Annotated in this window: 52 protein-coding genes and 1 other RNA gene (2 of these 53 cut by a window edge); 32 read left to right on the plus strand and 21 right to left on the minus strand. The window is 48.9% G+C overall.

The features are described from left to right. The 4 genes from ACCI51_RS00950 to ACCI51_RS00965 all read left to right on the plus strand — a co-directional run. Positions 1-1,146, plus strand: partial view of a sodium-dependent transporter gene (locus ACCI51_RS00950; RefSeq protein ID WP_299579492.1) — the 3' portion only. The gene continues 201 nt to the left of window position 1, outside the view; only the last 1,146 of its 1,347 coding nucleotides appear in the window; the start codon falls outside the window, past its left edge; it ends in the stop codon at positions 1,144-1,146. Positions 1,147-1,320: 174 nt separating this feature from the next. Beyond that, positions 1,321-1,710, plus strand: a transfer-messenger RNA (tmRNA) gene (gene ssrA, locus ACCI51_RS00955). A 442-nt stretch (positions 1,711-2,152) separates the two neighbouring features. Then, on the plus strand, positions 2,153-2,605 hold the full coding sequence (locus ACCI51_RS00960; RefSeq protein WP_371842267.1) for a nucleoside deaminase: 453 nt from the start codon (positions 2,153-2,155) through the stop codon (positions 2,603-2,605). 1,036 nt (positions 2,606-3,641) lie between these two features. Then, positions 3,642-4,235: a hypothetical protein gene (locus tag ACCI51_RS00965; RefSeq protein WP_371842268.1), complete on the plus strand. Its 594-nt coding sequence runs from the start codon at positions 3,642-3,644 to the stop codon at positions 4,233-4,235. A gap of 350 nt (positions 4,236-4,585) precedes the next feature. On the opposite strand, the gene ACCI51_RS00970 is transcribed toward ACCI51_RS00965, so the two are convergent. From ACCI51_RS00970 to ACCI51_RS01005, 8 genes are all read right to left on the minus strand, one after another. Then, positions 4,586-4,783 (minus strand): hypothetical protein, encoded by a 198-nt coding sequence (locus ACCI51_RS00970; protein WP_371842269.1) that lies wholly within the window; start codon positions 4,781-4,783, stop codon positions 4,586-4,588. Continuing rightward, complete coding sequence (locus tag ACCI51_RS00975; protein WP_371842270.1) at positions 4,780-5,169, minus strand: hypothetical protein; 390 nt, start codon at positions 5,167-5,169, stop codon at positions 4,780-4,782. Before ACCI51_RS00975 ends, ACCI51_RS00970 begins: the two co-directional genes overlap by 4 nt. A 77-nt stretch (positions 5,170-5,246) precedes the next feature. After that, a complete protein-coding gene (locus ACCI51_RS00980) occupies positions 5,247-5,576 on the minus strand; it encodes a hypothetical protein (RefSeq protein ID WP_371842271.1) in 330 nt (109 codons plus the stop codon). Between the two features lie 2 nt (positions 5,577-5,578). Further along, complete coding sequence (locus ACCI51_RS00985; protein ID WP_371842273.1) at positions 5,579-5,971, minus strand: type II toxin-antitoxin system YafO family toxin; 393 nt, start codon at positions 5,969-5,971, stop codon at positions 5,579-5,581. Between the two features lie 19 nt (positions 5,972-5,990). Further along, complete coding sequence (locus tag ACCI51_RS00990; RefSeq protein WP_371842274.1) at positions 5,991-6,137, minus strand: hypothetical protein; 147 nt, start codon at positions 6,135-6,137, stop codon at positions 5,991-5,993. An 80-nt stretch (positions 6,138-6,217) separates the two neighbouring features. Next, complete coding sequence (locus ACCI51_RS00995) at positions 6,218-9,529, minus strand: type I restriction endonuclease subunit R (protein ID WP_371842276.1); 3,312 nt, start codon at positions 9,527-9,529, stop codon at positions 6,218-6,220. A 24-nt stretch (positions 9,530-9,553) separates the two neighbouring features. Continuing rightward, positions 9,554-10,879, minus strand: a complete 1,326-nt coding sequence (locus ACCI51_RS01000; protein WP_371842277.1) for a restriction endonuclease subunit S — start codon at positions 10,877-10,879, stop codon at positions 9,554-9,556. Then, entirely contained in the window at positions 10,869-12,440 is a 1,572-nt protein-coding gene (locus tag ACCI51_RS01005; protein WP_371842278.1) for a class I SAM-dependent DNA methyltransferase, read from the minus strand. Before ACCI51_RS01005 ends, ACCI51_RS01000 begins: the two co-directional genes overlap by 11 nt. Positions 12,441-12,929: 489 nt before the next feature. Here ACCI51_RS01005 and ACCI51_RS01010 point away from each other — a divergent pair, with 489 nt between their 5' ends. From ACCI51_RS01010 to csrA, 4 genes are all read left to right on the plus strand, one after another. Beyond that, entirely contained in the window at positions 12,930-13,919 is a 990-nt protein-coding gene (locus tag ACCI51_RS01010) for a restriction endonuclease (protein WP_371842279.1), read from the plus strand. An 18-nt stretch (positions 13,920-13,937) separates the two neighbouring features. Then, positions 13,938-14,231 carry a hypothetical protein gene (locus ACCI51_RS01015; protein WP_371842280.1) on the plus strand — a complete coding sequence of 98 codons (294 nt, stop codon included), beginning with the start codon at positions 13,938-13,940 and terminating at the stop codon, positions 14,229-14,231. 181 nt (positions 14,232-14,412) lie between these two features. Next, positions 14,413-14,733, plus strand: a complete 321-nt coding sequence (locus ACCI51_RS01020) for a hypothetical protein (RefSeq protein ID WP_371842281.1) — start codon at positions 14,413-14,415, stop codon at positions 14,731-14,733. 581 nt (positions 14,734-15,314) lie between these two features. Further along, positions 15,315-15,527 (plus strand): carbon storage regulator CsrA, encoded by a 213-nt coding sequence (gene csrA / locus ACCI51_RS01025; protein ID WP_371842282.1) that lies wholly within the window; start codon positions 15,315-15,317, stop codon positions 15,525-15,527. Positions 15,528-15,694: 167 nt separating this feature from the next. On the opposite strand, the gene ACCI51_RS01030 is transcribed toward csrA, so the two are convergent. Further along, on the minus strand, positions 15,695-16,897 hold the full coding sequence (locus ACCI51_RS01030) for a serine hydrolase domain-containing protein (RefSeq protein WP_371842283.1): 1,203 nt from the start codon (positions 16,895-16,897) through the stop codon (positions 15,695-15,697). 57 nt (positions 16,898-16,954) lie between these two features. Then, positions 16,955-17,806, minus strand: a complete 852-nt coding sequence (locus ACCI51_RS01035) for an alpha/beta hydrolase (RefSeq protein WP_371842284.1) — start codon at positions 17,804-17,806, stop codon at positions 16,955-16,957. A gap of 178 nt (positions 17,807-17,984) precedes the next feature. Here ACCI51_RS01035 and ACCI51_RS01040 point away from each other — a divergent pair, with 178 nt between their 5' ends. Beyond that, a complete protein-coding gene (locus tag ACCI51_RS01040; protein ID WP_371842285.1) occupies positions 17,985-20,192 on the plus strand; it encodes a winged helix-turn-helix domain-containing protein in 2,208 nt (735 codons plus the stop codon). Between the two features lie 127 nt (positions 20,193-20,319). Here the strand turns inward: ACCI51_RS01040 and ACCI51_RS01045 are convergent, their stop codons facing one another. After that, positions 20,320-21,243: a LysR family transcriptional regulator gene (locus ACCI51_RS01045; protein ID WP_299579545.1), complete on the minus strand. Its 924-nt coding sequence runs from the start codon at positions 21,241-21,243 to the stop codon at positions 20,320-20,322. Between the two features lie 147 nt (positions 21,244-21,390). Here ACCI51_RS01045 and ACCI51_RS01050 point away from each other — a divergent pair, with 147 nt between their 5' ends. Then, on the plus strand, positions 21,391-22,515 hold the full coding sequence (locus tag ACCI51_RS01050; protein WP_371842286.1) for an alkene reductase: 1,125 nt from the start codon (positions 21,391-21,393) through the stop codon (positions 22,513-22,515). Between the two features lie 359 nt (positions 22,516-22,874). Here the strand turns inward: ACCI51_RS01050 and ACCI51_RS01055 are convergent, their stop codons facing one another. The 3 genes from ACCI51_RS01055 to ACCI51_RS01065 form a co-directional block, all read right to left on the minus strand. Then, positions 22,875-23,576, minus strand: a complete 702-nt coding sequence (locus tag ACCI51_RS01055) for a cytochrome c biogenesis CcdA family protein (protein ID WP_299579551.1) — start codon at positions 23,574-23,576, stop codon at positions 22,875-22,877. Then, positions 23,569-23,979, minus strand: coding sequence for a thioredoxin family protein (locus ACCI51_RS01060; protein ID WP_371842287.1), 411 nt, complete (start codon positions 23,977-23,979; stop codon positions 23,569-23,571). Before ACCI51_RS01060 ends, ACCI51_RS01055 begins: the two co-directional genes overlap by 8 nt. Positions 23,980-24,415: 436 nt before the next feature. Continuing rightward, a complete protein-coding gene (locus ACCI51_RS01065) occupies positions 24,416-25,048 on the minus strand; it encodes a hypothetical protein (RefSeq protein ID WP_299579557.1) in 633 nt (210 codons plus the stop codon). 421 nt (positions 25,049-25,469) lie between these two features. Between ACCI51_RS01065 and ACCI51_RS01070 the strand changes: the two genes are divergently transcribed. From ACCI51_RS01070 to mnhG, 19 genes are all read left to right on the plus strand, one after another. Next, the gene (locus tag ACCI51_RS01070; RefSeq protein ID WP_371842288.1) at positions 25,470-25,829 is read left to right on the plus strand and encodes a hypothetical protein; all 360 of its coding nucleotides are present in this window, start codon (positions 25,470-25,472) and stop codon (positions 25,827-25,829) included. A 51-nt stretch (positions 25,830-25,880) separates the two neighbouring features. Further along, positions 25,881-26,438, plus strand: coding sequence for a DUF4166 domain-containing protein (locus ACCI51_RS01075; RefSeq protein ID WP_371842289.1), 558 nt, complete (start codon positions 25,881-25,883; stop codon positions 26,436-26,438). 68 nt (positions 26,439-26,506) lie between these two features. Next, on the plus strand, positions 26,507-29,539 hold the full coding sequence (locus ACCI51_RS01080) for a DUF2339 domain-containing protein (RefSeq protein WP_371842290.1): 3,033 nt from the start codon (positions 26,507-26,509) through the stop codon (positions 29,537-29,539). A gap of 151 nt (positions 29,540-29,690) precedes the next feature. Beyond that, complete coding sequence (locus ACCI51_RS01085; protein WP_371842291.1) at positions 29,691-32,891, plus strand: DEAD/DEAH box helicase; 3,201 nt, start codon at positions 29,691-29,693, stop codon at positions 32,889-32,891. A gap of 434 nt (positions 32,892-33,325) precedes the next feature. Continuing rightward, the gene (locus tag ACCI51_RS01090) at positions 33,326-34,279 is read left to right on the plus strand and encodes a COG2958 family protein (protein WP_371842292.1); all 954 of its coding nucleotides are present in this window, start codon (positions 33,326-33,328) and stop codon (positions 34,277-34,279) included. 963 nt (positions 34,280-35,242) lie between these two features. Next, complete coding sequence (locus ACCI51_RS01095) at positions 35,243-36,127, plus strand: hypothetical protein (RefSeq protein WP_371842293.1); 885 nt, start codon at positions 35,243-35,245, stop codon at positions 36,125-36,127. An 84-nt stretch (positions 36,128-36,211) separates the two neighbouring features. Further along, on the plus strand, positions 36,212-37,435 hold the full coding sequence (locus ACCI51_RS01100) for a hypothetical protein (protein WP_371842294.1): 1,224 nt from the start codon (positions 36,212-36,214) through the stop codon (positions 37,433-37,435). A gap of 283 nt (positions 37,436-37,718) precedes the next feature. After that, positions 37,719-38,456 carry an OmpW/AlkL family protein gene (locus tag ACCI51_RS01105; RefSeq protein ID WP_371842295.1) on the plus strand — a complete coding sequence of 246 codons (738 nt, stop codon included), beginning with the start codon at positions 37,719-37,721 and terminating at the stop codon, positions 38,454-38,456. A 185-nt stretch (positions 38,457-38,641) separates the two neighbouring features. Beyond that, positions 38,642-39,070 (plus strand): DoxX family protein, encoded by a 429-nt coding sequence (locus ACCI51_RS01110; protein ID WP_299579585.1) that lies wholly within the window; start codon positions 38,642-38,644, stop codon positions 39,068-39,070. Positions 39,071-39,141: 71 nt separating this feature from the next. Then, complete coding sequence (locus tag ACCI51_RS01115; protein WP_371842296.1) at positions 39,142-40,119, plus strand: glutathione S-transferase family protein; 978 nt, start codon at positions 39,142-39,144, stop codon at positions 40,117-40,119. Between the two features lie 199 nt (positions 40,120-40,318). Then, positions 40,319-41,218, plus strand: coding sequence for a LysR family transcriptional regulator (locus tag ACCI51_RS01120; protein WP_371842297.1), 900 nt, complete (start codon positions 40,319-40,321; stop codon positions 41,216-41,218). Between the two features lie 293 nt (positions 41,219-41,511). Further along, entirely contained in the window at positions 41,512-42,207 is a 696-nt protein-coding gene (locus ACCI51_RS01125; RefSeq protein ID WP_299579594.1) for a pirin family protein, read from the plus strand. A 262-nt stretch (positions 42,208-42,469) separates the two neighbouring features. Continuing rightward, on the plus strand, positions 42,470-44,755 hold the full coding sequence (mbhE, locus tag ACCI51_RS01130; protein WP_371842298.1) for a hydrogen gas-evolving membrane-bound hydrogenase subunit E: 2,286 nt from the start codon (positions 42,470-42,472) through the stop codon (positions 44,753-44,755). Continuing rightward, positions 44,752-45,168, plus strand: a complete 417-nt coding sequence (locus ACCI51_RS01135; RefSeq protein WP_371842299.1) for a Na+/H+ antiporter subunit B — start codon at positions 44,752-44,754, stop codon at positions 45,166-45,168. Before mbhE ends, ACCI51_RS01135 begins: the two co-directional genes overlap by 4 nt. 1 nt (position 45,169) lies before the next feature. Then, on the plus strand, positions 45,170-45,544 hold the full coding sequence (locus tag ACCI51_RS01140) for a Na+/H+ antiporter subunit C (RefSeq protein WP_299579603.1): 375 nt from the start codon (positions 45,170-45,172) through the stop codon (positions 45,542-45,544). Beyond that, a complete protein-coding gene (locus tag ACCI51_RS01145) occupies positions 45,541-47,046 on the plus strand; it encodes a Na+/H+ antiporter subunit D (RefSeq protein ID WP_299579606.1) in 1,506 nt (501 codons plus the stop codon). The genes ACCI51_RS01140 and ACCI51_RS01145 overlap by 4 nt, the downstream gene beginning before the upstream one ends. A gap of 17 nt (positions 47,047-47,063) precedes the next feature. Further along, a complete protein-coding gene (locus tag ACCI51_RS01150; RefSeq protein ID WP_299579609.1) occupies positions 47,064-47,537 on the plus strand; it encodes a Na+/H+ antiporter subunit E in 474 nt (157 codons plus the stop codon). Further along, positions 47,537-47,875 carry a cation:proton antiporter gene (locus ACCI51_RS01155; RefSeq protein WP_299579612.1) on the plus strand — a complete coding sequence of 113 codons (339 nt, stop codon included), beginning with the start codon at positions 47,537-47,539 and terminating at the stop codon, positions 47,873-47,875. Before ACCI51_RS01150 ends, ACCI51_RS01155 begins: the two co-directional genes overlap by 1 nt. Then, entirely contained in the window at positions 47,862-48,206 is a 345-nt protein-coding gene (gene mnhG, locus ACCI51_RS01160) for a monovalent cation/H(+) antiporter subunit G (protein WP_299579614.1), read from the plus strand. Before ACCI51_RS01155 ends, mnhG begins: the two co-directional genes overlap by 14 nt. A 20-nt stretch (positions 48,207-48,226) precedes the next feature. Here the strand turns inward: mnhG and ACCI51_RS01165 are convergent, their stop codons facing one another. From ACCI51_RS01165 to ACCI51_RS01180, 4 genes are read right to left on the minus strand one after another with little or no spacing between them, the layout of a single operon-like run. After that, on the minus strand, positions 48,227-49,324 hold the full coding sequence (locus ACCI51_RS01165; RefSeq protein WP_299579616.1) for a 5-(carboxyamino)imidazole ribonucleotide synthase: 1,098 nt from the start codon (positions 49,322-49,324) through the stop codon (positions 48,227-48,229). Positions 49,325-49,329: 5 nt separating this feature from the next. Then, entirely contained in the window at positions 49,330-49,821 is a 492-nt protein-coding gene (gene purE / locus ACCI51_RS01170) for a 5-(carboxyamino)imidazole ribonucleotide mutase (protein ID WP_299579618.1), read from the minus strand. A gap of 6 nt (positions 49,822-49,827) precedes the next feature. Then, positions 49,828-50,757 (minus strand): sodium-dependent bicarbonate transport family permease, encoded by a 930-nt coding sequence (locus ACCI51_RS01175; RefSeq protein ID WP_299579620.1) that lies wholly within the window; start codon positions 50,755-50,757, stop codon positions 49,828-49,830. 2 nt (positions 50,758-50,759) lie between these two features. Continuing rightward, the gene (locus ACCI51_RS01180) at positions 50,760-50,963 is read right to left on the minus strand and encodes a hypothetical protein (protein ID WP_299579622.1); all 204 of its coding nucleotides are present in this window, start codon (positions 50,961-50,963) and stop codon (positions 50,760-50,762) included. 126 nt (positions 50,964-51,089) lie between these two features. Here ACCI51_RS01180 and ACCI51_RS01185 point away from each other — a divergent pair, with 126 nt between their 5' ends. The 3 genes from ACCI51_RS01185 (at position 51,090) to ACCI51_RS01195 (ending at position 55,469) form a co-directional block, all read left to right on the plus strand. After that, positions 51,090-52,043 (plus strand): LysR family transcriptional regulator, encoded by a 954-nt coding sequence (locus ACCI51_RS01185; protein WP_299579624.1) that lies wholly within the window; start codon positions 51,090-51,092, stop codon positions 52,041-52,043. A 253-nt stretch (positions 52,044-52,296) separates the two neighbouring features. Next, positions 52,297-53,061: an OmpW/AlkL family protein gene (locus tag ACCI51_RS01190; protein ID WP_299579626.1), complete on the plus strand. Its 765-nt coding sequence runs from the start codon at positions 52,297-52,299 to the stop codon at positions 53,059-53,061. Positions 53,062-53,102: 41 nt separating this feature from the next. Beyond that, positions 53,103-55,469 (plus strand): autotransporter family protein, encoded by a 2,367-nt coding sequence (locus ACCI51_RS01195; RefSeq protein ID WP_371842300.1) that lies wholly within the window; start codon positions 53,103-53,105, stop codon positions 55,467-55,469. Between the two features lie 88 nt (positions 55,470-55,557). Here ACCI51_RS01195 and ACCI51_RS01200 read toward each other — a convergent pair whose 3' ends face one another. From ACCI51_RS01200 to ACCI51_RS01210, 3 genes are all read right to left on the minus strand, one after another. Continuing rightward, positions 55,558-55,818, minus strand: coding sequence for a hypothetical protein (locus tag ACCI51_RS01200; RefSeq protein WP_299579630.1), 261 nt, complete (start codon positions 55,816-55,818; stop codon positions 55,558-55,560). A gap of 258 nt (positions 55,819-56,076) precedes the next feature. Further along, on the minus strand, positions 56,077-56,988 hold the full coding sequence (locus ACCI51_RS01205) for a hypothetical protein (RefSeq protein WP_299579632.1): 912 nt from the start codon (positions 56,986-56,988) through the stop codon (positions 56,077-56,079). Positions 56,989-57,265: 277 nt separating this feature from the next. Beyond that, on the minus strand, positions 57,266-57,671 hold the 3' portion of the coding sequence (locus ACCI51_RS01210) for a class II aldolase/adducin family protein (protein ID WP_371842301.1). Its footprint extends 362 nt past the window's final position; the window shows 406 of its 768 coding nt (coding positions 363-768); its start codon lies off the right edge, out of view; its stop codon occupies positions 57,266-57,268.

Here is a 57,671-nt window from a genome sequence, read left to right on the forward strand (position 1 = left end):
TATGCGCGTCGCAATATGGTGCAGGCACTGCGCACCATCTCCAACGGCCCTGTAAGCCGCTTCTTCGGTGGCCTCACCGGCTTTGGGGGTATCCTCGTTGCCTCCCTGATCCTGAGCTTCTACGCCATAGTGGCCGGCTGGATGGTAGCCCACCTGGCCGAACCCTTCGCCACCCTGTTTGGTGCCCAGGAAGCGGCGCAATGGCTCACTGAAAACAGTACCCAGCGGAACCTGATCTTTACCGCAGTCTTCAGCGGCCTCACCATGTTGATTATTGCCAGTGGCGTAGAAAAAGGCATTGAGCGCTGGTCCACCCTGCTGATGCCCGCCTTGATCATTCTGTTGTTGCTTTTGATCGCCTATGTACTTACCCAGCCAGGCGCCTTTACCGGCCTGGAAGTGTACCTGATGCCGGATTTCAGCCACTTCACTCCGAAGCTCCTGATCTCTGCCATGGGCCAGGCCTTCTTCTCCCTATCTCTGGGAGTGGGCACCATGCTGATCTACGGCTCCTATCTAAGCCAGCAGGAGAGCCTGCCGCGCCTCGGCGCCCTGGTCACCCTGATCGACGTGGGCATCGCCTTTACCGCCGGCCTGCTGATTTTGCCCGCCATGTACGTAGCCCAGGAGGCTGGTTCGCAGATCTTCTCCGCCAGCGGCGAACTGATCGCCGGACCCAACCTGATTCTGCAGGTACTGCCCGCACTGTTCGATACCATGGGTGAAGCCGGAGTCTTTGTGGCGATCGCCTTCTTCGCACTGATGGTGATCGCCTCGCTCACGTCTTCCATCTCCATGCTAGAAGTGCCGGTGGCCTTCTCGATCGAAAACCTGGGTATCCCGCGTCGTATTGCCACGCCGGTAGTGGGCCTGATTATCTTTGCTATCAGCAGCACCATTATTTACAACTTCGACACCCTGTTTGGACTCGCAGTCAGTATCAGTACCGAATACGGACAACCCCTGCTCGGTATCGCGCTGTGTATCTTTGCCGGCTGGATCTGGCGCCGCGACCAGCTGCTGGGTGAGCTGAAGAAAGGCCACGAAGATATAGAGCACACGCTGTTCTGGAAGATCTGGCCCTGGTATGTACGTATAGTCTGCCCACTATTGATCCTGGCCGCCTTCGCCCAGTCAGTGATTTAACCGATCGACTGCAGGCCCGGCGGCAACTGCCGCCGGGACACTCCCCCGCCTACCCACCCTACCCACCCTACCAAGAACACCACCAATCACCTCAAGAACAGCTGGCGCATAAAAATTTATTGCAAGCCCCAACTTTGAGGTATACTTATGTGACACACGAGAGTGTTTCTAATCGGGGATGACTTGGATTCGACGCCGGTGACGAAACCTTGGGTGCATGCCGTGATGGCAGCGAATCACGTAAATCCAAAGCTGTATTTTATTAGTTGCCAACGACGACAACTACGGTGCCCAACTCGCTGCGTAAGCAGCTTGTGAAGCACTAACTAAGGGTTCGTCCCTTAGCAGTCTTCAGCAAGGTTCCAGTATCGCGCTGTAGACTGTTATACAGAACTGGATCGCCGCAAGCCATGTCCGTGGGTAAGCGGTTAAACACTTTACGGGATCGCCCTATACGTCCTGACCGCCGGGTTGTAATGGGTTAAATCAATAGACGGAGCTAAGCATGTAGAGCCTCTGGCAGAGTGCTGACGGACGCGGGTTCGACTCCCGCCATCTCCACCAAATTGAAAAAGGCCAACCGCAAGGTTGGCCTTTTTTCTATCCCTGCTCATATCCGCAGAAAAGTATCCATCCTTTGAGCCAAACCCCACCAAGCATTTTTCATTGATGTTGTAGTTACTACTTGGCCGTGACTGCGAGGCTAGAATCTTTTTGCAGCGGTGAATAAACAATATCTCAGAAAATACAGACATAAAGCTAGACCGAAAGTCCTGATGTCGTATTACCCAATTCAGTCACCAAGCGAACCGGTGGTATGCCATCACTCAATGGCCATACTCCCCCGCTTTCATATGACTGCAAAACCTATCCCCCCCATAACTCTTCCTAAAACCTATCAGCCTTGTTTTTGACTGTGACTCTGGGGGAAAGGGGAGGTCACAATAGATACTCTACATTCTATCTATACTTCAAGTATCCACAAAAACTTAAATAAAGGGTTCCAATGAGTGAATCCAAGCATGAAACTTTTATGCGTGCAGCTATTGAGGAAGCGCACAAGGGTTTAGCGACAGGAGGTGTCCCCACCGGTTGCGTAATAGTGCGCAATGGTGAAATTATCGGCAGGGGTCACAATCAGCGTATCCAACAGAATAGTGTGATCAAGCATGCTGAAATGGATGCACTGGAAAACACAGGAAGATTGCGCGCTGCCGATTACCAACAATGCACACTTTATACAACGCTATCACCCTGCTCAATGTGTAGCGGAACCATTCGCCTATACGGCATTAAAAATATTGTTATCGGTGAAAACAAAACTTTCCAGGGCGATGAATCATTGCTCAGGTCTGAAGGTGTACTCCTGACCGTCATAAATAACTCTGAGTGTGTTGACCTTATGAATCAATTTATTCGGGAATTTCCTGAAATCTGGAATGAAGATATTGGCGAGTAAGAAACCATCTACTGCAAAGTGTCTTTATAGTGGCCAGCCTATAAACCAAACTATTAAAAAGATTGACATTTCATGGATTCATTTGATATTTACACTGTGGCTTTCAAGAATTCAATTGTGTTTGAGAAGCTACATGACCCCCTACTCAGCATCAATCTGACACACTACTAGTCAGCCTGACAACCTCCAAGCGGGCTCAATCAATGAAGGCTGCAATAGCCTCCAGATGTGGGCCCTGGTCTAAGGATACCTGAGGTACATAACGAGCCTAGACCGAAGTTTCAGTCCGATTTATAGACTAAAAAGCTAGCCCCCATAAACTATTAATGGAATTTGTTATACACCCCATCAATAACGGATAACATCATCTTTGCATGGAAAAGCCTGGAGCCTAGCTCTGCTTCTAATATTTTTAACTCTGGGTGCCCGATTGTATTACGGAGGCTTTGTTACTGGCATATCTGGAAGGGGAGCTGATAGCTGTATCATGCGCCATCGTACATAATGATTCTACAAATACCGGAAGAGACGACCGTGCTTCCACCGCAGACCTGACCGGCGCACTCACCCCACCAAAAAAAGGCACCTGGCGGCAATTACAGACCCTGCTGAAGTTGGGCGCCTACTCACTGCCATGGACGAATACCAGAGGATGCCAAGCACATAAAACTGCCCAGAGAAAAAATGAAAATGAGCCTGCAACATTACTCCTCTTGCTGAACAGGCTCTAGCCTTACTGCAAGAGCTGGCGCGGCTAACAGGCCATGGCAAATATGTTTTCCCATCAGCTCGAGACCAGAGCCGTCCACTGCCTGATAACGATGTGAGGGCTGCGCTCAGGTCACTGGGCTATGACAATGAAATCATGACCACCCCCGGCTTTCGTGCAATGGCCCGTACTCTATTAGACCGCGATACTCGGCAGATTTAATTTAGAATTCGTATTTTCATCAAGCAAAAAATTGAATGTGGCACATTCATCTCAAATCAGAGAGGTGGAACACATTCTTCAATGGATTTACAAGGATAAAGGGATATGTCCATCAACGAACATGCAACCAAGATACAGGTGAGTCGACTGGTTAACACCGCTCTGGCAGCGATTAAGAATAAAGATCCGAGATTTGATCAGACTCTGGTTCACACCTTGGATCAACTCAGCTTAATCAGCCGGAACCTGAATACTGCCAAACATAACGTACAGCACTTTGGTGGAATGATGGCGAGCGGCGCTCATGGACAAAACGCCTACCGAACCAATCAATCCATGAACTCGAAGCTTAGGACCCTCTCATCACTTGAAGCCTTCCTCGCAGAAGAATGGAAAAAGCTTGGTAAAGCAGTTGACGCTTATAGGAAACAGCTTCCATGGGAAGGCAAGACCGAATTGGAACTCCTGGATATGCTTGCGGGAGAAATCGAGTCGTTCGATAAATTACTTAAGAAAAACGTCATTCAGGTTCCAAAGCACCAGTCCAATCCACATCAAACGATGACCCTTCAAAGAGAAATTACACAATTAAAGGCAATGCCCGCTCATACAGCGCCAAGTATGCTTGTCTTAATTTCCATCGGCCTTCGGTTATTTGCAATGTACGTCGGTTCTAAAAGAGTGACTAGCAATAGATAGTCTCGATTTCCCTTTTAGCAGTTCGCTAGGCGCTGGACGTTTTTAATCCGACAGGCTCAATGCCTGCCGGAGCCTTCTAAGTAAGTGGGGACAGAATTGGGGGTTACTTTGCTCTAGGTGGGGTTATCTTTGGTTTTTTGTGATTGAGCCAAATAGAAACCAAGCAAATACGGTAGCTACAGCAACTATTCAAGTCTTGCCATCCCCACCAAATCGAAAAAGGCCAACCGCGTGGTTGGCCTTTTTTATTTCTAAGTCACGTCCAGAAGACCTTCAGCTTCAAGAGCTAAACAAGTTCCTTAACCAAGAAGCCAACCCCATCAAAATGCAACTATCCAGAATCGCATAAACTATTTATTAACGTCTTTTAAATCTGGCTTCCCATCGGGATTATCATCCCGCATTGCATCTTTACCCCCACTCAGAAGCCCCGTCTGATCCACATCTTCAGAACCTGATAATAGCTCTTCAGCACGCTTTTTGGCGCGCTCCTTTCTCCACTTTTCATATTCAGGGGTGCCCTTTAGGGGGCGTTTTTCATTGGTCATGCAATGCGCCTCCAACAGTAATCACCACGAGAGTTATAAGTGAAGCCCTTGCTGGAGTAATAGTCACGTACCTTCTCGTTAACAGGCTTCATAATACGAATCTCATGAGCACCTATCTGTTCTGCATATTCCTCCAATGCCAATAGCGTTAGAGGTAGAATCATTGCACGCAGGGGGTGGTTATGTGGTGCCGCTTCGAGGGAGTCTAGCCGAAGCCGCGCTCCACTCCAGGTGGGGCGCCCCAATGACAGTGCGCACAACTGATTACGATGCCAAATACTCAGCTCAAAACGCTTTGGGTTGGTAAATGAATACAAGTCATATTCCCTGGACCAGTCCCAATCCAGTTTTCTAAGAGGGCTGTCATTACAGGACTTGGCTTGCACCAACGCCCGAAAGTTGATTTTATTATTATGGTAATGAAAAAGGCGCTACAGCGCCTTTAGGTAAAAAAATTTTACTCTCAATCTTTAAATTCTACGAAGTCATCGTCATCAGTGTCAGAGAGAGGACTCTCCTTACGATGTTCTTCAAACTGTTTACGGAACGGCTTGCCAAAACTCTCTTCATCTTGTTCTGGCCAACCCACGTCTATTCCACCAAGCAGCTCCGCTAGAGGAATCCAACCTACTATTTCAGCGCTGTATCCGAGTTGCCATTGACCATCTACCCATGAAGCCACATCGTAAGCACCAAATCCATGAGGATAACGAACAGCAACAATATACTCACCAGGTGTTGTTGGCTCACTTTTTTCTTGCCACATAGCTTGAAAACTTCTGTCTTCTGCCACTGTTATTTCCTCATTCGAAACTGTTCAGCTTTATCGATCAACCAATTCATGTAATTGAAATCCCGCGCTTTCTGGTGGGCTCCGGCAGCAATAAAGTCGATCACATAGTATGTGTTAGGTGTCATCGAAGCTTCTGTATAAATCAATGCACTATCACTGGTTCCTGCACGAATATGCACAGTCTTTACTTTGTCAAGAATATGTACATGACGCAACTTGGCTCTTTCTGCGTAAGGCTTTGGGTCATGATATGGAACATCCTTACCAAAGTAGTGAACCGTATTTCCAGACTTCCAACGTTTAAAGTCACTAATAAGTGCTCGCAAATCGCTATTGGTCTGGCTTTCCTGATCAAGCTCTTTGCGGACAAATACTTTAATTGTTCCTTCTTTCACTATAAGGCCCAGCCGTTATCTATTTAACTTCCACGTAATCAAGGGGGCTGCTACTGTTCTTGGCCTTATCGGCTTTAGTTTTAGCACGCTCAAACCCTTTCGCAACCTTTTCCAAGGATGCCTTATTTGGGGTAAAGGCCTCTTTTACTCGCTTCCTTTCACTCATGCATTTCACCTTCGGACATCAAATGGCTATAAATTGTACGCCTGCAATTGAGAACATCTCAAGATTAAAAAGTACAAATATTACGTCAACTCCACCTGATGCTGCTTAAAGTTCTCCGCTTGCTCCAGAATCTCTTTAAACACATCATCATTGGCAATCGGTGGATAGCCGAACTCCGCTAATAGCAGAATCAGCTTCACTTGCAGCTCAGCCTTAATATCTTCCCGCTGATTCCAGGCGGGAAAGCTGGCGACGCTGTCGACTTCTTGCTTAGCGCGCTTGGCAAGTTCCAGTAACCTGTCTTCCGGGTAAGAGAAGTCGTATTTCACCGAGAGGGATTTGAGGATATCGTAGAAGGCTTTTTCTTCGTAATTGATCCCCATATCTGCAAATGAGGTCATTTCAGTTTTTAAGTCCTGATAGAGGTCAATAATCTCGTTGGAGAAGTCCTCCAATACACTGCTGACCAGTACATCCTCTTCCTTGCGCTCGTTGTACTTTTCTACCAGGGCCTTAAACTTCTTGCTGAAGTCAACACTTTGCATCTTATTGGTTTTGGCCACCTCACCGATGGCTTTTTTCAGCAGTTTTTGTAAGAGCTTGATCTTGGTATTTGGCAGTTTGATTTTTTCGATTTTGGCCAAATAGTCCTCATCGAAAATATCGATGGGGCCGCCACCCTTTTCCTCACCGAGCTTAAAGATCTCCTCTACCCCATCGCTGCGAATCGCTTCGGCGATCATCTCGCGCACTTTGACATTCATCTGTGCGGTATCTGGGGCATCGCCCCGGGTGAGTTTGAAAATAATCGAGCGGATAGCCATATAGAAGTGAATCTGGTCCCGCTCGGTTTGCGTAATTTCCTCGTTGCCACAGCAAATGTCATAGGCCGCCTTTAAGCGCTTGGCGATATCCATAAAGCGCTTTTGGGTCTTCTCGGTTTGCAGGGCATACTCGGCCGCTTCATTAAGGCAGTTGAGCTGGCTTACCGGGTCACCGCTAAAGTAGCCGCTGCTGTCAAAGTGGTGAAAAGCCCGGTTGAGCAAATCCAGGTGATTGCGCACTTCTACAATAGAAGCCGCGATATCTTCAAAGTTGTCCGCATTACTGCCGCCAAAGGTTTTCAGCGCTTTATTCATATTGGTTTTGATACCAATATAATCCACCACCAACCCCTTACTTTTGCCCTCAAACTTGCGGTTTACCCGTGAAATCGTCTGGATCAGGTTGTGCTTTGATACCGGCTTATCGATATACAAGGTATCGAGAAACGGCACATCAAAGCCGGTGAGCCACATATCCACAACAATGGCGATTTTGAAGTTGGATTTGGCCTGCTTGAATTGGCGGTCCAGTTCTTTGCGATCTTCCTTGGTGCCGAGCTTGTCCCACAGCACCTTGTCATCATCTTTATTGCGGGTCATCACCATACGGACCCGCTCGGAGGGTTTTAGCTCCTTGCGCTCTTTCTCCGTTAACTGCTCACCTTCAGCACAGGCCAGTACCTCAAACCACTCGGGGCGCAGGGCTTCCAGCTCTTGATAGAACTGATAGGCAATTGAGCGGGAGCTACTCACAAACATCGATTTACCGGCGACGGTAGAGCCCTCTACCAGGCGGTTTTCGTAGTGGGCGACAAAGTCCTTGGCCAGGGCGTGAATACGATTCTCATCCCCCAGTATGGCGTTCATACGGGCCATGGCTTTTTTGCTTTCGTCTATTTGATACTCGTTGGCGCCGTCTTTCTCACACTCCGCATAATAATCCTCAATTTCCTTGAGCTTGCCGTTGTCCAGAATCACCTTCGCCGCGCGGCCCTCATACACAATGCGCACGGTGATTTCATCTTTCACCGATTCATTCATGGTGTAGCGATCTACTGTGGGGCCGAAGACATCCAGGGTGGCGTCGATGGGGGTTCCGGTAAAACCGACATAGGTGGCGTTGGGCAATGAATCGTGCAGGTACTTGGCAAAACCGTAGGTTTTCTTAACCCCTTTATTGATCCCGGTCTCTACCACCGTGATTTTTTGATCCAGGTTAATCTGGCTGCGATGGGCTTCATCACTAATGCAAATCACATTGCAACGCTCAGTCAGCCGCTCAATATCTTCCGTAAATTTATGGATGGTGGTCAAAAAGACACCACCGCTCTGGCGACCCTGCAATTTTTCACGCAAATCCGCGCGGGAAGTCACGCTCTCAACAATCTGGTCGCCAATATAAATTTTCGCATTGGTAAATTGCTGTGACAGCTGGTCGTCCAGGTCTGTGCGATCGGTAATCAGCACAATGGTGGGGCTTTCGAAGGCGGCGCTTTTCATCAGCAGGCGGGTTAAGAACTGCATGGTAAAGCTTTTACCGCAGCCGGTGGCACCAAAGTAGGTACCGCCTTTACCATCGCCGCTGTAGCCCCCTTTGCCATCGGGCCTTTTCAGGTGTGAATAAATATTCTGGTAGAGCTTGGTGGCCGCGTAGTACTGGGGATAGCGGCAGACGATTTTGATTTCCTGATGGGTTTTATCGGGGAAAAAGATAAAGTGGCGCAGTACCTCGCGCAGGCGGCGCCGATCAAATAGTCCCTGGAGCATGGTGGTGAGGGAATCCAAGCCATCTTTACTGAGGGTTTCCTCACCGGTGATTTTTCGCCAACCGTAGTAGAACTCATAGGGCGCAAACAGGGTGCCCATTTTATTGTTGACGCCATCACTAATCACACACAGGGCGTTATACACAAACAGCTGCGGAATATCCCGGCGGTAGCGGGTGCAGATTTGGGTATAGGCGTGGTGGATAGTCGCTTCCGGCCGGATGGCACTTTTAAATTCAAACAGCACCAGGGGCAGGCCGTTGATATACAAAATACCATCGGGGATACGCCGCTCGCCACCGCTGGCCGAGGCCACACCCTCAATTTCCAGCTGGTTAACGATCTTATAGATATTGGTCGCACCTGTTCTATAACCTGCTTCCCCCTCTTTGACAGGTGTGGTTGGCAGTGTATCCACCTCACCCTCAGTGGGGATGCGCATCTCGGTCAGGTCGCTGTAATCAATCAGCTGGATATAGAGATCTTTTTGCGTGTGATCTTCACGCTTAAACAAAAAGCCATCACTGAGCCATTTGCAGAACTTTTTATTGCTGTCATACAAATCGCTGGGGGAGAGCAGCTCCAACTGGCGAATAATGCTCTCCACCTCGCTTGCAGTAATACCCTCCGCCGCATACTGCCTGCTCAAAAAACTGCGCAGATCTTCCTTAATCAAGACTTCCGTCGCCCCTCGGGGCCCATCGGTACTTTGGGAGAGCGCCTCCCCGGTAATATGGGGATAACCCTGCTGTCCCAATAGTTGAATTATGGCGTTTTCTAGTTGGGCTTCAGTAAACTTCATTGAAAATCCTTTTTCATTCTGCCTTTAGGCTACTGCATCACTCACTTCTTTTTCCACATCTGGAATACGTAACTCACCTGAGATTAGTTTTGGTAGGAGAGTGTCACGCATTTTGCAAAGCTTATAATTTTCTTTTACCAGTCCGATACGCCTTCCAAAAGAAGGCTCCATCAAACTAACAAATTGATCTATAAGTTCACTAGGAGGAATAACCATCAGCGTAGATAAAATAGATTTAGCACTAATGTTTGGTTGCGCACTCCCTTGAGCCGCCTCCAAGATACTTTCCTCAACCCCTTGTTTATTTAATGCCGAATACAAAAATACATTTCTATTACTTTCTTTCGGAGACAACTTACAAACTCGCTGATTAAGGAAATATGATTCTGTCCCTTCAGAAACTATCACACCAAATTTCCCCACCGTAGCACCGGTCATTGCTAAAACAATATCCCCATCACGCAACAAAAAACGATCAGCCGCTTTAGAAATAGCTAAAGGAACCCTGGCAACATCTGCAATATCGACAGTCCGATCTGCTTTGATATTTTTTATTTTAATTACAGCTTCACCCTCTTCTGAAAAATCTTTGCTTTTGAAAGCAAAACCACTGAGAGCGTTTGCTATCGATGCAAGAGTTCCAGATTCCCACCCCTTCGGCACCCAACCCAAAGCCTCAGTTTGCTCAAACTCACAGGGAAAGTGCTGGCGAATAGCTTCCGGCAAGGGCTTATGATCCGGCTTGGCCAGTTGTTGCTGACGGCGTTCGGCGCGGGCTTGCAGGGCATCGGGAATGGGGTTGCCTGCAGCGAGGGCGTTATCAATAACCGGGTCAAAATCCACAAACCAACTTTTAAACAGGGCCTGGGCCATTTGTTCTAAGGTTTGATTGGTTTGGCGGTTGAGTTGGATTTTATTCTCGTATCTTTCTAGGGCTACGCCAATTTTCTTTTGCTCATCTTTATTCTTGGTAGCCCAAACTAAAAATGGATATACTGCATTTCTATTTAACGACTTTTGAGCACTTCCAGAATTGAATTGATCAAAATCTATCTGAGATAATAAGTAATAAATATAGCGCTCATCATTTCCTTTGAAGTCTGTTACATACAGAGCTGTATTTAAGGGCCAGAAATCGCTATCTGAGTAACTAACAACTCCCATAGAGTTTCCGCTACGACCAATGACTATCCCCGGTCCCTTGCATTTAGCCTCATCATGATAACCAGTAAGACCTGAGGACCCCATAATCGGTATTTCCCCTTTTCGCCGGTCTTGTGATGGAAGGTCATGTCCTCTTTGGAGAGCTACGAGATCACCTAATGGAATTTTTCCCCACTCACTTGCCATAACCCAGCACCTCCAGATTCTGACAAATAGCTTTATCCAACGCTTCGGCTTCACCCATCTGTCGATACAACGTCTGACTTAACGCCTTCATTTTCTCTTCAAAAGGAATACCATCGTCTTCCAGCTCGGCGGCGCCCACATAGCGCCCTGGGGTCAAGACATAATCGTTGGCTTTAATCTCTTCAAGACTGGCGGCTTTGCAGTAACCGGCAATATCCTCATAGTCACCGTCTTTTTCCTCGCCGCGCCAGGCGTGGTAGGTTTGCGCAATTTTGGCGATATCGTCAGTGGTCAGCTCTTTGTGGATACGGCTGGCCATAGTGCCCATCTGACGGGCGTCGATAAATAGGGTTTCGCCTTTGCGCGATCGGTAGCCATGTACCTTGTCTTCATCTTTATTTTTGGTGAGGAACCACAGGCACACGGGAATTTGTGTGGTGTAAAAAAGCTGGCCCGGCAGGGCGATCATGCAGTCTACATGGTCGTTATCAATAATCTCTTGGCGAATGGTGCCTTCACCACTGGTATTGGAACTCATAGAGCCATTGGCCAACACAAAGCCGGCGGTGCCGCTCTCGCTCAGCTTGCTTAACATATGCAAGATCCAGGCGTAGTTGGCATTGCCGGTGGGCGGTACGGTATAGCCGCCCCAGCGGGGATCATTGGTAAGCTCATTATCCGCGCGCCACTGTTTCTGGTTAAACGGCGGGTTGGCCATAATATAGTCGGCCTTCAGGTCCGGGTGCTGGTCCTTAAAGAAAGTATCCCCAGCCACTTCCCCCAGGTTGCCGCTAATACCGCGAATGGCCAGGTTCATTTTTGCCAGCTTATACGTGGTGCTGGTGTATTCCTGCCCGTAGATAGAAATATCTTTTTGGTTGCCGTTGTGGCTGTTCACAAACTTAATGGACTGCACAAACATACCGCCGGAGCCGCAACAGGGGTCGTAGATCTTGCCCTTGTAGGGTTCGAGCATTTCCGCCAGCAGTCCCACTACAGATTTCGGTGTATAGAACTCGCCACCGCCCTTGCCTTCAGACGCGGCAAACTTACCCAGGAAGTATTCGTAAACCCGGCCCACCAGATCCTCTTCACTGATATGGCACTCGTTAGCGAGGGTCTCGATATTGTTGATGGTATCCAGCAGTGCCGCCAGCTTGCTGGCTTCCAGGCCCAGGCGGGAGAAGTAGTTATCCGGCAGTGCGCCGGCCAGGGATTTATTGGCCTTTTCAATGGTGTGCAAGGCGGTATCGATTTTAAGGGCGATATCGTCCTGCTTACTGTGCTTGATAATGTAATCCCAGCGCGCCGCTTCCTCCAGGTAGAAGACATTGCTCTGGGTGTAAAACGGCACGGTATCCACAAACGCCTCTTTGCCATCCTCAATCAGCGCCTGGCGGTGGGCCTCAAACTTATCGCTGATAAACTTGAGGAAGATCAGGCTCAGGACGATATGTTTGTATTCGGAGGACTCTACCGAGCCGCGCAGCTTGTTGGCGCTGTCCCAGAGGGACTCTTCAAAAGAGACGGTTTGCTTGGGTTTTGCGGACTTCTTGGCCATGTACAGCGTATTCCTTGGTGTTTTCGCCCTCCCCGGCATCACTGTTGGGCAAGGCGACAGATCTTATTGCGCCTAATTTTGCCCGATTACAGGGGGGCTGTCGCCTTGTACAAAAGGCAGTCTCTCCAGTCATTAGTCCCCCACTCAACGCCGCACAATATTGGCACCTTGGTACCCAGTCATATTCTGTCAGGCAATCGTGGCCTTTCAGGTTTGCCGCTTCTAACCAATACCGCTAGCCATGCGCCGATTGTGCAAATTTTCGACAGGATCATTTGGGCTTTTACCCATGGGATTTGCCTGATTGGTAGCCACTCACTTTTAACCCACTTTTAATTTCGGCCCAGGCTTCGCCCTTGACACGCCTACAGCGAATTTCATTGAATGCTATTAGCGGCCGCTTCTGCATCACCCCGTGTGCAAGCCACGCAAAGGACACAGCGCAACGGTCACTGGGTTAAAAGAATTAGACAATAGGGAAATCGTAGTATGACCAACGCATGGATGATCCGCGCCGGACGTGGTGGTATTTACAGTGAAGACTTCGAGAAAGGCTTTGCCGCAGTGGGTTGGTCCCAGCTGGGAGACCTTAGCCAGTATTCAAGCACCGAGCGCTTGCGGGATGAATACATCAAGATTTACGGCAACGATAAGCCTGCGGCTACCGCCAATGCCCTGGCCATGATCCTGAAGTTTCGGGATCAGATTGCCGCAGGCGATTATATCGTGAGCTACAACCCGGAGACACGGAACTATCTATTGGGCGTCGATAAAGGAGAATACCTCTACCAGCCGGATATTATCGGCGACTACGCCAACCTGCGTAAGGTGGAGTGGCTCGGCAAAGTCAGCCGCGACCAGCTGCCCCAGAAAGCCAAAAACTCCCTCGGCTCCACCCTCACCCTCTTCTCCCTAAGCCAGGAAACCATTGATGCCTTCCTAACCATATTCGAGGGCCGTACGCTAACGCCGCAGGAAGAAGAAACCGCAGAAACTGATAGCACACAGCTCAAAGACGAGGTCGTGGCCCAGAGCCATGAACTCATCAAAGACAAAATCGCCGCACTGCTGCCCGAGGAAATGGAGGAGCTGGTTGCGGCGATACTGCGTGCGATGGGCTTTAAGGCCAAGGTATCCCCCAAGGGACCGGATCGCGGTGTGGATGTGATCGCTTCACCGGACGGCCTAGGCCTTACCCAGCCGCGCATTAAAGCGGAAGTAAAACATCGCGATGGCTCCATGGGCGCCCCCGCCATACGCGGCTTTATCGGCGCCCTGCGGGAGGGGGACTCCGGCCTATTCGTCAGCACCGGCGGCTTCACCCGCGAAGCCCGCTACGAAGCCGACCGCTCCACCTTCCCCCTCACCCTGGTGGACCTCGATGACCTGGCCGATTTAATCGTCAGCCACTATGAGAGCTTCGATTTAGAAGGCCGAGCACTGATGCCTCTGGTGCGGATTTACTGGCCGGTGGATTAAGGCGGGCGGGCTAGTACCGTGATCGAATATCGCTATTCAGAAGAAAAAACCGTTGCCCTGTTTTTTGCTGAATTACTGCAAGATACAGTGGCAATGGCTATTTTAGAGCGTGGATATGTAAATTCTTCAGAAGAAGCCACTCATCTCAGCAAGTTCTTCTGGGCCATGGTTGATAAATCTGCTCAAGAGCGAGAGCTACCTTGCGAGGCCGGCTCTGAATACTGGCTAGAAAAGCTGTACAACAGCTTTGGCGGATACCTTTTCGAAAAAGGTTATGAACAGCAGTGGGATGATGAAATTGATAATGCCTAAACTTCAACATCAGAACCATATAATAATGAAAAGCTGCTTTTAAAACTTTTATGGTCTCTGAAAATACTAGCATCACCCTACCTAAGCCTTCTGACATAATGCCTAGCGAAAATTCTCAACTTCCTCTACACCTCGAAAATTATTTAAAAAGTAGAATATATATCGAGGCTTACACATAGTGATGAAATTTAACGAACATGAACTTGCCATCAAAAATATAGCAATTCACTACTCCCACAAGCTAAAAAACCAACTGGCCGAAGACATTCTACTTGGCAAGAGAGATATCACTTCAGCTGAAGAAACTAAACTACTGACTCAGTTTTTCTGGCAAATGGCAGATCAGGCAGCTAAAGATTATCAAAACGGTGGACAACCAGATATTGATGTCGACCTTGAGAGTTACATGGAAAAGCTAATGAATATTTTCATCGGCTATACCAAAAGTGCAGGCTTTAACCAACAATGGATTGAAGAATCCAATAGGATTAACGGCGCATAAGATCATTGCGCTCATTAAAAGGCTAATATTTTTTCAATTTTTAATGAACAATTGCCATTCTGCAAAGTGAACTCACAAAAAATATAGGCGCCCAAATAATCTTATTGGATTTTATTAAGTTTTCTTCAGCGTCAAAGCTGCGTAGAATCGAAAGATATTTATCAAGATTCTGGGCAGTGATCAAATCAGCTTCTACAAGCCAACCGCCCAAGATAAAACAAGAACAACGAGAATTTTATAAAAGACCCATTCCCAAAGGAGAACGGTAGCGTGACGTAAGAGACAGTAAAAGGCGCTGACCCAAGGTGCGGCAACACCCGGGGCCAGCTAACCAAATTGATAGCATAATTATCAAAGTGGCTCCATGAATGGTACGCTAGAAACCCACTCGTCTTCAATAAAAGGTTGCACCTTTAGCAACCTGAGGCGATTCCCCAAGCACTGGGAGTCTAGCGCCCGCCTTTTCTTCTTTTACGCCTACCGTTCTCGCGCCCCTCCTAATACCTGCAACCGATATTACTTCCCTGCCCTTCCCGTTGCGGGAGGTTTGCCAATGCTTAGCGTCTCATTAGGAAACCAATATGTTGATTTTAAACCGCCGTACAGGCGAGAACCTCAGGATTGGGGAAAACGTCTCAGTCACAATATTAGAAGTTAAAGGTAATCAGGTGCGGGTAGGTATAATCGCTCCCAAGACCTTACCAGTTCACCGTGAAGAGATTTATAGGAGAATCAAAAAACAACAAGGGCAAGATAACTGGGGGGATAAAAAGCAGACTCTCCTAGTAGAATGAGCCCTAACAATCCTGCTTTGGCCCTACTGCTCCAAGGGCTAGAACAACCGTAACCCTGCTGTTATCGAACAATCTGTCCAATATTTAGGGCTTCCTTATTCCAGAAGCCCTAGATACCCGACAAAAAATTTCTACAGTATCGGGGTAAGATCAATTATTGTAGCAACTCAGCCAGCTGTACCACTTAATGCAGAAGATGCAAAAGCCGGCAAAATACGTTGTTCTATCAAGCCCAGGGTTTTGTCATCATCTCTGTGGCCCGTGATCGCAATCACCAAATCAAGATCTTCAATAGAGATCACGTACTGGCCACCACCGCCCCAGCCAAACTTTGCGATATATTTTTTGTCGCCAACCTTCAAAGGTGTTCGCCAGAAGAAGTAGCCGTATGAGAAGTTGGTGTAATCAAACTCATCATCTGTGGGAACAGCTACCTTTCCAGTGGCCTTGGCAATATACGCCTCCGGAATTAACTGGTGGCCGTTCCATTTTCCCTTATTAAGTACCAAAGTGCCCCACTTAACCATACTGCGCGATGTCATCATGGCTCTTGATCCTGCCTGGGGCACGCCGTTAACGGCCTCCTTCCAGTGATAGATATCGATCCCCATTTTCTCCAGCAGCTCTTCTTTAATAAAGTCACTCGCGGTGCCGGGAACTACAGCATCCAGAACCAGCATTGCAATCATTGGGTCTGAGCCTTGATATAAATAAGTCTGCGAATCAGAAGTGATCGGCTTACTGTGACTTAGATAGATTTGAGCCAGCTTTTTCCCGGTTAACTGCTCTTTGTTTTCCAGTAAGGCACCGAGTTTTTCCTCTGCAATACGGATTCCTGACTGCATGCTCATGGCATGATTTAGTGTGACAAGGTCTGCGCCTTTAACAAGCTGCTTCCTATCCAATCCTTTCAGGAAGGAAGTGACAGGCTTGTCTAGGTCTTCCATGGTCAAATAACCTAACTGTATCGCCCGCCCAATTGCCAGGGCGGTATAGGCCTTGGTGGCAGATGCTTGAGGGTGAGGAAAATTAACACGGCCAAGGGAATAGTAGGATTCAAAAACCAGTTTGTTGTTTTGAGCAATTAGTAGGCTATCGTAAGGTGTATGTTGGTTATCAACTATTTCTAGTGCCAGCTGTTGCAAACTCTCCTTGATTACATCTATCTCACCAACAGGAATACCGTCTTTTCTATCCGCTGGAGCTGTATCAATAACTGCTTTTTTAAGCTTTGGTATTGATCTCTCCTGGCCTGTGAGGTCACTACCATAGTCGGCAATATTAATTTCTGGTGCCTGCAAGCCTCCTGCGCTTACCGAAGCACTTATGCCGCACATTAAGCCGATTGCGATTAGCTTCTTAATAATCATCTTATATCCTAAAGTTAATTTTTAAATATTTATAAATATGGTGCGATATATTGTCGTTTAATCTCTTAGCTTTTCGGCAAGCCAATAGATACTGCGAACGGATGTCTTTGGGAATGCGGTAGTGTGATTCGCCGATTCGATAACTGCCGGCTCCAGAGTTAAGTTAGCCAATTTTTGGTCCTTTAACTCACTAACAAACCTTTCTACCGTTACGCCCAGCTCCTTCTCTAATTCTCCGTAAGCAATAAATACGTTTGTTTGCTTGGGTAGTTCCATCAATGGTTTGTTAGGCTCTGATTCAAGTCGGGAATCCATATAAGTGCCTATCAATCTTGACGGGCTACCGATAATATAGTTTTGAAAAGTATCCGGTTGGCTTATTAAGGCATAAACCCCAAAGAGCCCCCCGAATGAGTAACCGAAATAAGTGCGGTTATCTGGATTTGCGCGGTAATTTCTTTCGATATACTTTATAACGTCATTTCTTATAAAAGCGAGATGCTGATGGGCCTCTCCTTTATAGGATTCTTTATCGTTATCTTTATTATCTGAGGGTAGTGCTGGTTTAAAGTCCCGATATCGACTCGACCATTCATTTTCATCAGCTGGCATACCTTTCCGCCAGCCAATGCCCACCAAAATGGCATCTTCCAGTGCGTATTCAGTAGTGGCCGATAGTATCTCAACCGCCCATAAAGCATCTGTATAATAAATGACCGGATGCTTTTTGGTGTCACTCTCCTCATATTTCTCAGGCAGCTTGATATACAGCTCGTATTCTCGGTTATTGCTGGAGTCCTGAATGGGGATCACTTGGATTGTGGATAACTCCAGGGCCTTATGCTCACCGGCTTTAAGCGCAGTGATAGGTAGCAACAAAAGAAAGGCGACTAGTAAACGTTTTTTCATATCAGTATTTATACCGTTACCTGTGGTCGTAGAAGCGTTCAATTTAAACAGCAAGCCGGTGAAAGGCCTGAATTGCTCCTGACTTTTGGATGACTTTGTTCTGTCACTATAAAGTGCTTATTTATCAATAACTTACAAAGTCTGCTTTAGCTGTAATCCGGGTTTATGCTAGTATCCATTGCCAAAATTCAGCTCAAATTTTGTTCAGGTAGATACATCAATGGCTTCACAATATTGGGTGGGTGACTTCTTTATTGATTTATCCAGAAACCAGATCACCCGAAGTGAGCAATCGCAAACGATCCCCCCAAAAGCCCTTGCTGTCTTAACCCACTTGGCAAAGCATCAGCGAAAGGTGGTGAGCCAGGATGAGCTACTGTCTGAGGTCTGGCCGGATACAATAGTCACACCCAATACGCTGCAAAGAAGTATTGCGCAGCTTAGAAAAACCTTTGGGGAGGACCGGAAACAGCAGTCTTATATTAGAACCCACGCCAAACAGGGTTATAGCCTGGAATGCGATATTGTTTGGCAAGACGGTGATTCTATTCCGCAGGATAATACAGCACCGAAAGAGGCCCCCCCCTCCCCCACTTCCCCTAAGCATGAAATAGAGATAAAACCGGTTAATCCGAACCACCAAACCCAGACGATCAAACCAAATCGATTTCCAATCTTTGCGCTTGTCGGGTTGGTATTATTAGTATTTGTTGTATTTAGACACTCTCCACCCGAACAAAATTCTCAGCTTGTATTTGATCGATTACAGGCAGTCACCGCAACTGACCGCAAAGAGTTCAGCCCCTCTTATTCACCTGACGGTGAATATATTATTTTTAATCGTTATTTAGATAAGCTCTGCGTTAATAAAATCTGGGCCAGGAATATTCATACCCAGAAGGAAACGGAGTTAACTCCAGAATGGGGCACTTATGGCCGCCATACACTATCACCAGACGGCAAGAAACTGGTATTTATTTCCGAAGAAGACTGCACCATACCGCTAACCCAAAATACCTGTTACAACCTGGTAAGCCTGGATTTTCAAAAGGCATTAGTCAGCCCACAGAAGCCAACTGTATTAATGCGCTGTAAGAACTCGGCCATTAAGAACCCGGTATGGTTAAATAACAATGATCTCGCTATTTTGCATAAAGAGTCTAACCGTTGGCGGTTGATCAACTATTCAGTCAGGGATAATACCAGTCGGGTTCTTTATGACCTGGAAAATGGAAACCTGGCCTACTTTGATTACTCAATCACAGATGGATTAATAGCTGTAACCAGTCATCACCAAGATGGCCAGCTTTATATCGATATACTGGATTCCAAGGGAGCGCTTTTATCCAGCCACCCGATCGACTATCCGGATGAAATCCCTCAGCGCAGGACTCTATCCCCTAACTTTTCGCCGCTTAAAGATGCGTTAATCTTTAGCACAGGGCGACGACTTTTCTCTCTTACTTACGATGGAAAAGTCAGTAAGCTTGATTTGCCCTTGGATCAATCTGCCAGCACACCTGATTTCCACCCCAATGGGCAGAGGGCACTTCTCATTAAGGGCCGATACGATAGTGATATTGCATCAATACCGCTTAACCAGCCTGAATCAATCAATACGCCTTCGGAGGAGGATGTTAGAGAACTCTACCCAAGCACAACACGATCGATTTTGGGAGAAGATGATGGCATTTTCCAACCCAATGGTAATTTGATTGCATTTACATCCAGGCGCTCTGGTGAGGACCAGGTATGGATAGCTGATGGCAGTGATTTACAGCAACTCACCCGCTTCCCCATGGATACCAATATCTACGGTATAAGCTGGTCTGCCGACGGCCAAAGCATACTGGTGAGCGCCAATCAGGTACTTTCTAAAATCTCCCTAGACGGTAGCAGAGAAGCTTTCTCACTAGCGCACCCAGTTGACCGACTTTTCCAGTGGGATAGTGTGAGTAACCTCGCACTGTTAACTTTAACGGTTAAAGGCGTTACCAAGTTTGCAGAAGTAAACTTGGATAATCTTGAAATTAGCATTATCGACGATACCCAAGTTAACTGGGCCCAACGAAGCGAAGATGGACGGCTGATCTATATGGATCATATGAACCGCTTCTGGCAGCCCGGCCCTGCGGAAGACCAGCTAATCGAAGCGCTGGTTCATCAGGGCAGTGAGAAAAGGTTTGTAATCAAAGAGAATATGATTTACTCCATCAATCGGGATAATCAATTGTGGTCATACGATCTCAGCACTGGCAACTTTTCTGTCTTGAGAGAAGTGCATAGGGATATCGATTACTTGACTGATATTAATCAGGAAAACCTAATGATTACCTATGTTGTTGCCGCTAAAAAAGAAGTGGCTGAGTTATTCTTACGGGAATAGGGATACAGCCTATTTTATTTTCAAAAATAAGATGGTTATTTATAAACCATCTTATTGCCCCGCCACGATTCAATTCAAAATACCACCCTCATGTATACCTCTATAGCTCATTAAAGAAATCAAATAGCTACTTAAAAAGTTTCATAAGCTGTTCAACTACCCACATATGAAGCGGGCTATGATTCGATCGACTATGCCAGGCGACAATAACTTCAAATTTTGGTGTTTGGGTTTCCAGGTTGAGAGGAATCACTTTTTTATTGGGCAGTAATCTTGAGGGGTAAAAAGCTATTGTGTCGGTTGCGGCAATAATATCTGGTGCGGCTGAAAAGCAAGGTACAGACATAACAATATTCCGTTTCAGCCCTTGCATCGCAAACCATTCATCGTGAGAGCCTCTCAGGTTTGCCCGTGAAGGCGAAATAATCAATTGAGGAAGTTCGGCTACGTCAGCCAAAGTTAATGACTTACCCTTCAAAGGGGATTTTTTTCCGGCAATACAGACATGTTGCTCTTCAAATAATAGTTTGTATGGCAAGTTATCGGGGATGAAGTCCGGGAAGGTGAGCGCTAAATCAATCTCGCCAGCGACCATCAACTGATTCAGGTTATCCGTTTCAAAATCCCTGACGATCACTTTCAGTTCCGGTGCCGATTGACACACAACCTCCAGAAGCTGGGGTAATACCGATTGAATGGCGTAATCCGTAGCGCTGATACTAAAAATGCCTTTATAGGTTGCCGGATCAAACGTTATTGGGGTTAGTAAAGACTCTATATCCTTCAGTATGCTGCTGATCCTGCCGCCCAGCTGTTCAGCAACGGGGGTGGGTACCATGCCGTTCCCTTGCCGAATAAACAGCCGATCATCAAAGACTTCTCTCAACTTGCGCAGTTGTTCACTGATCGCTTGTTGAGTCAGCCCCACCTTTTCGGCGACTCGCGACAGATTTCTCTCTTGCAGTAGCGCTTCCAGAATACGTAGCTGTTTGAGGTCCAGCCGGCTTATACCATTCATAATTGTAACCAAGACAAGGAGCAGTTGTTTCAAATTGTATCCTTGCCTCTCTATTATTCCCACCATCGCAAGGCACCATCAAATTTGGCTGGGGCTATTCAGTAGCCCCTATCGTTGTTGTTGCTTATCTCTGTCTTTTTTAAATACTCGCTGCAATCAGTTTTTAACAGGAAGGTCATTATGAAAAACGAGTCACTATTCAGTGAGATCAACCTGGGCCCTTATACCCTGAAAAATCGTATTGTGCTGCCGCCACTGACCCGGTCGCGCAGTACCCAACCCGGCAACATTGCTAATGACCTGATGGCTGGCTACTACGCACAGCGCGCAGGAGCCGGCTTTATGGTCACAGAGGGCACACAAATCGAACCCAGGGGCCAGGGCTACGCTTGGACGCCCGGTATCTATTCTCAGGAGCAGGTCGAGGGCTGGAAAAAAGTGACCAAAGCCGTGCACGACCGAGGCGGTATCATCTTTGCTCAACTTTGGCATGTAGGGCGTGTATCCCACACCTCACTACAGCCGGGCGGCGAGGCACCGGTAGCACCGTCTGCAATCCGTGCAGATGCGGTTAAGGTATTTATCGAGACAGGGCCAGGAGAAGGCGCTTTGGCTGACCCCAGTGAGCCCCGCGCGCTGACGACAGAAGAAGTTAAAGCACTGGTTCAGCTCTATGCTCAGGCAGCGCGTAATGCGTTGGAAGCCGGTTTCGACGGCATTGAGCTGCACTGTGCCAACGGTTACTTGGTGAACCAGTTTATTTCCGAGCATACCAATCAGCGCGACGATCAGTACGGCGGCAGCCTGGAGAACCGGTTGCGCTTTCTCAAAGAAATTGTTGCGGCGGTATCAGAAGAAGTCGGTAGCGATCGACTGGGTGTTCGTTTTGCTCCGCTATTTGAAAGTACCGATGAGGACCGTGTCTATCTTGGACTGGTCGAAAGCGATCCACACACAACTTATATCGAGGCCATCAAGCTGCTAAGCGATGCGGGTATTGCCTATCTATCACTGGCGGAGGCGGATTGGGATCAGGCTCCAGATCTTCCCGAGAACTTCTATCAGGAAGTGCGCGAAACTTTTAGCGGGCGCATTATGTACGCGGGCAAATATTCTCCGGAAAAAGCCTTGCGCGTAATGCAGGCAGGTAACGGAGATATCTTTGGCTTTGGTCGCCCATTTATTGCCAACCCGGATCTTCCTGAACGTATCCGCAATGAGTGGCCACTCAATCCAGTTGATCCGAATACCATGTATGGCGGTACCGACAAGGGCTACACCGATTACCCCCCTTATCAACCGTAAGCTGCAGTGGTTCAGATTTGAGTTGACAGAATACCGGTTAAAAAACTGGTTCTGTGCAATCAAATCTGAACCTCTCCAGGCCAATAACGGGAAATTAAAAAGACCTTAAGCACCCAATCATAAAATCACACGACCTGTTGCAATGTCCATATTGCTTTCTGGAAGATAAAAAAAGCCCCAGTAAATACAGCTTGCTGGGGCTTTTTCTCAAACTATTACGCTAATTTACACTCCCTCCGAGCGCTGCAAGATTTCCTTCAGCGGCTTTGGGCTACAGCTTATTCCTGCGTTTAAAGGACACTCTTTTCCTTAGTGAGTCAATTCCGCTATAACACTCGCTGAGTTAGGACAGGGTACCGTCAAAAGTTGAGACTCCATTCAGGAATCCAATTCAACGCCCAGGTCTCCAGAACCTTATCGAACCCACTCAGTACCATAATACCGAGCAGCAAAAGGATAATGCCGAGCGCCGTTTTGCCTCCAATGGCAAAAGCTCCAACGGAGGGCGACAGGCGACTGTAGATTTTCCGTGACAACCCTCCTGCCACTAGGAGCGCTGCGCCAGTGCCCAGTCCGAAAGCGAACATCACCATAAACGACTGGCCCAACTGCTGGCCCATAGAGGCCAGCGCAATAGCCGCACCCAGGGTGGGGCCTACACAGGGCAACCAGATGATTCCGGTGAGGAAGCCGATACCAAACTGCCCTGCCCAGGCACCATCACCGGTAATTCCCGCCCCTGCGGTGATTTTTGATAGACGTAGTGTCAACCAGTTGGAAAGCGGCTTTATCAATAGCACAAGGGCAACAGCGACAAGCAGGATCGCTGCAATATAGCGGAAGAGCTCAGGGTCCAACCCCAAAGAGATCAGTAAGAAACTCAGCACCGTGCCTGCCAGGGCGAACGACAGGCTGAGCCCGGTGGCCAGCGCATAAGGCCCCCAGCGCCCAGCGCTGCTGGAAGCGCCGACAACCATTGGCACTAGTGGCCAAACGCAGGGCGAGAGAATACTGAGCGTGCCTGCAATTAGCGCTAGGGGGATAGCACCGAGTTCAAGCATTTTCGCTACACGCCTTCACGGAATCAAAGATATTCTGACGGATCACATCGGCGCGTGTTTCGGCAACACTAAACCAGACCTGCTCTTCCCCACGGTAGAGCAGTAGGGTCGACTGCCGGGGTGCGCGGAAATGCTTGACCCACTTTTTTTGTTGGTCGAAATCCACATTTAGAATTATCAGGCCACATTGGGGGTTGTCCTTCTGGAACTGTGCAAGAATCTTCCCCTGCTTCTTACAGGTAGGGCACCAATCAGCCCGCACATCAATCAATACCGGTTGCTTGGCAGCCTGCAACTCCATAAAACGCTCTTTAGAGAAGGGCTCTCCAGCTGATACATGGGGCACGATCAGAAGAAGGGAAGTTACAAACAGGGAGCGTAGGAGTAAGTGGAGAACGTTCATGCTAATCATATCCTCAGTATAAAAATGCACACCCCAGTGGAAAGGTAAAATTGGGTGCATTGACAACCTTAGTCGGAATAAGCCGAAAATCATTACACTCTCAGGAGAATAATTTCTTATAGGATACTCCCTGGATGGTTATGTTCACGTCTTACACATCTACTCTGGCTGGATTATTACCCTAAGCTATACCCAAGCCAATTTAGGATTAATAAGAAACCAGAAGCCTGAGTGAACAAGAAGATCAAACAAAAGAAATCTATTTCATTCTGAAGGTTGTTGCTGGTTCGCCGGTGGAACCGTAAAGATTCCTGGCTTTGCCGCTAGCCATAAACCCAGAGCCCAGAGCCCAGAGCCCAGAGCCCAGCCAATCTAATCCAATAGCCTACCCAAAAATAATTGAACGATGGGTATACAACACCGTATGAATGCTTTTTTATTTCTTTCCAATCTTTTTATGTATGACGACCAATATCAGTGGAATAACCAGCCAGCCCATAGACCAAACTACAGGACCGATGAAGGCAAGCCCAATAGTAAGTAGCGCGACAATAGGCTCTGTGGTGGCGGTCTTGAATACGTTATCTTTTTCTTTACGAGTCAAGGAAGCATTGGCGAATCCCCTCTTGCGAGCATACTGCCAACCTGCGAGCCCAATAAAACCAGATAGCGCAAGGCATATACTCTGCCCAGCGGTGGACGAAATACTGACTAACTTAGGGTCACTAATCGCAAAATAGAGATAAAAACAAACAACAACTTGCTGCAATAACACCAGGGCCGTATGCGCATTGTTGGACTGCTCAACGGGCCCAAGTAATTTATGCGTCAGATTCCACTGTACCAGCGTTAGCCCAACAGCAATAAATAGACGGAAAACTTCCTCGGAATGTTCCAGTAAAAGGCTCAGAAGCCCAAACTCAAGCTTGGTCCAAGCCATATCTTCCCCCGAAGGAAGATATAAAACGAAGTTGACAAAGAGAAGGGCGTAAGCGACATCAATAAAGTTCTCAAGTCGCTGCAAGCGGCGATGCCTGACTGCAATAGTTCCAGTGTCTACATGGTGCATAAAAGGGCCCTAACATTTAGCCACAATGAGTCTGGTTATAGCAGACACCGAACCCTTTTAGGCTACGGATCTTTAATGGAGGGGTATTAACTTTTAACGCACCCATCAAAAAATCAAAAAGTTCATTATTTTCAATGAGTTACATTAATCTTGTGATTCTCGATTCTCTTGCTGAACGAGCAGTTAAAACTGTATTCAACTGAATACTAAACAGGCATGTTGAATAAAAAGCAGACAGGTCGATTTTGATAATCGATTGACTTCAAAAAGAATCTACATAAGATCCTACAAAATTAACCCGGATAAACTCAGGCAACTTCTGAGCAACGATCAAATTGCAAAGCTTGGGAAGTAACCTTCCTTAAAAAGCATCGCTATTTTTAGGGTTAAATTCATACAACTTTTACAGCTAGAAGAAAAGATGCCCAAGATTTTTACCATTATTGCATTTGCCCTTGTCACCACTTCCTGTATGCAACTGGAAGTTAAGCCGGGCCGGGTTATCGGGGATACCGTGGACGCGGGCAAAGACGCCTACCAGAGTATTCAACGCAACCGCCGGGGCGAAGAAGAGAGAAGCTACTCACACAAAACCAGTTACGACTCCACCATCTCCAATGCCGCCAATATTGCTGGCTGTAAGCAGGAACTGATGGCGGTGGTTAGTGTGTCTGATCTAATGGTGTCCCAAGTGATTTCTGAGTCTTCAGAAGTTCTACTTCAAGACGGTGATAAAACCATTTACTGCGCAATGCAGGCGCTTGTACGCCCCAAGGCGTAAACGTGATGCCTTACCAACCAAAACGCCTGTGATTCCTTTGGGGGATACCCAGTGAAAAACGCGGTCGCCCATTGGTTTGGGGAAGACTTTGATAAGTTAAACCCTCTCTTGCGGCGACTGCACACACAGGGTGGACGTCTCTACGGCAAAGTGGATATCACGTTTGGTACCGGCATTTCTGGTCTGATTGGACGTCGAATTGCCGGTAAGCTGGGAATCCCCTCTCAAGCAGGCAAGGTCCCTTTTTCCGTAGAGATTCGTCACTCCCCGGAAACACTATTCTGGTCGCGCACCTTTGCCAATGGCCATACCATGACGTCGGAATTCCAACCGGTAAAAACCTTTAGACAAGGCGGCTATTGGATTGAGTCCAGCGGACCGGTCAATATCCAACTTGGTGTTTCAATAGAGGGAGGCAACTGGCAGTGGCTGCAGCAATCTGTGTCTATTTTTCAGCTTCCTATTCCCACGATATTGATGCCTAAAGTTTCAGCGGGGAAAGCGATCATCGACGCGCTTTACCAGTTTGAAGTGAAAATGGCTCTGCCCGTGCTGGGTTTTGCTTTTGGTTATTCGGGCAAACTGCTGGAATACGCCGAGCAGGCCTGAGTTGTAAGTGCTCACTTGCTGTGTGAATAGACACAGGACAGCCTCAATGAAAACGATAAGAGCAAGTTATGGAAAGTGAACTGCTATCGCTACGCGCGGAACTCGCCCTGCTTGAGCGGGACAATCAGCGCCGCTTAGAGACCTTTGAACGAAGGCTGTCCGCCCTTGAAACGCAACTGCAGCGGAGGCAAATAGAACAGCCTGTAGCAGTAGTAGAACTGGAAGATGAGCTGACGCTGCTGATGGGTAAGCCCCCTGAAACTCCTGGGACATCAGAACAAATCCAGCCCGCGGCCATATCCACAGCAGCCGCACCGCCCCAGCTAACCCCCTCCCAAGTCCACTCCACATCCAAAAAAACCGATAGACCACCGGTATCCACCGAATGGCTGCAAGAGGGACTGACAAGCCTGTTGGCACCGGCGTTGGAACCTCTCAATCGGGCCTGGGAACCCCTTGCCGGCTTTTATCGCCACTACCAACGCCAGGGCAAGGCGCCGGTATTCTTTATGACGGCAGCCGGTATCCTGGCCCTGGTGTTTGGCTTTGCTTACCTGTTGCAGCTCTCTTTCAATGCCTACCTCGGCCCGGCCGGGAAAGTTACCCTGGGCTTTTTGATTGCCGCGGCAACCACCTTTGGCGGTGTGACTTTTAGCCGGCGTATACCGCATATGGCGGACTACGGTTCCGGGCTGATTGCGCTTGGGGTGATTCTTCTCTACCTGTGTGGATACTTTGCCGGGCCCTACTATCAGCTGGTACCCATTCCAGTTGGGGTTGGCCTATTGGTGGTAACGACAGGCCTATCGTATTTACTCGCCCTGTTGTTTCAAACGCGTGTAGTGTCCATGGTGACCCTCCTCGGGGGGGCCACCATGCCTTTGATTGCCAATCATTTCGACCCCTCGGCGGTTATCTATCTCAGCTATCTATTGGCACTCGCTCTCGCCATGCTGCACCTGTCCAGGCAAATACGCTGGCCGCAGCTTGCGATGGTAACCATGGCTCTGAGCGCCGGTATGTTTGAGTATTCAATCTCAAACCTGGATGAGACAGCTGCTACCTGGGGGCCATTACTCATATTACATGGCTTCTTTTATGGCTTTGCTCACTACGCCTTGCGAAGGATAAGCACTGAGGAAATAGAGTCCAAGGGCCTGGAGCCGAGGCGTTTAGTCATTATTGCCGCGAACCTGGTGCTGTTTATTCACATCAGCTGGTCCTTGGCCCCGAGCACTACGGCCGTGGGCGTTGTATGGCTGCTCAATCTTCTGCCCTGGATCGCCCTCGCGCTCTATTCTCGCCGGCTATTTGGTTACAGCACCACCAGTGATTCTGCACGAGTAGTGCAAAATATGGCCTTGTTGCACGGTGGATTACTGGCGGGTCTGGCAATCTTGGCACTATGCGGCCCGGCTTTACTAGGCGTCGTTTGGTGCCTTGAAGGGCTACTCCTGATTTTTCTTGGTGCGCGCTTTGGCTTTATCAGTGTGCGCAGCGAAGGTTACATTGCCCTCGCGATCGCTGGCCTAACCATGCTTTGGCAAGCGATCGCCTGGGTTGCGAGCGGAGTTGCGCCCGCTCCAGTGTTGCTGTCGTTAAATGCGGACGCGGGCTGGGGAAACTGGCTGGCACTCTGTGCGGCTGCCTTTGGACTCACCCGCCTGTTGCGCCATTGTGCCGACCAAATTACTCCAAAGGAGCGCGATGTAGCCGCTCTCGCGGATAACGCTTTTGGGCTGTTTTTATCGGCCAGCTTTCTGTTGTCCATCGGAATTTTCTGGCCCCAGGGCATGTGGTTGCTTGCCCTATTCCCAATGGGCTTTTTGATCTGGCGCGGCCAACGGAATGGTTCAGTATTTAGCGAATGGCTGGGGCTCAGCCATTACCTGCTGCTGTTTATCCCGCTGCTGGCGAGTGCGTCAATTGTGGGTAACTTCCATTTCTACGATCAAATACCTTATGGAAAAATCGCCGGTATAGAAGCCTTCCTCAGCCTGTGGCTGCTGGCAGCGCTTTACCAACGCCTGGAAATGCAATCCCACGGCTTTACCCTGGCTCTCAATTTACGCAAGCTGTTTTATGCGTTGTTACCAGTATTTTTCCTTCCCACGGTACTCCATAAAGCCAGCGATTACTTTCCCATCGCCATGTGGCTATCCTGTGCTATCGCCCTACTCCTCTACTCACGCCTACGGCTGGCATTATTGAAACAGGAGCTGCGTATTTTGGTTGCGGGCGCAAGCCTTGTGGCCCTATTTGGCTGTGCACTGCGAGAGTTTGAGAACTGGCAGGGAATGGCCATGAGTGGGCTACTTTTAGGGCTCATAACTCTGGCAGGGTTCTTATGGATTGGTCGAGGGTTACAGCAAAAGCCCCTTGGCCCAGATTGGCAGTTGGCTCTACACCAGGCACTCAAGCCAATTTTCCCATTGGCCTTTTACTATCTCGCGACAACGTTGTTTATTATAAGCTACGCCCTGAGCCGAGACTTTGGCCTGGCCCTATTGTTGAGCCAACTGTACTTCGCCAGCCTGTATATCTTTAAACCCAAGCTGGCACCGCTGCGCAACCAGCTAACGCCGTTTTACATGCTGAGCCTGCGCCTATTTGAGTTTATTACCTTATTACAAGTTGTTGCAGTAGTTACCAATTCCAGCAAGGCGCCGCTACTGGGACTATATAACCTGACTGCCCTGGGGATTGCTACGCTATTGGTTTACCGGCGCTTCTTCGCCAGTCGAGCCGTGTGGCCGGGTCGTAGACTGTTCAATCTGTGGGTGCTGCACCTGACAGCCATCCCGGTGTATATCGCCCTACTGGCACAGTTACTCGAAACCATGTGGCTACCGGCAATATCTTTTGCCCTGGTGGTGCATGCGACGCTGCTGCTGTTCCAGACGCTGAAACCCGACACCCAAAAACTGTTGAAGCTCTCACTGCTTTTATTTGCTGTGGCCGCGCTGAAGATCGTACTGTGGGATATGCAGGACTTCTCACTGATACAGAAAATTGTCGTTTGTATGTTGGTGGGGCTGTGTATGCTGGGGGCAGCGTTTCAGTATCAGAAATTTTTGTCCCGGAGCAGTCTGCCTCAATAAGCGGACTGTTAACCGATACGCATATCGGAAGTTTGGTATCAACAGGCTTCCGATTGCTTACCTGCCCATTTGAGAGCAGGTACCATTCGCCCCAACGACACTCATAGAGCCCCAATAGCTAGCCGGCTAGTATTAGGCAGTTCCAAAGAAAATGAATATCCCCATAGATTTTAGACATATTTCCCAACAACTCCCCAGTAACAGCCTAGTTAGAGGAAAAGATTACTTTCGAAATGGCAAAGTTCAGGCATTTAATGTGTCCCACGGTGGCAAAACCATCACCGGAAGGGTAAGCGGTTCCTATGCCAGTCACTACAAACAGCAGATAGAGATAATCGAAGACCCTGTTATGGGGGGATTCGAAATTGATGGCGAATGTTCCTGCCCTGTGGGGTACAACTGCAAACATGTTGCTGCTGTATTGATGGCAGTGGTTAATGAACTGCAGAAGAGTTCTTCGCAAGAATCAAAAAATACTCGCTGGGAACAATGGCAGAACAGTGTTACGGGAAAACAGCGTGAACTCGTGCTTGACTCACCATCACAGCGAGACCTGCTGTACACCTTGGATTGGGACGATCGATATAGTCCTGCGCATGCGAGAGTTAATGTCTATTCAGCCCGACCACTCAAAAAAGGTGGCTATGGTAAGCCTCAGCGCGAGTATTTCCATATTAACAGCAGCCTTGCCATATCAAAAATTGACCAGAAGATTTTTGGCCTTCAGCAACTACTCTCACAGTCTTTCTTCAGGAAAGCCATATCTGGAGAGGAAGGTGCGCTTTTATTGAGAAACCTACTGGTCAGTCAGCGCTTCTTCAGTGATATCGATTCTCTAACCCCGATTAATTGGGGTGAAGCGGTCAAGCTGGAACTCAGCTGGGAAGAAAGCAAGAACAGTGCACAGTTGCAAATAGATGTGCCTGACCTCCCCGATGGCTGGAAACTAATACCCACCGAACCACCTTGCTATTTTTCCCCCAAAGAAAACATCATTGGTCCTATTATAAGTCCGGTGGATGGTGAGGCTCTAAATGACTTCACAACTATGCCCGCCATTTCTAAAAGTGAAATGGGCAATGCTATTATCTTTCTTAACAACCATTATGGCAGTGAACATTTACCCACTCCAAAATCACTACCTGTAATACAAGTGAATGATTCATTGCGGCCGGTCTTAATCCTAAAATCGATCCCCAATCCGGGCGGGATTGAAAGTACCCATACGGCCAGTTTTCACATTCATTATGGCCCGGTAATAATTCCCGCAGAGGAAATTCTTGCAGAGAATCGTCCAGAAAATAATATCTACCCCCAAGAAAATAAGCTTTATAGAGTGGAGCGGAATTTTCATCACGAAGCCGCTGTACTGAAAGATCTGATGCAGTGGCAGTGGAGCCTGAGTGCTAACGAAGCCGGTGAACCCACTCTATTCTTCTCCGATGGCGAAACCGATCAAACGCCGATAGAGCGCTGGCACGACTTCCTCAATGGGGGCATCCCAAGGCTTGAGGAAGCGGGCTGGATCGTTGAATTCGAAGATGACTTTTCTCTAAAAGTACACGAAATTGAAGATTGGGAATGGCAAACAGATCAATCTTCCAATGACTGGTTTTCCCTGAGTGCAACCGTAGATATTGAAGGCCAACCCATTCACCTGGCCCCACTAATATTACAATATTTGGAATCAGGTTATGGGGCTACCGATGAAGAAGACATATTAGTACCTCTCGGCCCAGACCAGTATATCCGTCTACCCAGTGCACTATTTCACAACCTCTTCGCAGTTTTAGAGGAGTGGTATGACAGCGAATCCCAAAGCCTCAAGGTACCCAGGTTTGCTATGCCGGAGCTGCCTAATGCCGATTCAGCTTGGCAGGGCAATAAAGATCTAAAAGCCCTGGCTAAGAACCTACAAAAGGGCCCGCAAAGTATCAAACCACCCAGGGCCCTGAAGGCACAGTTACGCCCCTACCAGCAAACGGGTTTTGAATGGCTACAACACCTGCGCAAGCTCGGTATGAATGGCATTCTGGCCGACGATATGGGCCTGGGTAAAACCTTGCAGGGATTGGCTCATATTCTCAAAGAAAAAGAGAGCCGACGCCTGATAAACCCCGCCCTGGTGGTTGTACCCACCAGCTTGGTTGGTAACTGGCTCAACGAAGCCCAGCGCTTTGCCCCAACATTAAAAGCACTATTACTTCACGGCAGTGATCGGCATGAGGATTTCCCGCTCATTCCAGAATCTGATCTAATTATAACCACCTACCCGCTAATAGTGCGGGATAGTGAAATATTAAAAGAATATAACTTTCATCTTTTGATTCTCGATGAAGCCCAGGTGATTAAAAATCCAAAATCAAAAGCAGCACAATTGCTCCGCACCCTCACGGCTCAGCACAAGGTATGCCTGACCGGAACACCGCTGGAAAACCACTTGGGCGAGTTATGGGCACTGTTTGACTACCTGATGCCCGGCTTTCTACACAGCCAGAAAAGGTTTAACGGCCTTTATCGTAATCCCATTGAAAAGCAGGCCAATGAGCATAAACAGGGAATTCTGAACCAGAGAATCGCTCCATTTATTTTACGCCGAACCAAACAGGAAGTTGCCACGGAGCTTCCGTCAAAGACAGAAATCATACAGCGGGTTACTCTCGATACCGCCCAAGCCGCACTCTACGAAACCGTGCGTTCGGCGATGGAAAAGCGAGTAAGGGACCTGATGAAAAAGAAAGGGCTCAACCGATCTCATATCGAGATGCTGGATGCCCTATTAAAGCTGCGACAAATTTGCTGTGACCCCGGACTGGTCAAACTAGAGAAGGCAAAAAAAGTTAAGCAATCAGCCAAGCTGGAAGCACTGATGGATATGCTCCCGGAAATGGTGGAGGAAGGCCGCAAGGTACTTTTATTCTCCCAGTTCACCGAGATGCTCGGCAAGATTGAAACTGCCCTGGAAGAACAGGCAATACCCTATGTAAAACTGACCGGGCGCACGCGCAAGCGCCAGGAAGCGATTGACGCCTTCCAGAATGGCGATATTCCTGTGTTCCTGATCAGCCTAAAAGCCGGGGGAGTCGGCTTGAACCTCACTGCTGCCGATACGGTTATACATTACGATCCCTGGTGGAATCCCGCAGTGGAGAACCAAGCAACCGACCGCGCATACCGCATCGGCCAGGATAAGCCGGTGTTCGTGTATAAGTTTATCTGTGAGAATACCGTCGAGGAAAAAATCATCGATATGCAGTCGCACAAGCAAGCGCTGGCAGATGCGATTTATGATAAAGATGGTAAAAATATAACTATGGATTCTGATCAGTGGCTGTCACTGTTCCAGGATTAAATCACTCAAGAGGGGCTCCATGGGGGCCCTGATACTTCCGAGACTAATCCTCTTCTGGATTGACTCAATCGGTTAACGCCGATAGCACCTCTTAACAACCCTTCCTTCATCAATAGTTAAACAACCCGTCAATTTTAGGTAGGATCACAGTCATACAAAGGTACGTTTAATGAGTATCAAACGCTAAGCTCAAAGGGTAGTGAGCCTTAGCCTTCATTGTATAATCTGAACCTGCCATTGGAGGAAATGTGTCAGCGATAGATCTCAGTCTGTCTACAAACTTCAGCTTTCTTGCCAAACACGATACTCTTTTGGTCCAACTAGCCTCCAGCACCAAGAGCGTCGTCATATAACCGCAGCCACCTAACCCGTAAAAAAGCAAAAAATATCCCCGGTAGCACCCGGCGCTGCTGAGTATTACACAAGGAAGTCCCATGGCCCTAAACTTGCGCGAAAGCGTTTTTGAGATACTGCGCAAACACCGCGAGCCGCCACTGCCCCCCCGCCAGATCACGGAAAAAATATTGGAGTTTCACCCCGAGGCCTGCGCAGCAAAACTGGCCCGCAGTGACTCGCTCAATACCCAGAGCGCACTGCTCCAGCAGATAACCGCCGAGATCCGCGCCTCGCGCCCGCGCCTGCGCCTGCGCCTGCAAAAAAATTACCGGCAGATAAAAACCCTGGAAACCCGGCCGCGCAAATTCTATTACAGCGAGGCCAGTGCCACCGAGGAGATCACCCGCACGGAATCCACCCCGAAAACTGCCACTAGAAATACCCTCGCACTCAAAAAGCACAGCGAGGCCCAGCTCTACCTGCCACTCGGAAAATATCTCCGTGCCGAATTTAAGCTGCGCAGCATGCGTATCGACGAAAGGCGCAGCTCCAATAGCAAAGGCCCCAAGGGCAACCGCTGGCTGTTCCCGGATATCGTCGCCCTGGAAGACCTCACCGACAGTTGGGACGAAGAAATCCTCGCCTGCGCCAGTCAGTACGCCGACCAGCGCACCCGCCTCTGGTCCTTTGAAGTCAAATGCCTACTCAACCGCGCCAACAGCCGCGAGTGCTTCTTCCAAGCCCTGTCCAACTCCTCCTGGGCCAATCTCGGCTACCTGGTCGCCGCCGAAATTGAAGACAGCGATACCCTAAAAGGACTGCGCCTGCTCTGCGCCGCCCACGGTATCGGCTTAATGCTGCTGGATACCGAAAACCCAGCGGAAAGCCAAATCCTGATCCCTGCCCGCGAGCGCGCGGCCATCGACTGGGATATCGCCAACCGCCTCGCGGAAGAGAACAAAGACTTCCTCGCCTACATCAAGAATATTCGCCACTTCTACCAAACCGGCGACCTGCGCCGCTCGGATTGGCAAGCCACTGGCGATGAGTAAGCAGCACTTAAGGCCATGATTAATGCCTTTTAAGAAGTTAACGAATCAGACTTTTAACGAACTAATGAACTCGATACCGGGGAAGTTTGCAGAACCATGAGAAAATTTTCCATCTCGAAGCCTACAAGAGAACATCTTGAAAAGATTCTCTTAAATGTTAGCTATCTATATTTAACTTTAGTTATCTACCAAGTGTACACCGAAGGCGACATTTTTGACCTACAGTATCTATCCAACCTAGATATGCAAAACGCCAACACCATTTTCGCGACCAGTTTTCTTGCGTTCCTATTTATTTCTTGTTCAGTTTGTATTATTTATCGCATACGATACCTACAAGCCGGCAAACCTTTCATATCCGAACCGCAAAAACAACACCTGTCCAAAATCAACTCAGCTATTTGGTATAGCTATTTTACCTTATTTATTTTTCAACTATTTACTGAGGGTGATATTTTTGACTACGAGTATTTTTCCAACTTAATCATACAAAGCGACTCCTTTATCCCTGTAGGTATTCTCATACCACTCTGCATAATGATGTACTTCTTGGGGATCATTTACCATACCTGGCTTCTGCTAAAGCTGTCCTTAATTCAGCACCAATCAAATTCAGTTGGTGAGCAGGGGTAAAGATGCCTATTTTATTGGCGAATAAAATAAGCACTTGTATTTGGCTTTATAAGTCAATTGAAACATTGGTTACACTTCGGAAGCGAGCAGTCAAAAATGAAAGAACAAAAAGATAAACGGTACTCATCTACCAAATTTCATAGAAACCATTTTCCACCAACAATACTTGATCCATAACCTGCCTGCTTACTGTACGAACGTACCTCAAAAAGGAACTTCCTCACAATAAAAATGTGAAACAGTTTGCACTTTACAATAAATAGCCAGCACTATAATACGGCGGCCAAAATCCCGTAAGCGCTAGCGTTGTGGATAGGAACCACCAAGTCTATGTTTGAACGCCTCTTTGCCTCAAGAAAAAAGCCGTTTGTCCCAAATCGGGACAAACTTGAAACACTGACTGCCAACTTGTCCGGTAGCCGCTTTAGTATCTCATTACCGCCCAATAGCGTGCCCGATATTAATGAGGAATATTATGGTCCCCGTATTGATATCTATAACCGGGAAGCCTATGACGATCTAAGTCGCGGCAAATGGTACCAAGAGGGAAGAATGCCAGGGCAGTCCATTTTAAAACGCAACTGGGGTTTTTATGGACCACCCTGGGTTTCCATGGAATATGGATTCCTTGAACATGTAATTAGGGTCTACCGTGTAGATGATTTACCGGAGAGCATGAGCTGTTTTAATCCACACCATTTGGAGCAGGTCATTTTAAGAGATTTGTATTTTCGTTACGGCCCTCCCAAACTGGATATGGACCCTAGGGCTGCCCCAATAAAATGGCAGAAAAAAAATATTAACGGTACGGACTGGCTGTACTGCGAGGCTCATCCAAAATGCAGCGAACAGGAATTACGGGAAAACCCATTTAGAGAAGCCGTTTTTCACTCGCAATTATATGCCCCACTGGATGATCAATACTTTATTAATGTTTATTTTAGTGCTTTGGGCTATGCACCTGCTAAATATAGTATTGCCGCTATGGATCATTTAATAACTGAAACTTACTCGACTCTTCAATTAGAGTTGAGTCCAGCCATGCAACAGCGAAAAGCGGACGTGGCCCAACAATGTCCAAATTCACACTTTAGTGAAACCCGAAGCCCAGAGCCCTGGATTTACCATAAAGTGCGTGAGGGTGATTACAGAACTGGGGAAGACTCACTTGAAGTGGTTGAAAGGGGCTCGCCGCCACCTAGCTTTACCCCTTAATAGCTTTTTTCTACTTTCTACCTGTATTAATTATAAGGAAATAATATGCCAGCATTTAGAGCCGGTTGGACCAAGATTATTGAAATGGCCCCAATGGGCACAAAACAGGGCCGCGATGTCTATGTTAACAATGCTCACTACCCTATGTATGAAAAAGTGAAGCAAGAGGCACAAACTAATTACTACTCTGCCACCCTACTGCGCGCACTCATAAGCCTAAATGCCGATACTGGCAGCAGCCAGAGTGCCAATGGCGCCGGAACTATTCGCTATCTGGTACGCAATGGTATGGCCATTGAGTACTATATCGATAATGGCGATGTATTGATCCATAAAATCCATTTCGATGACTCTCTGCAAGCGGATTCTGGTAATCAAGGAACAGGTGTTTACGAAGTAAAATATGATGGAAGCACTTGGAGATCAGCAGATTCTTCTTACAATAAAATGAATCTGCAACACAAGTGGAATGGTGCTCATTATGCAGCAGTAAGCGGTAAGTTTCGGTCAAGGGATTCTGCTGGAAAACTCTTAGTTAGGCATATTGAGAAATCCTATGGAGGGACTGAAATACTGCCCAGAGATATTCCTAAGATCGACAACTTCTACTCACTTTATTGGATAAACAATAAACAGCACAGTGCACTTCCATCTGTCGATGGCCTGACCTCCTTGATTCAACAGGCAGCAAGCGCCAGAGAGTCCGTCAACTGGTTGGTTCATGGTGAAGGTGCCAAAACTTTCCAGCGGGCGCTGGAAATTTTGCAGAACACACCCTCTTTGAGCCGTTTTGAAGCAAAAGATGAGGAAATAGTACGCAATTTGCGCAATAAAATGTCCGGGCAAAAAGTTTTCTTCTCTAATCCTGTGGGCGCAAACCCCGACAAGCTGGAAAAGCTCTGCAAAGTCGTTGGCCTCACCTATGTAAATAGTAATACTAACCCCCGCAACCTTAAAACCGCCGCAGGAAGAGAAAACTCCTGGAACGAGATTAAAAGAATCGGCGCGGCAGCCGCTGGTACTGGCTTAACGGCAACTGCGGTAAAAGAATCAGGTATCCTTACTATTCAAAAACAGGGGGGCATGTTATCGAACGTGTATCAAGCCGCCATTAACAACCCGACTGGAGCCGCAATCGGAGCCGCCGCAGTCTGTACTGCTGCCGCCTTTGTGGTTGCAAAAACCCAGGCAACCAAGTGGACAAGTCAGGTCCGAGCAATACATGCAACCGCAAGCAGTACCTTTGGCCGTGGCAATGAATATTGGTACGAGAGTGATGAAGATCTGCTGGAACAGTTATCAGCCTAATGCCTTAGCGATAATCGCTCTCTGGTTAACCTTGTAAATTTTGGAATTGAAAGGTGCCGGCATAGGCCGGTACCTATAAAATCATGCAGTAATTAGATATTTCATCCAACCTATAATGGCTCGTTAAACCATCAGCACAAAACATTTCCCTTTCTACTCAATTCCCTCTGAACGACCATCACACTCAACCTTCCTAAAAATAGCTATCGAAATAAGCGCTTATTTTTACCGCTACACTGATTGCGTAGCCCTAATTTCGGGTGGATGCACAGGGGAGTAAGAGATGCAACGGCTCGTACTGCTAGCAACGTTTTTTTCCACTTTATTCATCAGCAGCCAATCCCTCGCTGAGTATAAGAAAGGGGACTTTATTGTTCGCGTCGGTGCCGCGGCCGTCGATCCGAACGACGATTCCGATAATCTCTATCTGAATGGCACCGTATTGCCCGACACAAGAGTTTATGTGGATACCGGCTATTCCGTTAGTTTTACCGGCACCTGGTTATTCGCCGATCACTGGGGGCTGGGGCTTTTGGCGGCATTGCCATTCAAACATGACCTGGACGTACGCGGCTTGCCAGACCCGGATACTGGCGAACCCCTCGGCAAGGTGCGCCTGGGGGATATCAAACACCTGCCACCCACCCTTACCCTGCAGTGGTATCCCGTTTGCACTGAGTCTTGGGTACAGCCCTATATTGGCGTCGGTATCAATTACACCCATTTCTTCAGCGAACATATCAACCGCGCAGCGCAGAACTACTTTGAGACCGTACTCGGTGCTGAGTCACGGGCAAGGCTCAAGCTCGACAATTCCTGGGGCTTGGCGGGGGAAGTTGGTATAGACGTCGCCTTAGGTCGGGAGAATCGATGGCTGTTTAATGCGGCTGTTTGGTATTTGGATATCGATACCGAAGCGGACATCCATTTTCACACCGGCGCTGACGATAGCTCGCGAATCCATGTGGATGTGGACATAGACCCCTTTGTTTTCTCCCTGGGGATCGGCTATCACTTTTGAGACCGCTTAACCTTACTTAGTCCATAGCGATACAACACCCACCCTATCATTCTGATTTACAGAATGAGTTCGCCTATTTTTACCAATTTTCATTCTGCCTGCTCCCGTTAAACTGCTTTTTATCGACAACGATGCCTCAAACAGAGCATGACTCTATAACGAATCCCCAGATTAAGGAGCACTACATGACCACTTCCACCCTGTCCTCAGCTCAAGCCTCTACTAACGCCCCCCTATTTCCAGCCATTGCCGACCTGTCCGGGCGAATCGGCCTGGCGGCAATATTTTTTCTGGCGGGCGTCAACAAGATTCAGAATTATGAGGGCAGCGCCCAGTATCTGACCTATGGTGGCCTACCTGAAATACTATTGCCGCTGGTGATTGTGTTTGAGATTGGCGGCGCTCTGGCGTTAATCCTGGGCTTTCAGGTTCGCCTCACCGCTTTGGCTTTTGCCAGCTTCAGCCTAGTCACTGCCGCCCTGTTCCATAACAATCTGGGGGATCAAATTCAATTTCTGATGTTTTTTAAAAATCTGGCCATTGCCGGTGGTTTTCTGGTAGTTGCCGCCCATGGTGCCGGGCGCCTTAGCCTAGATAAGCGCAATAGTATTTAAACTCTGGAACAAGAATTGGGCCCACTCTATTTTATCCAGGGCCAGCTGTAACACAGATATTGGAGATGAACATGGGACTGTTGATCAACGGCCAATGGCATGACCAGTGGTACGATACTAAAGATTCCGGCGGTGCATTTAAACGAGAGACAGCGCAGCTGCGCAACTGGGTGACAGCCGATGGCAGCGCCGGGCCCAGTGGTACTGGGGGCTTTAAGGCGGAGTCGAGACGCTACCACTTGTATGTATCCCTGGCCTGCCCGTGGGCCCACCGCACTCTGATTTTCCGCAAGCTGAAAAAACTGGAAGAACATATCAGTCTCTCTATAGTGAGTCCGGATATGCTCGATCAAGGCTGGAGCTTTCATATGGATGAGGGCAGCAGCGGTGATGCTCTGTTTGATTATCACTATATGCATCAGGTTTATACCCACAACAAGCCCGATTACTCTGGACGAGTTACGGTGCCAGTGCTATGGGATAAGCAGACAAACGGTATTGTCAGTAATGAATCCTCAGAAATTATTCGCATGTTTAATACTGCGTTTAATCGTATTACCGGAGATACTCAAGACTTTTTCCCCAAGGATAAACAACAGGCGATTGAAACGATTAATCAACTGGTGTACGAGAGCATCAATAATGGTGTATACCGCAGTGGCTTTGCCACTACCCAGGAAGCCTATGAAGAGGCCTACCGCCAGCTATTTGCCGCACTCGATCAGATGGAAAACATTCTAGCCCGCCAGCGCTACTTGGTAGGAGAAGAAATCACGGAGGCAGACTGGCGACTATTTACCACCCTGATACGCTTCGACTCCGTATACCACGGACACTTTAAGTGCAATCGCCAGCGCCTGGAAGATTTTCCCAACTTGCGCAACTATGTACGTGAGTTGTACCAGTGGCCCGGTATCGTCGAAACCGTAAATTTCCAACATATCAAGCGGCACTATTACTTCAGTCATACGTCCATCAATCCAACCCAGGTTGTACCTACTGGGCCGAATATTGACTACAGCAGCCCGCACAATCGAGCTGAACAATAACCGCCACGAACAGCAAGTAGGCCGCTCTGCGGCCAACTTCCATCACAACCATGTGGATCCCACCTTTTCAATACTCGACCACATCCAGTAAATTGTCTGTCTCTTCTCCAGTTCTGTTGGATAATAGAGCGTGATCTAATAAAACTGGCCAGTAATCATCAAACGCTTATGCAAGAGCTCCACTTACAAGGATAGATCCATGCAAAAAACCACCCTAGAGCAATGGCGTATGTTTAAAGCCGTTGTGGATGCCGGCGGTTTTAACCAAGCATCATCCGTTGTGCACAAGAGCCAGTCCAGTATTCACCATGCCGTAACAAATCTGGAGGCCGCTCTTGGGGTCAAGTTATTTGAAGTCTCAGGGCGTAAGGTGATGCTCACCGAGGCGGGCCAACTCCTGCTGCGCCGCGGGAAGTATCTGCTGGAGGAAGTCTCCCGCATTGAGGATATCGCCGACTCTCTCAGCGAGGGCGTGGAGTCAGAACTGCGTATTGCCGTGGATGGGGCCTTTCCACAAAAAGTCGTCTTTAAAGCGCTGGAAAAAGTCTCCGGTATTTTTCCTCAGGTCAATATCGATATTGTGGACACGGTATTGTCGGGTACCAATGAGCTGATTCTGGAGGGAATGGTTGATTTAGGTCTCTCGGCATTTACCATGAATGATAGTCTCAACGATGAGATATGTCGTATTGAATTTGTGGCTGTCGCCCACAAAGATCATCCTCTGCACCAGTATAAACGTGAACTAACTTATGAGGACCTAAAATCCTATCGACAGATTATAGTGCGGGATTCCGCCATACAGACCAACCGGGATTCCGGTTGGCTGGGGGCAGAGCAACGTTGGAAAGTGGGGAGTTTGCGTGCATCACTGGATTTAATTGCACAGGGAATGGGGTTCGCCTGGCTACCCTTACCATTAGTGGCCGATTTACTCGATGACGGCACCCTGAAATTACTCCGCCTGGTAAAGGGGGGAAAGCGCTCATCCAATTTTTATTTAAACTTTAAAGATCAAGATAAACTCGGTCCTGCCGCCAGAGAATTTATTGGCGAACTACGTTTTCTTACCCTGGAAATTTCAGATTTTTCGGGATAACGCCTCAGCAACAACCCTCTGAAGCCGCCATAACAACTGATAGCTTCTTACGAACTGATAGAGTAGATATCATCTCTAAAACCTGCTTACTTTTTCTTTAGAGAATTCAGCTGAATTTAATTAATTTTTTCCTCAATGCGTAGACCCGCCCCCTTTGAGGCACCCCTACATTATTAAACAGTCCATTCTGTAGAAACGAATAATCAATTCAACTTTATCCGATATTCATTCGAGCCACCCCTATCTATCATAGCCATAACACACTTATTTACATCACCAGCGAGGCCCAGGCTATGTTTTATTTCAGACCTTCTCAGGGGCGCGGGCAAGCTCGATTTGGCTGGCTCAACAGTAAACACACCTTTTCATTCGGCCACTATTACGACCCCAAACATATGGGCTTTTCCGCACTTCGTGTAATAAACGATGACATCGTGAGACCTGGTGCAGGTTTTGATACGCACGGTCACCGGGATATGGAAATTATTTCCTACATCCTGACGGGCGCAATTGAGCATTGTGATAGTGAGGGGAATCGTTTTGTTGTTCCTGCCGGCGAGGTCCAACGAATGAGTGCCGGAACGGGTATCACCCACTCGGAATACAATCACTCAAAATCACAAAATCTAAGGTTCCTGCAAATATGGATTCAGCCCAACCGCCGCGGTATTAAGCCCGATTATGAGCAGCGGTCGATCGCACAGATCGGAAAAATGACTCCTCTGGTGACAGCCGATGGCCGGGGCCAATCACTTTCCATACAACAAGATGCCAATCTTTACCGGCTGCAATTAACTTGCGGGGAGACTATCTCACTGGACACCCTTGAACGCCCCGGTTACCTACACGTCATTGAGGGAGCAACCGGTGTCAATGGTAGGCACCGGCTGAGCGCGGGGGATGGTCTGGGATTATTTAAGGAGCGGATACAACTTGAATCCTCGGCAGAGGGGTTTACCGCACTTTGGTTTGACCTGCCCGCCACTTGATCCAAATAGCTCATGACTAGCCTCACGCTGAGGGCCGGCGGCAAGGACTTATCCCGAGGCTAAGAATTCGATTCGGACTTTGCACCTTTATCAATTTAAAAAGAACCCGAAAGCGAATCATTAAAAAACTGAGATATGCCGTATCCGGCCCTAAGCAGAGCCTGAATACCCTGTAAAGAATAGTGCGTGACACTTTACCCAACTCGCCCGCCCAACCGCCGATTCCCTCCTAAAATAGAGCGAGGCATTTGGGGATGAAGCAATGGACAAAGCTGGCGACATGGATGGTCGCGAGAGAAATGAGGCCGCGCCAGGGCGATTGCTTTCCCTGCTTTCGCCGGTGCCCCCCGCGCTTTTCGCTATTGTTCTGCTGATTCTGATGCCGGATATTTCTGACGGTAGAGAATTTTCTTTTGGCGTTACCTGGGTTGCCGCACTGGGTATATCCCTGCGTTTCTACATCGATGGCCTGAGTTTCCTTTTTGCCCTGTTGATTAGTGGGATTGGTGTGTTTGTGGCCATCTATGCGGCCGCATACCTACGCGGACATCCCGATCTGCGTCGTTTTTATTTTTATTTATACCTTTTTATGGTCGGTATGCTGGGCCTAGTGCTGGCGGGGGATTTAATTACCCTGTTTGTATTTTGGGAAGTGACCACTATTTCCAGCTATCTGTTGATTGGATTTAATAATACGAGTGCTGTCGCGCGCCGCTCTGCCCTTCAAGCCCTACTAGTCACTACCTTAGGTGGGTTGTGCCTGCTGGTTGGATTGCTGCTACTAGGTTCTGTGGCGGATAGCTTTGAGTTGCGACAGGTGTTAGCTTCAAGTGAAGCCGTGCACACAAGTCCTCTTTATTTACCGATCTTGATCTTGATTTTAATTGGTGCCTTCTGTAAATCCGCACAGTTACCCTTTCATTTCTGGCTGCCCAATGCCATGGCCGCGCCAACACCAGTGAGCGCCTATTTGCACTCCGCCACCATGGTAAAAGCCGGCATCTATTTGCTCGCCCGTATGCACCCGATACTGGCACATACCGAATGGTGGGAATGGATATTAACCTGTACCGGTGCCGCAACGGCGGCAGTGGCTGCGGTAGCGGCACTGCGCCAGACGGACCTGAAACTCGCCCTGGCATACACCACACTCATAGCGCTGGGCACGATCACCATGTTTCTTGGCTCCGACGCTTCGGCCGCGGTAGCCGCCGCCATTACTTTTTTATTGGTGCACTCATTTTACAAGGCGGCACTTTTTATGGTGGTCGGTATCATCGACAAACAGGCTGGCACTCGAAACCTGAACAAACTGGGCGGCCTCGGCCGCTGCATGCCAATCACTGTCATTGCCGCTTCCGCGGCAGCACTCTCTATGGCCGGATTTCCCCCATTTCTCGGCTTTATCGGCAAGGAATTAAAATATGAGGGCGCCCTTGCTGTGGCCTCAGAGCCCGCCCTCGTTGCTACCGTTGCCGTTTTTGTTAACGCCGTTACGGTGACCGTTGCGGGGATGGTCGCATTAAAGCCCTTTTGGCGAAAGAAACCGCAGCAACTCCCCAAGGTAAAAGAAGCACCTGTGGGACTGTGGATTAGCCCGTTGATCTTAAGTGGCCTGGGGCTCACTTTCGGATTGGCGCCCGATCTCGTTGGCGGCGGTCTGGTGGAGCCGGCTTTAAGTGCAGTACTGGGCATTCCAGAGACCATCAAGCTGCAACTCTGGCACGGCATCAATATTCCCCTTCTGATGAGTATCCTCACGTTTATTTTAGGGGTGACCATGTATTTGGGGTTGCGCCGCTTGCGCGCTTGGCTGGCCTGGGACTTCAAACACGCGCCCACCAGTGCCGATCAAATGTGGGATAAATCCCTAGAGTTACTCAAGGCCTTTGCCTCTGCGCAAACTCGCATTCTGCAAAATGGGGTAATGCGCCGCTATTTGAGCGTTATTTTTACGACGATATCCCTGGCCCTGGCTTTCGCCTTGATTCATTCCGGGCAATACCCTCTGGACTACAACTGGCCGCAATTAAACTTAAAAGAGTGGGCGGCGTTGTTACTAACTGTGGGAGGGGCTTTTATGGCGGGGTCTGCGCGCAAGCCTTTAATAGCTATCTGCGCCCTTGGTGCTCTGGGTGTGGGAATTGCTTTAATCTACTTATTCCTCGGGGCGCCGGATGTTGCTATCACTCAGCTGCTTGTTGAAACCCTGTACCTGGTGCTGGTTGCCGCAATTCTACCGCGCCTACCGGTATTCAATCCTGGCAGAAAAGTGCTGTTTCGGCCTCGCGACGCAACACTCGGCGCAGTACTGGGCCTACTGATTACTCTCAGTCTTTTGGCCGTTCTGCAAACACCACTAGTCAGTCCAACGAGTGAATTCTTTGTAGAGGCTGCGGTACCCGAGGGCCATGGCCGCAATATCGTTAATGTGATTCTGGTGGACTTTCGTGCGCTGGATACCTTTGGCGAAATTATTGTTGTATTTACCGCGGCTATAGCGGCAGTCACCTTACTCGGTCACCAATTGCGACGGGGAAAACAATGAATTCACTGATACTACAAACGGCGACTCGCGTGCTGGTCGCACTGATTCTGGTGTTTTCCATTTATATGCTACTGCGTGGCCATAACTATCCAGGTGGCGGATTTATTGCCGGTTTGATCGCCGCTTCGGCATTCGCATTATTCGCCATAGCTTGGGGCATGGAGTCGGCACAGAGTGCCCTTAGAATACCTCCCGGCAATCTCGCGGCAAGCGGCGTGCTGATCGCCGCACTCTCTGGGATGCTGGCATTATTCTCAGGCGATGCCCCCTTTTCAGGCCAGTGGCTGCAACTCACTGGCGATAAAACTACTGGCGGGCTCTCTATCAGCAATGTACTGATATTTGATATCGGTGTTTATCTGGCCGTACTCGGTGCGGTACTGACCTTGATTTTTGCGCTGGAGGAAGCCTGATATGGAAGGCCCTCTCGCCCTCGTTGTCGGTATATTGATTGCCACCGGCGTCTATTTGATGCTGGCGCGTAATTTATTGCATTATTTATTTGGCTTGGTATTAATTAGTAACGCCGCTAATCTGGCTATTTTTATTGCGGGTAGAGTCACCCGCGCCGCGCCGCCCCTCATCCCTGAAGGCCTGCAGGTTCCCCCCGAGCCAATTTCCAACCCTTTACCCCAGGCATTGATCCTAACCGCAATCGTTATCGGTTTCGGTTTACTGGCCTTTGCTCTCGCATTAATTGCCCAGGCCTACAAGGTGCTTGGCACTCTGGATGTGGATTCCATGCGCATCGCCGAACCTATCCCACCCAAGAGGGAAAAATCCCTTTGAGCTGGTTACTGGCCCTGCCTTTCCTGATACCGATCTTCACCGCGCTCGCTACTTTTCCAGCCCGCGCCAGGCCTCGTTTATGCGGCGTACTTTCGATTTTTGGCTGCACTCTATTGCTTGTCGTGACAATTGCCATCCTGGTATTGGTGGAAAGCAATGGCACCCATGCGGCACAGATGGGCGATTGGGCGGCACCTTTTGGTATCACCCTAGTGGCCGATCGGTTGAGCGCCGTTATGCTGTTGATCAGTGGCATCGTAGGGCTCTGTGTAGCCATATTCGCGCTGTCCGATATCGGTAAATACCGAGTTAAACTAGGTTTCCATAGTTTTTTTCAACTGCTATTGGCTGGGGTTTGTGGCAGCTTTATTACCGGAGATATCTTCAATTTGTATGTCTGGTTTGAAGTGATGCTGATCGCTTCTTTCGCGCTGCTGGTGCTCGGTGGGGATCGGATTCAACTGGATGGCGGAATTAAATATGTGGCACTGAACCTGGTCTCCACACTATTGATGCTGACTTCAATCGGTATGATTTATGGCTTGACCGGCACATTAAATATGGCGCAACTGCATATTTCCCTGGCTGCGGTGGATAACCCCGCAGCAGTTTCTACGCTGGCCGTTTTATTTATCTGTGCCTTTGGTATCAAGGCGGCAATTTTCCCACTGTTTTTTTGGCTGCCCGCTTCTTATCACGCGCCGCCAGTAGCGGTAACCGCCGTCTTTGCCGGCCTGCTCACCAAGGTCGGGGTCTACGCACTGATTCGCACGTTCACCCTGATTTTTCCTAACGATCTGGGTTTTACCCACAGTATTTTATTGGGCACTGCCCTCCTTACTATGCTCACAGGCGTACTGGGTGCCGCGGCACACTATGAGTTTCGAAAAATTCTCGCCTTTCACATCATTAGTCAGATTGGCTTTCTCGTGCTGGGCCTCGCCCTCAACTCACCACTGGCACTGGCTGGAGCCGTTTTTTACATGGTGCACAACATTGTCGCCAAGACCAATTTGTTTCTCATCAGTGGTACGGCCCAGCGACTGACTGGCAGTTTCGAACTGAGTGAAATCGGAGGGATTTATCGAGCGAGCCCGCTGCTTTCCACTTTTTTCTTTATCGCCGCCTTTAGTCTGGCCGGCTTTCCGCCGCTATCGGGTTTCTGGGCCAAACTGTTGTTATTAAAGGCGAGTCTCGACCAAGCCGCCTATTGGGTTGTTGTCGTGGCGCTGGTGACTGGTGTTCTGACTCTGTTCTCTATGAGTAAGATCTGGGCGGAGGCTTTTTTAAAGGCGCATCCGAAGGACTATTGCAAATGTCTGGGAGATATTCCCCGATACGAACGCTATCAGCGCCTGTTGCCCGTAGCGCTGTTGGCGCTGATCACTTTGTTGCTCGGGCTGGTACCCGGGCCTTTTATTGATTACTCCCTGGCCGCAGCCGGAGAGTTGTTGGAGCCGGCGGGTTATCTTGGGGCTGTACTGGGTCTGCAGACCCAATAGGCTGGGGAGCACAGATCATGCGCGTTTTTTTACTCAATCTGATATTGGCCATCAGCTGGTCAGCTCTGACCGGTAATGCGACGCTGGTCAATTTCTGCTTCGGCTTTTTTATCGGCTATTTAGCATTGCGGGTTTCGCCAAAAATCCCAGAGGGCACCAAGTATTTTCAACGTCTGCCGCGCTTAATCCGTCTGGCCAGCTTTTTTATCCAGGAGCTGGTACTTTCAAGCCTGCGCGCCACAATCGAGGTATTTTCCCCAAAGCTGCAAAGCCGCCCACTGGTGGTGCGAATTCCTCTGGAGATTACCGACCAAACTCAGATTTTTATACTTGCCAATCTTATTTCACTCACACCCGGCACAGTAGTGCTCGAGATAACCCCTGATAATTCAGAGCTTTTTGTACACACCATGTTTGTGGACGATCCAGACATTTTCCGCGAGGAAATCCACCTCGGTTTTGAAAAACGCGTGCGGGAGGCCTTTTCCTGATGCACAGCACCATCGTCGATATAAACGCGCCAGTTATCGTAATGGCTATTAATATCTCTTCACTGATTATGCTACTGGCACTGGCGATGTGCTTTATGCGTATTTTCATCGGCCCAACACTGGCGGATCGAGTCGTTGCTCTCGATGTACTGAATATTCTCGCGGTGGCTTACTGTGCACTCTTGGCGATTGCCTCAGGGCAACCGGTATACCTGAGCGCGGCTATTGCTCTGGCGCTGGTGGCTTTCCTGGTGAGTGTTGCCTTTGCCCGATTTATTGAAAAAAGCGGTAAAAAAACGGTACTAAACGAGGGGGGGCGCGACGGTGGTTTTCGATGAAGTGTTTATTGCCGCGCTGTTACTGGTAGGCAGCCTTTTCGGCTTTAGTGCCGCTTTAGGTCTGTTGCGGATGCCGGACTTCTACACGCGTATGAGCACCTCGGGCAAAGCCGCTACGCTGTGCTGTGGCCTGTTACTCGGCGGGGTAGCGGCCATGTTCCACGACACCCAAGTAACAGCACGCGCTGTGGCAGCCCTGCTGTTTCTCTTGTTCACTGTGCCGATCGGGGTGCATATGATTGCCCGCGCCGCCTATCGGGTGGGCACACCGATGTGGCGGGGCAGGACCGCCAAACCCCGCTTCAAAAACCCGAAGCGGGATCTTAAGTAGGCCCTCCCCCTGGGCACCTACTACTGGTAGAGATCGGCAATAATCGCCTCGCTGCGCTTTGCCAGCTGTATGTCGCAGTTATCCAACAACAGCACATGACCCATCTTGCGACCACGGCGCAGACTTTTGCCGTAGAGCCAAACGCCATCATTATTCCCGGAGGGCGGGCGGTCAATGCCGAGCATATTGACCATCGCAGCTGGCCGCGGGCAGTCCGTCTCTCCCAATGGCATATCTAATATCGCCCGCAAATGGTTGGCAAACTGGCTAGTGGATGCGCCCGCCAGAGTCCAGTGGCCGCTGTTGTGTACCCTTGGGGCAATTTCATTAACCACGAGACCGTCGTCGGTCACAAAACATTCCAACGAAAGTACGCCCACATAGTCCCAATCGTCCATCAGCTTTTGCAGATAGGCTCGAGCCCTGGCCAATAACTGCGCGTTCGAAAAGGGCGCTTTTGAGAGTAAAAGTGTGCCCTGGCGGTGCAGGTTCTCCGTCAGCGGGTAAGTCTTCACTTCTCCGGAAACCGAGCGGGCACCAATCAGGGATACCTCACAGGAAAATGCGACCGAGGCCTCCACTACACAGGGCAGATTTTGCGCCTCTTCAACGGCTTCGCGTAACTGTGCAGCGTCCTTCACCCGCCACTGATTCTTGCCGTCGTAGCCATTTTCACAGCTTTTAATAAATGCCGGATAGCCGACGGTATCCAGCGCGCGCTGTAAGGCTTCGCGTCCCTGAGCCGGCATAAACGTGGCAACTGGCAAACCACTTTCGCTGAGCGCACATTTTTCCCGCAGGCGGTGCTGGGCTTTCTCAAACACATGGGGGTCGGGGTAAACCGGGCAAAAGCGCTGTAAATCTCTCAGTAGCTGCACATCCACCTGCTCGCGCTCGGCGGTAATCACCTCCGGGCAGCCCAGAGCACGATAGAGCTGCTCGCCACTATCGCCTCCCTCCAACCTCACCAGGGTACCGAGGCCCTCAACGCAGCCGGCATCCTCATCCCGCTCGGCGAGGAAGCTGAATGTTATGCCGAGGGACTCCCCCTCTTGGGCCATCATCTGTGCCAATTGCCCACAGCCGACAATCGCGATATGTCTGGTGCCTTTGTTCACGGCCCTTACTCCACTGAGAGGGGGACCTGATCACTTTGGCGCTCACGCCAGGCGATCAGTCGCTGTTGCAACTCGCTATCCGCCAGAGACAGCATCTGCGCCGCCATCAAGCCCGCGTTAAAAGCACCGGAGGCACCCACCGCCTGGGTCGCCACAGCCACGCCTTTGGGCATCTGCACGATGGAAAGCAAACTGTCCATTCCAGTCATAAAGCGACTCTCCACCGGCACCGCTATCACCGGCAGCGGACTCATGGCCGCAATCATACCGGGCAGGTGCGCGGAGCCACCGGCGCCGGCGATAATCACCTGGGTACCCTTTTTATGGGCCTCATTGGCGAATTCCACCAGGCGCTGGGGGGTTCTGTGGGCCGAGACAACCGCCGTGGCGAAAGGCACTTCCAGTTCGCTCAGAGGCTTGGTGGCGTTTGCCATGGTGGCCCAGTCCGAGCGCGATCCCATAACAATGGTGACTTTTTCAAATGGCAGTGATTTCACTTGCTGTTAACTCCAGTGTTGAACAAGCGCCAGGTAGACGGGGATCGCTACCAGGACATTGAAAGGAAAAGTAATCGCCAGGGACAGAGTGATGGATACACTGGCGTTGGCCTTTGGCAGTGCTACGGACATGGCCGCCGGCACTGCAATATAAGAGGCACTGCTGCCGAGCACCGCCAGCAGGAAGATACCGCCCGCGGAGAGACCCAGCAGTATCCCCAGAGCGCCCCCGGCGGCGCCCCCGAGCAGAGGCATGAAAATGCCAAAACTCAGTAGGAAAACGCCCTGCCCGCGCACATCGGCAAGGCGCGCCGCTGCAACCCGGCCCATTTCGAGCAGGAACAGGGCCAGTACTCCGTGGAAAAGTTGGCCGAAGAAAGGCATCACCGCGGTGGTGCGCTCTCCCGCCCAGGCACCAATCGCAATACCGCCTATCAGGAGAAGCACACCCTGATTACAGGTCAGCTCGTGAAGCAGTCGCCCCTTATTCGTGCCCTGCACCGATTTCCGCGCGAGGAGAATGCCCACGACAATGGCGGGGACTTCCAGCAGAGCCACAAACAGAGGGAAATAAGCTTCATAATCGATGCCTTTCGCCTCCAGGAGCGCCACCGCTACCGCATAGGTAGCCACACTGACTGAGCCGTAATGGGCAGCGGTGGCCGCCGCATCCAGGCGGGTCCACTGGCCAATCCAATACAGGAGCGGGAAGGCGACCAGCGGGAGAAGCGCACCAAAGGCCAAGACCGCCAGGGATTGGGGGACCAGGGTGGAGGCAGAATACGCACTGAGTGCCGCGCCACCTTTCAACCCGATGGCCAGTAACAAGAAAATCACACAGCTTTGGTAGAGGCCCGCCGGCAAACGCAGATCACTGCGTACCAGCTGCGCCAGTGCCCCCAGGATGAAAAAACCGACTACAACATCCAGCTGCATAATCAGCGCTTCCGACGCCGGGACAGCGGCAGACGGATTCTCTGGGGTACCCGTTTCATTAGCAAGTAACCCATATTGGCCAGCAAGACCAACATCCCCACCGCCATAAGGGCAACCGCATCAATACCCACAAGCGCCAGTATCCAGCCAATGGACATAACCATCAGCCCAACTAACGCACCAAAATACAGTTGTGACTTATGCATGCAACGCCCCCCTCCCACTTAATTTGAAGTGGGCGCATTATGGATAATGGTATTGATAGATAAAAATAGATAATTATTATGTTATCCATAAACTTTTATCTATATTGAGTAGAATACAGGTGCTTCATGCCTACCAGTAGAGCCCACGCCCGTATCGGAACCGCCAGACAGTTAGAGATTTTGCTCACCGTTTTTGAGCAACGCAGTATCAGTGCCGCCGCTAAAACCCTGCACCTTACCCAGCCCAGTGTTTCCATGCAGCTGGCCAAACTCTCCGCCGCCGTGGGCCTGCCTCTCTACTATGCGGTGGGAAAGCAGCTGGAATTTACCGAGGCTGGTCTGACTCTGGTGGATAGTGCCCGCGAGATTCTCAAAAGCTACGAGTATCTGGAGTTAAAGCTGGCCAAACTGCGCGGGCTGGAGACTGGCCGCCTGCAACTGGCAGTGGTCACCACCGCCAAGTACTTTATCCCGCACCTGATCGGCGAGTTTTACGAGCAGCACCCACAGCTGGATATTCTCTTCCGTGTGGGTAACCGCCAGCAGATCATTGACTATACCGGCGAGGATGAAGACGATTTTTACGTTTTTAGTCACCCTCCAAAGAATCCCGACCTTGAGTTGGTGGAATTCCTGCCCAATCGCCTCCTGGCCATTGCCCCGGAAAAACACCCGCTTGCGGGCAGAGGAAAAATATCTCTACAGGAATTTGCCAGCTGCCCATTCCTGCGCCGGGAAGAGGGCTCTGGCACTCGACACGCCATCGAGCGCTTTCTGCAAAAGCAAAAGATCGATCTCAATATCCGCATGACCATTGAGAGCAATGAGGCGATTAAGCATGCGGTTATGTCGGGCCTAGGCGTCTCCATTCTCTCCGAACACACGCTCGCCTTCGGCGGGCACTCCGGCCTTGCCATCCTCGAGGTAGAGGCACTCCCCATCATTACCCACTGGTACCTAGCCAGGCGAAAATCCCGCCCACTGTCACCTGCAGCCTTAGAATTCTTGGAATACGCGCGCAATTTGGAAACTGTTCCGGAGGAGAGCGGCCTTACTTGGCCACTACCGCCAAATTCATAACGAATCACAAAAAAATCAACAAAGCTTTATTAACAGATCCCCCTATTTACGGATGTCGACGTAAAAGTTACCGAGGCATCCAATGGCCACAGACAAAAACTCCCGCTTTAATTCTCGTCAAATTTACGGCGTTCTCGCTGAATCCTGCTACTTTTTGGTTACCTGCCGGTGAGCCCAAAAACTCCGGGGGCAAGGTAGTTGGTAATAATAAATGACGCCCAGTCGTCATCGATTTTCACGGAAGGGAATGGTGATGAAAATCCAGGGAAAAATTTGCAGAGTTTTCGTATTTCTTTTAGCGACAAGCGCAACCTATACGGAAGCCCAAGAGGATTGGCGTAACATCGACTGGGGCGAATTTATGGTGCGTATTGGTCTCAGTTATGTCGCGCCCAATGACGCGGGAACATCGCTCAAATACCGAGTGCTGCAACAGTGGGATTTATACAACACCACCTGGGAATTAGACACCGCACAAACCTGGCAGATCTCTGGAGTTTGGCGCCCCTCCGATCGCTGGGGTTTCGAGCTGATGCATATCAATAGCGCTTCTTATGGTGTCTCTCTGGATAATTTTACCGGCAACACCGGCAGCAGCCAGATCAAACTGGGTGACTTTAAAGCATCGACCACCCTGGCCTTTGCCAACTGGTATTTTCTGGACCCCAGCTATATAGCCCGCCCCTACCTCGGCGCCGGAATTAATTATACAGATTTTCACACCGTTTCTATTAGCCGCCAATTTAACGAATACCTGATCGATTCCGATATGTCAGTCGCACCAGGCTCCTTCAATATGGGGCATTCTTGGGACTGGGCTCTTCAAGGCGGTGTTGATTTCAACTTGGATTTTCGTCAGTTTCAGTATCCATTACTAATTAATCTGGCCGCCCTTTACTACTTATCGGATACCGACCCCACAGTAAATTTCCCCACCGAATTGGGTTCTGACCGACTGTATGCTCACTTTGATTACGACCCCTGGATTCTCAATCTTGGGGTTGGTACAAAATTTTGAGGATCATTATTTCGTATACCTAATCAATGGCCGGAGCCACTGTGGAAAACACCAGCCTTGCCCGAAATTTTCTAACCACCGGTAGAAAAAGCGCCTTCGTAGGTCTATCGACTGTGGTTATCACTCTGATATTTTTTTCCGCAAAACCCGTGGCGGAGTGTTCACCAGGCAATGTGGGTACCGACGGCCCCGACCAAATCATCTGTAACGAGGATAGCGATGCAGAGAGCGCTGATGTAGACGGATTGGGTGGCAATGACACCCTGGAACTGGATGGCGGCACCATTAATAATGCCTATGGTGGCATCGGTGACGACCAAATCTATATCCGTGGAGCGATTGTCAACGACTCGGTCTATGGCGGGGATGGAAAAGATCTAATCGTACTGGATGAGCGCAGCAGCGATATTGGCGACTACCTCAACGGTGGTGGCATTCACGGTGGTGTCGGTGACGATGAGATTCAGATATTGGATGGGCTCAGTTTCCATGTATGGGGTGGAGAAGGTAATGACCAGATCACCTTGGATGGGGGCTTCATTTTTAACTACTTGGATGCGGGTGAGGGCGACGATTATATCCACTGGGATGAGGGTATCGCGAATGAAATACGTGGCGGCCCCGGTTCAGATATGCTGGTCATAGACTCCTACTCCTTCGACGGCGATGCCATTTTAAATGGTGGCGACGACCTCAGTGCGGAAGATGGTGATATTGATACCTTGATATTCAAGCTCGATTATCGTGTGGATGGCAATCAGCTAAACAACTGGGAGCGCGTAGTCATATGGGGAAGTTCGAAATTGATCCTGACTGGCAGCCTTAATGTTGGCGGTGGCCTGGATTTCGATAATAATCCTCTTGGTCTACATATTAAGTGGGGCGGTCAAGCATTTATCGATCCCAAGGAATACACCATAACCGGCAACGTCGCTAACGATGGCACCATCGATCTGGTCAATAAAGAATTAAATACGCTCATTATTCAAAAAGATAGTGACAATAATTACGGCCATTATATTGGTGGAAATGGACGGCTATGGATGGATGTAATACTCGATAACGAAAATGCAGGCAGCGATCAACTGAAAATCAAAGGGGATGCCAGCGGCTCAACCTTTATAACAATATACAACCTGGAAGGTACGGGCGCGCGTACCCAGGACAATGGCATAAAGCTGGTGTCTGTCGAGGGAAAATCCACAGACAATGCCTTTATTTTAAGTGGTGACTACGTTACCAGGGATCAGCAACCAGCGACCATTGGTGGAGCCTATGCCTATACCTTGCACCAAAACGATGTATCCGGTCAAAGTGATGGAGATTGGTATCTACGCTCTACCGTGAGTAATTCGAGCCGCTTTCCAAATGGCGGCATGGTACGTTGGCAGCCAGCTGCGGTCATGTATGAAACCCTCCCACAAGTGCTGCGTTCACTCAATATTCCCTCGCCATTGCGCAGCCGGGTGGGCAACCGCTATTGGGTTGGCAGCAGTTACCTAGACCTCTATAACGAGGATTATGCCAACTCACTAGAAACCACCATTGATACTAGAGGCTTGTGGATACGTAATGGCGCACGTTATGTGAGCACTACCCCTAAACAATCCACCACCTGGGCAAGCTGGGATCAAACTCTCTATCAGATCCAGGTCGGCGCCGACCTGCCCCTCAATCTATCCGTTTACGGAAGCGCACCTGTTGCCAGCCTGGCGTTGCACTATGGTGACTCAAGAAATACCGTAGACTCTTTTTTTGGTGACGGCACGATTGATGCCAAAACCTATGGCGTCAGCAGCTATTTAACCTGGTATAGCTATCAGGGACTTTACCTGGATGCGCAGTTTAAGCTGAGCTGGTTTGACTTTGAATTTGATGCTGACGATCTGCGCACCCTGAAAAACAGTAGCGAAGGCTATGGTTACGGCTTCGCCCTCGAGGGGGGGTGGAATTTCAAACTATATAATTACTACTCTATAACCCCCCAAGCTCAGCTGATTTATACCTCTGAAGAAGCTGAGGATTTTGAGGATACTTATGATGTGCTGGTAGGGGACATCAACAATAATGGACTCTTACTACGCCTAGGAGCCACTTTTGAAAAACGTAAAAGTCAGCGAAAGTCGAGCAGAAACATGTACGGCTCCCTCCCCCTTGAACGCTTTGGATACTATGTTACTTCGGGACTGACTTTTAATCTCGACCAAGAAACCGATCTAGTGGTCTCCGGAACCAGATTAATACAAAAACCAGATGCCTGGTACGCCGACCTGCGTATGGGGATCAGCTATGAGGAGTGCGGTGACCACTGCTCTATCTACTCAGAGTTATTCTATAGCAGTAGTCTCGAGAATCCTGGGAACAGTTTCGCAGGGGGGCTGGAACTTGGTTTTCGCTATAAATGGTAGCCTATCTGCATATCATTATTTGACGAACACACTTACCCAACAGTCCATGAATCAGTCCCCCAACTAAACCCTCTACAAACCAGTACCATTAAGGACTCACTTGACTTATTTGTATAATACGGCTATTGCGCAATGTCGCAAAAACATAACTCGCACCGTCACAGCCCACAAGATACCACTTCTCTTTAGAGAATTTTTTGCCGTTCTTAGCAACCCTTTCCTCAATTATTTTTGAATATATCCTTTCAACATTAGAGCATATCTTCCACCCACCGGGGAGCTCATCTTTCAACATATCAACCGCAGAGGATATCATCTCCTCATCAAAGTTCGATCGACCAAGTAGCATTTTATCCTCCGCATAAGAAAAGCATGGCAACAAGAAAAATATAGAAAAGCAATAAAACCTCAAACCTAAACCTCTTAACCCACAGCCATTTATGGAAAGTATTGCTGGCACGCTAAAAATTGAAAAAATACAAACGTTTCGCTAACCTAAAAAAACTATTCCATACAGATTCGCCGCCAACATATACTGAGCATCCATGCTTTATTCAGAAGAGGTTTGCATCCTTTAAGGCCCACTAGGTCGGCACTAAGAATCTCACTAAAGCAACTCTAACAATTTATACTCAGAAAAAACCCGGCGAATTTTATAGTCATTACCATACTTACTTTTGAGATTCTCTCTCTTTAGACTTTGGGCTCTTGCACTCGGAATTGTGAGAAACCGATCTCGCCAATGCCGCGAATCTGGCACACGAGCTGCCCGGGTACCCTGGCGAACACTCATCGCCTTGAGCCAAATATCATCGGCCTTGGGGCAAAGCGCTAAAAATTTTTCACTATCAAATGCATCTTTATGCAGTGAACCGGGATGATAAAGTACACCGCCAACCCCTGTGGGAAAAACTCTGTGGCAAGGTTGCGTGTTTGATTTTCCGCACCAATTCTCTCTTCCGCTACGCCATTTCTGGTAGGGAAGAATTTCTCCTTTCTTATCGACCTCTATACGGTGGGCACGATGACAATAAATATTGGATGGGTCACGCAGGTAAGCCTGATAAAGAATATCAATCATATCCAGCGGATAGAGCACATCATCGTCAACCGTAATTATCAGGCTATCGGGAAACTGATCGAAAGCATATACATATTTTTTATAAGGGCCAAAATCTTCCTCTACAAAACAAATTTTCAAACCTCGACTCTGCTGTTTTTTTAACAGCTCGGGAATATCCCCATCCGGAAAATCCTGCAAAGATAACCACAAAACAACCACGTCAGCTTTTAATGATTGCTGAAATAAGCTCTCTATACACAAATAAATATCGTGAATACGCTGATCAAAAGAGGTTAAGGAGACGATGATTTTATGCCTCTTCGTATTGCCAACACCTGGTTCGTTACTCATCAATGCTTGCTGCCCAAGAAGATGAGAGCGCACCAGAGCTTCTAGCTTCATGTTATTACCTAGATCATGACGCTTTAATTGTTTTTTTATAAGGTAATTCAACATAATCCAATATCCCGACTCTCTCAATCATTTGTCAATACACAACCACCCCAAATGCACACCTAGCTGCCTATTTGAGCAACCAGTTAAAAGGGATATTTTTAATAATTGTGACGGTTACATAATCTTTTCGCTATAACAGAGTCCTCATTTGTAGAAGAAAGTCTAGAAACTAAGACTCAGGGCGTATTAACCATCCCAAAATAGGGAGTAAAAGTCTATTACTCCCGAACCAAGTTAAAAAAATTTAATAATTTTTGAAAAGCTTTACAAGAATGTACTATTGACGATAACTGGAATCGGATCGATCCAGTTTTCTTAACAACCCAGGCCAGACCAGAAGCCCCCCCTGATTGCCAGTCACCATATCTCCCTCACTAACGATTTTATCCACAATACCTTGAGGAACAGGCGTGAGGGGTGGATTTCCGGCGAGAGCACTAACCTGTATCTCACAAGCGCGCTGCAGAATAAACATGGCCAGGAAGGTATCGGCAACGGTGGGAGCACAAGTTAGCAGTCCATGATTGCGCAAAATCATATAATTCGCCGGGCCGAGGTCTGACACCAGTCGCGCCTTTTCATCCTCGCGTACGGCAATGCCTTCATAGTCGTGGTAGGCGATGCTCGAAAGGGGGAACAGGGATTGTTGGGAAATCGGCAGCAAGCCCTCTGCATGGGCCGAG

The sequence above is a fragment of the Microbulbifer echini genome (genome assembly GCF_041447225.1).
Taxonomy (GTDB): Bacteria; Pseudomonadota; Gammaproteobacteria; order Pseudomonadales; family Cellvibrionaceae; genus Microbulbifer; species Microbulbifer echini.

Coding starts and splice junctions, on each gene's coding strand:
- ACCI51_RS00960 (WP_371842267.1), top strand. CDS start 2,153: ATGAGTGAATCCAAGCATGAAACTTTTATGCGTGCAGCTATTGAGGAA.
- ACCI51_RS00965 (WP_371842268.1), top strand. CDS start 3,642: ATGTCCATCAACGAACATGCAACCAAGATACAGGTGAGTCGACTGGTT.
- ACCI51_RS00970 (WP_371842269.1), bottom strand. CDS start 4,783: ATGACCAATGAAAAACGCCCCCTAAAGGGCACCCCTGAATATGAAAAG.
- ACCI51_RS00990 (WP_371842274.1), bottom strand. CDS start 6,137: ATGAGTGAAAGGAAGCGAGTAAAAGAGGCCTTTACCCCAAATAAGGCA.
- ACCI51_RS00995 (WP_371842276.1), bottom strand. CDS start 9,529: ATGAAGTTTACTGAAGCCCAACTAGAAAACGCCATAATTCAACTATTG.
- ACCI51_RS01000 (WP_371842277.1), bottom strand. CDS start 10,879: ATGGCAAGTGAGTGGGGAAAAATTCCATTAGGTGATCTCGTAGCTCTC.
- ACCI51_RS01005 (WP_371842278.1), bottom strand. CDS start 12,440: ATGGCCAAGAAGTCCGCAAAACCCAAGCAAACCGTCTCTTTTGAAGAG.
- ACCI51_RS01010 (WP_371842279.1), top strand. CDS start 12,930: ATGACCAACGCATGGATGATCCGCGCCGGACGTGGTGGTATTTACAGT.
- ACCI51_RS01020 (WP_371842281.1), top strand. CDS start 14,413: ATGAAATTTAACGAACATGAACTTGCCATCAAAAATATAGCAATTCAC.
- csrA (WP_371842282.1), top strand. CDS start 15,315: ATGTTGATTTTAAACCGCCGTACAGGCGAGAACCTCAGGATTGGGGAA.
- ACCI51_RS01030 (WP_371842283.1), bottom strand. CDS start 16,897: ATGATTATTAAGAAGCTAATCGCAATCGGCTTAATGTGCGGCATAAGT.
- ACCI51_RS01035 (WP_371842284.1), bottom strand. CDS start 17,806: ATGAAAAAACGTTTACTAGTCGCCTTTCTTTTGTTGCTACCTATCACT.
- ACCI51_RS01050 (WP_371842286.1), top strand. CDS start 21,391: ATGAAAAACGAGTCACTATTCAGTGAGATCAACCTGGGCCCTTATACC.
- ACCI51_RS01055 (WP_299579551.1), bottom strand. CDS start 23,576: ATGCTTGAACTCGGTGCTATCCCCCTAGCGCTAATTGCAGGCACGCTC.
- ACCI51_RS01060 (WP_371842287.1), bottom strand. CDS start 23,979: ATGAACGTTCTCCACTTACTCCTACGCTCCCTGTTTGTAACTTCCCTT.
- ACCI51_RS01065 (WP_299579557.1), bottom strand. CDS start 25,048: ATGCACCATGTAGACACTGGAACTATTGCAGTCAGGCATCGCCGCTTG.
- ACCI51_RS01070 (WP_371842288.1), top strand. CDS start 25,470: ATGCCCAAGATTTTTACCATTATTGCATTTGCCCTTGTCACCACTTCC.
- ACCI51_RS01080 (WP_371842290.1), top strand. CDS start 26,507: ATGGAAAGTGAACTGCTATCGCTACGCGCGGAACTCGCCCTGCTTGAG.
- ACCI51_RS01085 (WP_371842291.1), top strand. CDS start 29,691: ATGAATATCCCCATAGATTTTAGACATATTTCCCAACAACTCCCCAGT.
- ACCI51_RS01090 (WP_371842292.1), top strand. CDS start 33,326: ATGGCCCTAAACTTGCGCGAAAGCGTTTTTGAGATACTGCGCAAACAC.
- ACCI51_RS01095 (WP_371842293.1), top strand. CDS start 35,243: ATGTTTGAACGCCTCTTTGCCTCAAGAAAAAAGCCGTTTGTCCCAAAT.
- ACCI51_RS01100 (WP_371842294.1), top strand. CDS start 36,212: ATGGCCCCAATGGGCACAAAACAGGGCCGCGATGTCTATGTTAACAAT.
- ACCI51_RS01105 (WP_371842295.1), top strand. CDS start 37,719: ATGCAACGGCTCGTACTGCTAGCAACGTTTTTTTCCACTTTATTCATC.
- ACCI51_RS01110 (WP_299579585.1), top strand. CDS start 38,642: ATGACCACTTCCACCCTGTCCTCAGCTCAAGCCTCTACTAACGCCCCC.
- ACCI51_RS01115 (WP_371842296.1), top strand. CDS start 39,142: ATGGGACTGTTGATCAACGGCCAATGGCATGACCAGTGGTACGATACT.
- ACCI51_RS01120 (WP_371842297.1), top strand. CDS start 40,319: ATGCAAAAAACCACCCTAGAGCAATGGCGTATGTTTAAAGCCGTTGTG.
- ACCI51_RS01125 (WP_299579594.1), top strand. CDS start 41,512: ATGTTTTATTTCAGACCTTCTCAGGGGCGCGGGCAAGCTCGATTTGGC.
- mbhE (WP_371842298.1), top strand. CDS start 42,470: ATGGACAAAGCTGGCGACATGGATGGTCGCGAGAGAAATGAGGCCGCG.
- ACCI51_RS01135 (WP_371842299.1), top strand. CDS start 44,752: ATGAATTCACTGATACTACAAACGGCGACTCGCGTGCTGGTCGCACTG.
- ACCI51_RS01140 (WP_299579603.1), top strand. CDS start 45,170: ATGGAAGGCCCTCTCGCCCTCGTTGTCGGTATATTGATTGCCACCGGC.
- ACCI51_RS01150 (WP_299579609.1), top strand. CDS start 47,064: ATGCGCGTTTTTTTACTCAATCTGATATTGGCCATCAGCTGGTCAGCT.
- ACCI51_RS01155 (WP_299579612.1), top strand. CDS start 47,537: ATGCACAGCACCATCGTCGATATAAACGCGCCAGTTATCGTAATGGCT.
- ACCI51_RS01175 (WP_299579620.1), bottom strand. CDS start 50,757: ATGCAGCTGGATGTTGTAGTCGGTTTTTTCATCCTGGGGGCACTGGCG.
- ACCI51_RS01180 (WP_299579622.1), bottom strand. CDS start 50,963: ATGCATAAGTCACAACTGTATTTTGGTGCGTTAGTTGGGCTGATGGTT.
- ACCI51_RS01185 (WP_299579624.1), top strand. CDS start 51,090: ATGCCTACCAGTAGAGCCCACGCCCGTATCGGAACCGCCAGACAGTTA.
- ACCI51_RS01190 (WP_299579626.1), top strand. CDS start 52,297: ATGAAAATCCAGGGAAAAATTTGCAGAGTTTTCGTATTTCTTTTAGCG.
- ACCI51_RS01200 (WP_299579630.1), bottom strand. CDS start 55,818: ATGCTACTTGGTCGATCGAACTTTGATGAGGAGATGATATCCTCTGCG.
- ACCI51_RS01205 (WP_299579632.1), bottom strand. CDS start 56,988: ATGTTGAATTACCTTATAAAAAAACAATTAAAGCGTCATGATCTAGGT.